Raw genomic sequence first — 57,005 nt, 5'->3', positions numbered from 1 at the left:
TTTAGCCGTACCATCAAGCTTGGTAATGGTAATCCCTGTTAAGCCAACAGCTTCGTCAAACAACTGAACTTGGTTAATTGCATTTTGACCCGTTCCAGCATCAACGATGAGCATAATTTCATGCGGTGCAGTAGCATCTATCTTTTGCATCACACGCTTCACTTTTTTCAGTTCTTCCATCAAGTTGGCTTTATTCTGCAAACGTCCAGCAGTATCCGCGATCAAGACATCAATACCTTTAGCACGTGCACTTTCAAAAGCATCAAAAATAACCGAAGCACTGTCTGCACCATGACCTTGAGCAACCACTGGGATGTCATTACGCTCACCCCAAATTTGCAGTTGTTCAGTCGCTGCCGCACGGAACGTATCGCCTGCAGCCAGCATGACTTTCTTGCCTTCACCTTGTAAACGCTTTGCCAACTTACCAATGGTTGTAGTTTTACCCACACCATTTACACCGACCATGAGAATCACATAAGGCGATTTGTTAGGGTCGATATGTAGTGGTTTAACACGCGGTGCGAGTAAAGCGACTAATTCTTCTTGCAGTGCTTTGTACAACGCATGGGAATAGATCAAATCACCACGAGCTGTTCTTTCAGTCAAATTCGCAATAATGGTTTTAGTTGCATCTACACCGATATCTGCAACCAATAATTGCTCTTCAACTTCTTCTAACAATTCGTCATCGATCTCTTTACCACCAATCAGGATATTCACCATCCCATCAGTGAAACTACGACGAGTTTTAGTCAAACCATCTTTCATACGACCAAAGAAACCCGTTGATTTGGTTTCTTCTTCAACGACCGATGCTTGTTGCTCAACAACTGGCTCTGCTACAGGTGTTTCAACAATTGGCTTTACAACTGGCTCATCAATAATGGGAACATCGACAGCAGGTAAATTCGGCAATGTGACATCATCATCACCAATGTCAGCATCTATCAAGAATTTATTTTGCATATTCGATTGCTGTTGCATGTCGATTCCTTGAGAATAAAGCAGCTTTTTAAAAAGACCGCTAGTCTAGCATAAATTGATTTCTTTTTTCCGACAGAGGCAAATCATTCATTTATAAATAGAAATGAATCGCTTAAAACTCATTCATCTTCTTTTGCCATAGCTGGATATTGTTTAATACGATTCGATTCAAATTGGTAAGCATTTAAAAGCTTTAAATAATCTACACGCCGAATTTTAGCCTGTTCCAAAATATCTCCAGCTAAATGCTGTGTTCTTGGATGGCTCGCCTGTTGTGCGTACTGAACAACTTTTTGATACTGCACTGTATTAATTGGACGCTGTAATGCGTTATACGCAAGTATAAAAATAGACAAAATAATAATACCGACCAAAACATTATAAAATTGGTCCAACTTAAATCCTAATTTGGATTGCATAACCTTATGTTTAAAAATTATAGACAACATAATCTACCTCGAATTAGAGGTAGTGTAAGTCTCTGATTCACTAAGGACAAGCACAACGTTCAATAAGTCACAATTCCACAACTTATTGAACGCACACTACTTTAGCAATAATTAACTGACTAATGTACGAACAAAGGAAAAGTACAAAATAAATGCAATGATGACCAAGGTAATAAAAATGGCAAACATCCCGACACCACTTTCAGCATCTGCAGGATGCAAGTCATCATCATCGGCAATATTTTTCAACTCTCCATCGTAGATCCGATAAAACTGATCTTTTTGTTCAGGGCTTAAATGACTCGCAAAGTCATACACGCGTTTACGTTGTGCTAGGCAATAATCACCCAAGTGAATTTCTTGATGGAAAATGGCTTCATCAAGTAATTGACGATGATGATGAGCTAAAGCAATAATTTGACTTTCTAATGGTGGGACATCCACAGTTACGCCATCAATGACATTGGACATGTTATTCTCCTTTTCTATTATTCTCACTTTGATTTTACTTAAAATTATTTGCCACAAATGTTTAATCGTGTAAGATTTTATTTACGTAATGACACCGAATATATTTGACAATTCAATCAATTTTGTCATAATAATTTAACAAATCTAAGTTAAAGTAGCTTAAATTCAAAGTAGAGTAACTTTGAATAGAATTTGCGGTAATCATAATTAAAATAAGGAGTTATATATGATTCAACAATTTACACACCATGAACTAGAGCATGTATATGCAAATGCGGTAAATACAATTCAATCGCAAAAAAACTTCCAAGATGCAGTGAAAGAGCTTGAAGAAGTAGCTAAAGCAGGTCACGGTAAAGCGGCATTATTTTTAGCAGAGTTGTATTATCAAGGCTTCCGAGTAGAACGTGACTCCTTGAAAGCACAGTATTGGCAGAAGATGGCAACCTTACAAGCATAATGAAACGTCACTTAGGTGGCGTTTTTTAATACCTGCATAAAACGAATCAACATGGTTCTTTCATATTCCTGGCTTGCGGCTCATCAAAGCTTTAGTCGTTTCGATGAGAAACTTACAATATTTGCTTACGATTTAGATCAATTGTTTAAACATAACTGCCATCTATCTTTCTTATAATAAAACATAAGTTTAAGAATATTAGTTTAATAACATGTATCGTTTTAGCCATTTCCAACCGGTCTCACGTGAGTTGATGTTCAAAATTTCAATTCTAAAAACAATGATGTATTGTGGCGTTCTTTGGGGGTTATACCATCAAGGTTGGGCAATCAAATCGGATCAAGATGGTCACGTATTCCCCTTTTGGCTGAACGGCGTACAAGCTCATCGCTATGCTAAAGCACACTGGAAAAACTACACACCTCGTAAGATTACGCCGAAAGATTTCCACGAATCATTGCTTCCAACTTTAACCCGTTTACAAGTTGAACCTGCTTTATTTAATTCTTCGCATCGTAAATTTAAACTTTCAACCCAGCAAATGCAGCATTTCTTCTTTATGCCACATCAATCAGCAGTGACGGTTTAATCTTTTCCTCTACTCCAGTGATGACTTTTTAGACATTCATGAAGAAAAGTTATCATTGGAGTGAAATTAAGACTTTGCATTTAAAAAAAATACCGTTAAGTTAAATGAAAATGACAATACAACACAGGTGGATAAACAATGACAATCGTTGCTCAAGTCATCAAGAATAAAGCAGTACAATCAATTTTTACCATTTCACCGAATGCGACTGTACTTGAAGCAATTAAAATTATGGCAGAAAAAGGTGTTGGTGCTTTAGTTGTCGCTGAAAACGAAACCGTTGTAGGTATTTTTTCTGAACGTGACTATACCCGTAAAATTGCCTTGATGGAGCGTTCATCAAACAATACGCCTGTGTCAGACATTATGACGTCAAAAGTAATTTCTGTAGGGCTAAACCATACTGTCGAGGAATGCCTTAACCTCATGACTGACCGTCATTTACGTCATTTACCTGTACTTGATCAAGAAAAGTTAGTTGGATTTATCTCTATTGGAGACTTAGTTAAAGCTGCGATGGATGATCAACGTATTCTGATTGAGCAGCTTCAACAATATATTTCTGGCTGATTCCACATACAAATAAAAAAGGGCAAATAAATTGCCCTTTTTTATTCAATTTACAACAATTATGCTTTTAGAAAATTCTGAATCACAGGAACAAGACGCTGTAATAACTCATCTGCTTGCGCTTGTGTCATGTTTAATGGCGGTAATAAACGTACCACTGAACCTGCCGTTACATTGATAATCAACTTATATTCATCACGTGCAATTGCGACCAGTTCGGCACAGTCTTTTGGCAATTGAATCCCAATCATCATACCAAAGCCACGCACTTGAACATTATAATCGGCCAATTGCGCTCTGAGTTGATCGACAATATAAGCACCGACTGTAGCAGCGTTCTCAACAGCATTTTCTTTTTCCAAGGTATCAAGCACGGTATATACCACACGCGAACCCAACACTGTTCCACCATAAGTTGAACCATGGCTACCTGCACCAAGCAAACCCACGGCTTTACCTTGTGTCATGACGGCACCAATTGGGAAGCCATTGCCTAAGCCTTTAGCCGTTGTCATTACATCAGGAATAATGCTGGTATGTTGATAAGCAAAGTATTTGCCTGTACGGCCATTCCCTGTTTGAATCTCATCTAGCATCATCAACCAATTATGTTGATTACATAGCGCACGTACATCTTCCAAATAACTAAACCCTTGTGGTGCAGTATTGACACCACCTTCACCTTGAATAGGCTCAATCAGGATGGCAACGATATCTGGATGATTGATTGCTGCTTCTTGAATCGCCTCCACATCACCAAAAGGCACACGAATAAAACCTTCGACCAAAGGCGCAAAACCTTCCTGAACCTTTTTATTGCCAGTTGCAGACAATGTTGCCAAGGTACGGCCGTGGAAAGACTGTTCCGCGACTAAAATTTTTGGGTATGCAATGCCTTGTTGAGCACCAAATTTACGTGCAATTTTGATCGCACCTTCATTTGATTCAGCGCCACTGTTTGAAAAGAAGATCTCTTCCATACCTGAAACTGCAGCTAATTTCTGTGCCGCGGCAGTTTGCCAAGGAATTTCATATAAATTGCTGGTATGCACCAAAGTCGCGGCTTGTTCAGCAATGGCTTCTGCAATAACTGGATGTGCATGTCCTAAACCACACACTGCAATCCCCGTTAACGCATCTAAATATTCCGTACCCTCTGCCGTATATAAATACGCCCCTCGTCCTCGTACAAAGCTGATCGCTTGGCGACCATAGGTTGCCATAAGATGTGATGGTTGATCAGGTTGCACAGGAGCAAGAGTGATATTAGTCATAACAAACTCAATCTATCAGTAGTTGTGGTGAAAAAAGTTATATAAGCAAAAACTTGCGTAGATTGAAAGCCTAAAGTCACATTTATATAAGAAAAATCTTTCGCAATCCTCCGCCACGCTTTTTTTTAGGTATAATGCAAGGAGATTAGTTGAGGATCTATCTATGACGGAACAAGCGCGTGATACAGTAGCGTTAATTCGTGATCAAATTGCGAAACACCCTGTTTTACTTTACATGAAAGGCACTCCACAATTCCCGCAATGTGGTTTTTCTGCTCGTGCAGTAGAAGCACTTAGCCAAATTGGTCGTCCATTTGCCTATGTAAATATTTTGGAAAATCAAGATATTCGTGCAACTTTACCTCAAATTGCGAACTGGCCTACTTTTCCACAATTATGGATTAATGGCGAGCTTATTGGTGGTAGCGACATCATGCTTGAAATGTTCCAAAATGGTGAGTTAAAACCATTAGTTGAACAATACAGCGCAGCTCCTGAAGCATAAGCTGTAAAGCAAAAAGCCAATCAAATGATTGGCTTTTTTATTGGAAGGATTCTAATTTTGACTAAATCCAACATAACGAAATAGCCCTTCTACGCCTAAATCCGCTTTATAAATGTGCATGTCAGCATAGTGAGCTTGAGTAACACTAGCAAAAATATTCATATTTGGATCTTCATGAATTTCATCTACTGACTGTGGTAAAACTTCTTCAAAACGATCAGCAATAAATTCAAAGCCTAAATCCATAGCCATAAATAGCGTATGCTCACAAGGTTGAATGTATTGCTCCTGATCCCAGTCTAGAACAGCATGCTGACAAAAAGGACATACAATGTTTTGGGTCGCATCGACAATATTGATAAGTTGATATGACATAATACTTAAGCGTAAAAAATTTCAGCCAGTTTAAAAGAATATGACGCGCTAATCTATCTTGAAGCGGAGGATTTAGCTGATGGCAACATTAGAGCAAGCGATTGCATTTGCCGCAAAACAACATTCAGGCCAAGTTGACAAAGCCAATGCCCCTTATATTTTACACCCACTCAGAGTGATGCTGAATGTACCCAGCACGGATCATAAAATCATTGCTGTTCTGCACGATGTCTTAGAAGATACCGAAACAAGCATTGAAGATTTACAAGCGCTGGGATTTCAAGCACACATTATCGAAGCCATCATTGCGCTCACCAAACTGGATGGTGAGTCTCGAGTCGAAGCCGCTCAACGAGCTGCCCAAAATCCTTTGGCGCGTGTTGTGAAATTGGCAGATATCACGGACAATATGGACTTATCTCGCATTCCATCGCCAACCACAAAAGATTTTGAGCGAATGGAACAATATCAGCAGGTTCGGGCTATATTATTAGCCCACAATGTTTAATAATCACTTTTATATTCATTTAACTTAATCACAATAAGCTGGAGTTTATAGCGTAATGCTAACGGATTTAGATGATTTTTATTGCTTCGCGCTTGTTGTAGAACATGGTGGCTTTAGTGCTGCAGAACGTGCAACTGACATTCCTAAATCGAAACTCAGCCGTAGGGTTTATAATCTTGAAGAACAACTCGGTGTACGTCTAATCCAACGCAGTTCGCGTCATTTTGCTGTGACTGATATTGGGATGGATGTCTATCGGCATGCACAAGTGATGATGAATGCAGCCCAAGCAGCGCACGATGTAGTCAATCATTTGAGTAGTCAGCCACGTGGTGTCATCAAAGTCAGTGTACCAGTCGATATTGCTCAAAACCAGATGGCGAAAATCCTGCCCGCCTTTTTGAAAAAATACCCTGAAGTTCGAGTACAAATGATGGTCAGCAATCGTCGTGTGGATGTGATCAATGAAGGGATTGATCTGGCTTTACGAGTTCGCTCTAAGTTAGATGATGATCCAAACCTTGTATTGCGCCAATTCGAAGCGATTGAACAACGTCTTTTCGCCAGCCAAGCCTATTTAAATGAATTTGGTCATCTCAATAACCCAGAACAGCTTGCCGAACACCGGATCATTAGTATGGCAGAAGACCATCTTGATCAGCAGTTCTTACTCACAGGTCCAGACCATCAACAGAAAAAGATCAAAGTAAACCCTGTGATTATGGGTTCAAATTTATTGATGCTAGCGGAATTAGCCACTCAAAACTGTGGAATCGCTTTACTTCCAGATAGTATTGCTCAAGATTTTGTCAAATCAGGTCAACTAGTGACTGTACTGCCAGAATGGACTGCACCACATGGTATTTTCCATGCAGTTTACCCATCGAGACGCGGTCTATTGCCCGCTGTTCGTGTTTTTATTGATTATTTGGTCGAACAACTGACTCAGTGTTCAACGAAAAAAAAGCGCGATTAAAATCGCGCTTTTTTAAATACCTTAAACAGTAGGATAATGCCCTGTCCCATTTGGCCATGGCGTTAATAGCTCAAAACCATCATCTGTTACAGCAACCATATGCTCCCATTGCGCAGACAATGATTTATCTTGTGTTATTACAGTCCAACCATCATTCAGCTCTCTTACATGTCTTTTCCCAGCATTAACCATCGGTTCGATGGTAAAGACCATACCTTTTTTTAAGACCATACCCTGACCTTTTTGACCATAGTGCAGGATATTTGGCTGTTCATGGTAAATACGACCAATACCATGCCCACAATATTCACGCACAATGCTATAACCTTCGCGATGTGCAACTGATTGAATGGCATAGCCAATATCACCTAAAGTTGCCCCAGGTTTAACTGTATGAATACCCGCTAACATCGCTTCATAAGTGGTTTCAACCAATTTCTTCGCTTCGGGGCTTGGCTCACCAACAAAGTACATACGACTGGTATCACCAAAATAGCCATCTTTAATCACAGCAACATCGATATTTAAAATATCCCCCTCTTGCAAAATCTTTTTCGCAGAAGGTATGGCGTGACAAACCTCTTCATTAACAGAGATACAGGTCGTCTTGGTAAAACCGTGATAGCCTACGTTGGCTGGGATCACCTGCAAGGTATTCACAATATAATCATTGCAGATATCATCTAAATATTCAGTTGAAATGCCAGGCTTGATATAAGGCCCGATCATTTCTAACACTTGTGCCGCTAAACGACCAGAGATACGTAATTTCTCCAGATCTTGTTCAGTCTTAATGGTCACAGTAGAAGCTCTCATTCGAGATTTCCTTATTCATCAATCAGATTAAAATCACATGCAGAAAAAAAATATTGGGACTGCACAAAGTATTTCAATATTTGTACGCTTTAGCATGCAAATCTTCAATCATTTTAAGACTAAATGACGGTTTTTATTTTACATTTAATTTCGATCAGCATCATAGAAAAAAAACATAATAACTTCTATTTTTCGACTTTTAGAAACCTTTTCAAAGTATTAGCTTTACCATTACTAATTATATGATTTTCATCGTTTCTTTTTAGTCAAAAATCAACCAAATTTCACATAAATTAGTTTCAAAAGAACGCATTTTTGTTCTAAAATTCGCACTTTTATTTTATGCCTCCCTCTTTATGAATCAACTTCGTACAGGAGATATCATTGCTTTAGGTTTTATGACCTTCGCGTTATTTATTGGCGCAGGCAATATTATCTTTCCTCCAATCGTTGCTCAGCAGGCTGGTGAACATGTTTGGCTTGCCGCTTTCGGTTTCTTAATTACCGCAGTTGGTTTGCCTGTCATTACGATTATGGCCCTATCTCGCATGAAAGGCTCAATCGAAATCATCAGTTCCCCACTCGGACGCTTCTTTAGCCTGTTGTTAACGATTGTCTGCTATTTATCTGTAGGTCCACTATTTGCAACGCCACGTACCGCAACTGTTTCTTATGAAATTGGTTTTGCACCCTATTTTGGTACATCTGGCAGCAGTCTGTTCATCTATAGTGTTGTTTATTTTGCTTTTGTGACTGCAGTTTCATTGTATCCAAACAAACTACTCGATACTGTTGGTCATGTACTTGCACCTTTAAAAATTATTGCCTTGGCAATCTTAGGTATCGCAGCATTTGCTATTCCAACGGGTCTCATCTCAGCTCCTGTCAATAACTATATCGCTAGTCCAGTTTCTGAAGGCTTTGTAAGCGGTTATTTGACCATGGATACCTTAGGTGCACTGGTATTTGGTATCGTAATTATTCAAGCGATTCAATCACGTGGTGTGACTGATGCTAAATTAATTACCAAATATGCCATTATCGCAAGTTTGATTGCAGGTGTTGGACTGACGCTTGTGTATATCAGCTTGTTTAAACTTGGCTTAGGTAGCCATGAAGTTGCGCCTAATGCAGCCAATGGTGCAATCATTCTACATGCATATGTACAACACGCATTTGGTGATTACGGATCTTATTTCTTAACGATCTTGATTTTCCTCGCATGTATGGTAACTGCAATTGGCTTGACCTGCGCATGTGCTGAATATTTTACCGAATTGACAGGCCTGTCTTATAAGTTGCTTGTTTTTATCCTAACTGGCTTTTCGTTACTGATCTCCAATTTAGGTTTAACCAAGTTAATTGCGGTATCCGTTCCTGTACTCAGTGCAATTTACCCACCCGCAATTGTTGTGATTATGCTCAGCTTTTTCTGGAAGCGTTGGAACAATCCTTCTATCGTGGTTGGCTCTGTCACTGCTGTTGCATTTCTTTTCGGCATTATTGAAGCGATTAAAGCAGCTGGATTTACTCAGCAATTACCAACATTCATCCAACATTTGCCTTTAAACGAACAAAATCTTGCATGGTTACTTCCATCGCTCATCGTTCTTGTTTTTGCAATTGTGATTGATCGCGTAACAGCATCTAAGAATTAAAATGATTTGTCGTTAAAATGATGTTTTACCCAAACATGATTTTAGCTATACAAAAAATGTTCTTTTATCCAACGTTCATTTTTTGTTTACGGCAAATCTTTCTATTCCTTTGTAGGCTTGATTAATATCCTTAATGCATACAAGTTTATCTGCTATTCGCTTAAAACCAATATTTTCGTACAATGGATAAATTCCAAGTTTTTCAAAATGTAAAAATAACGACCAATATTTAACTAAAAAATAGTATAAATCAATATAAAAAATACTCAAAAGTTATATAAATCAATACATTCAAAAATTTATTTTCAAAATAGTCCCAATCCCTATTGAAATGCTCAGAAAATAGCAGTACAACTTAAAAAACAATTCAGACAAAAACACATGGTTTTGTCGTCACCACAAGGAGGGATGGAGATGTTATCAATACATTTCAACAAGCAAGTCTTCATTAACGCTCTGAAGACCAATGATTCAATCGTATATGCAATCACAACACTAGCCTTAATGGTTACGTTGTTATTTCAAGGCACAATTAAAGGTAACTTAAAACCCGAATATTTTGCATATGCACTAGTTGTATCATTGGCCTTTTGTACGTGGGCACTGGTCGATCGAAAGTTTCGACAGTTAAGTGCAGTACGCCAAAAAAATAATTTAGGAAAAATGGATGAGTAATCATCCATTTTTTTAATTTAAAAACTTTGCAATTGTTCCAAGCACCAAGATACTAGTAGCACCTAACTCAACAATAATTAGACTCAACATCATGAGCGTCATACACCAAGCTGGCAATGTCCACCTACCCACTTGATGCGGTTGTTTAAATTGATTGGTGGTGTCTTTTAATAGACCGTGCAGTATGTAAATTAAAATCGACATTGCAAAAAAGAACAGATTTGCCACTACACAAAATAGTACCCATGCATCTGATAAAATCGTAAACAAACTTAATGCGGCTAGAATTAAACTTGCAGCCGCATAAAGCAAACTACTTCGATGTGCAATATCAACATAATAATGCGCTCTGGCAAGCTCTGATTGTCTAATCTGATAATATTTCCAAACCCCTGTTAACATTCCCACCCAGAGAAAAATCCCACTAAATACAATAGCAAGCTGTGTTGCAGCATTTAAAACAAACATACAATCCCCGAAATTAAAAAATTCCTTTTGTGTGCGTATATTACATAAAATTTGACTTTTAAGTCATTTTTTAAACGAGTTTCTTTTTGGAACTTGTGTAAAGTAGAACTATGGATTTATACGAGTGTCTTTTAAATGAATAGCTTTGAATCTTTTTGGATAAATTGTAAAGATGGTTATCGACTTGCTGCTCAATTTTATCCAGCAACAGATAACAGTAAGCCGTATCCTGTGCTGATTTGTCCAGCAACAGGCATTACCAAAAATTTCTATCATGCTTTCGCAGAATGGCTTAACCAGCAAGGTTATAGTGTTTTAAGTTTTGATTTCAGAGGTATCGGTGAATCTTTACATGGTGCACTTAAAGACTCTACAGCCAGTATAAATGACTGGGGAATTTATGATATTCCTGCTGCAATCGAGACTTTATTAGATCGAACCCAAGCTGAAAAAGTGATTATTGTTGGGCATAGCGCAGGTGGACAGTTACTCGGTATTACCTCTAACTATAATAAAGTTGCAAAGGTATTGGCGATCGCTGGCTCAACAGGTCATGTTAAAGGATTGAAAGGAAAAACTAAAATTCTTGCACCTTTGATGTTTAATGTTATCTTCCCTGTTTCAAGCCTTATTAAAGGTTATGGTGCAACTCAATTCATTGGCATGGGTGAAAACCTACCTAAAAATGTTGCAAAACAATGGGCTGAATTTTGTAGTAAGCCTGGCTATGTCATGAATGCAATTGGGAAAACCATTTTTGAAGACTACCACCAAGAAATCCAATGCCCAATCACTTCTTTTTGGGCAAGCGATGATGAAATCGCGACACAGGCGAATGTTAAAGACCTATTACGTCTCTACCCGAATGCCGAAACTAAGTTGATCGAGTTGAATCCACAACAGCACGGCTATAAGCAAATTGGCCATATGTTGATGTTTAAAAAATCACATCAAAAGCTATGGCCTCTCATGGAAAATGAGCTCCACATTTAAATCTAGTGATCACTTTTTCTAGTTTCAAGCTTTGCACTTTACGCATCTAAACCTGTAATCCTGTTTAGATGCGTCTTTTTTAGTATCGATACCAAAAATCGATCTTTGTAGATATTTAGCTTCTTGTTTTCTCTTATATTTATTCTATCAATCTGTAATTCACAGTTATTTATTCAAATTAGCTTAATCTGCTTTGGTTTTAACCTGTCATTTTTTAAATTTCATCGGAAAAATGTGACAAAGAATGTATTTATTCAACTTTTTTAAAAATTTTTATGTGCTATATTTTAACCAGTTGATCAATACAAATATTTGTATTAGCTATTTTTTTAAGCGTTATTTATTTTGTAAATATATTGATTTCGTATATTTATGACATTTTAGACAGAAAATATTATAAAAATGTCACGTCAAAAATCGTATTTTTTTTCTACAATACGATTATTCTACAAATAAGCAGCAATGCAAGGCTGTAGGACAACTTTGAGGGAAAGACGACTGGATAGTACATCATTAATAGCTGATTTATGTGAATTTTATGATGACTTATTCACTCAGAATAAAGATAATTTCATCGTTATCTTTGGACAGATTTGTTAAAAAATGGAATGCTAAAAAAATCAGGAAATGGATTTTTTTAACAGGCAAATTATAGACATTTCATGGAATCTAGGAACTACTAGGCGTAGTTTCTTGTGCAAGTATAGGAAATAAGTGATGCCAAAAAAATATGCGCGTTTTTTACCTACAGCCGATTCATTTAACCTGGAAGACTTCCCTTTTTACTGGATTTCTCAAGTAAATGCTCAATACGTTCAAAATATTGATAACGTGCTCAAAAAATATGGTTTAGACAATTCTCGCCGCCGCATTTTAATTGCATTGCACGTCAAACCTCATGCAAGTGTGTCTGAACTCTCAGACATGGTCATTTCCAAAATGTCGACCACAACCAAGATTGTTTATCGCCTAAAAGATGAAGGCTATATCGATACCTATTCTTGTAAAGAAGATGGTCGTATCACTCGCGTCTACCTAACCGAAAAAGGTCAAGAAATGATTATTAAAATCAATGACCTAACCTCTGTTATTTTAGAACAATCTTTTGATGGCTTAACACCACTGCAAATTGAAAAAACAATGGAAATTTTACGCCATATGTTTAAAAATCTTGCACGCTAAGCAACTGATTCAAAAAAGGCTTCCAATAGGAAGCCTTTTTTAATCTTATCAAATCAAAGATTAAGCTCAATCAAACATATTCAGTTGTGGTGTCACTTTTTCAATCTTGGCTTTGGGGACATGTGAACATTCAAACTCTTCTACAGGGAAACCTTTCATAAATTCATAAAGTTGATGGGGCTGTTTTAAGCTTAGCCATGCATCTAGACGTTCATGAGGAATGACGACTACTGAACGCTTCACATCACCTGGTTCGTGGAAGTCTCTCATCATCGGATGGTCTATCGCATCCATCGTGAGCATGCTTGCTGAACGAATGATCTGCTCATTCAACTTTCGAATCTCATACAGTGCTGCGACATAAAAGGCTTGTCCATCTTTACGGCGTACACCCCAACGTTGTGGCTTATTATCAATATATTTACTTTCATAGAACTCAGAAACAGGAATAACACCAAATTTACACTTTGAAGCCGCCTCCAAGAAACTAGGTTTCTGAAAAATGGTTTCATGCCGTGCATTGTAAGTATGCTTGGAAATATTGGTATCTTCCGACCACTTTGGTACCAAACCAAACAACACCTCCCTCCACTCCAGCCCCTGCTCCGATTTAAATAACAAAGGTGTTGTGTAACTTGGATACACCTCCTCCACATATCCAAAAGGAATCAAAGGTAACTCAAGTTGCTTAGCTTGCTCGAAAGTTAATGGTTTAAAGTTGGCACACATAGTTCATTCAGTATTTACCCATAACAATAAAGTTAAAAAAAGGAGGTCTCAGCCCTCCTTTTTTATTTCACAAAAATTAGCCAAATATCTTTTTCATTTTTGCACTTAGGCCGTGGATAAAACGGTGCTTAGCATTGGCTTTATCACTGGTCAAGAAGTTAATTTGAATCGACTGGCGCTGCCCTTCATAAGGAACATAGCCATGCCAACCATTATCAGTCACTTTAAATGCAATCAAAGTACCTGGACCTGCATTGATCTCTTCAACGTAGTCATCTATATTCTTTTCATCATTTAGGATACGTAAACGCCCTGTAGGCGCATCCCATGATTCGTTTAAATAGATCAGAATTGTCAGCAATTTGGTTTTCGAGTCTGAATGAATACGACCATCTTTTTGACGTGAATAACCACGTAAAGTGATCATCATCGGATGCTCCATCACATCCACATCAAATTTTTCTGTGAGGATTTGGCGAAACTCTTTAGTATCTAATGATTTTAGAAAGCGATCAAAATTAGGCTTAATTTCAACATCTTCAATGTTATAGCTACCACCCTGTTCAATCTTAGGGAAATCCTGAATAACAGATTTCACTTCACTATCAATAATCGAATTTTCCACAACAAAATAAGGATATGGCGAAGTCGAAACTTGCGCTTGTTTTAAAGCATCTAATTTTAAAATTTGTGACATCGTTATGATTCGTCTAAATATTCAAACTACGAGAATTATAGCAAAAATTTCATCAGGATAATGTTTTATCCTGTTTTAGATGATGGTGAAAATAATAGATGTCTTAATATAACTCTCACAAAACAAAAAGCCTCCTAAGAGGCTTTTTGTTTTCTAGATGATATTAATCACCTGTATACCCTTTTAACTTTAAACGTGCAGCATGTAACAATGGCTCTGTATAACCAGATGGTTGCTCTGCACCCTTGAAGATCAAGTCAGACGCGGCTTGGAATGCGATACCATCAAAGTTTGGTGCCATTGGTGTATACAATGGATCATTGGCATTTTGCTGGTCAACAATCACAGCCATACGTTTAAGTACTTCTTCAACTTGCGCACGTGTAACGATACCGTGACGTAACCAGTTTGCAACGTGTTGAGAAGAGATACGTAAAGTTGCACGATCTTCCATTAAGCCAACGTTGTTAATGTCTGGCACTTTAGAACAACCAACACCCAAGTCTACCCAACGAACCACATAACCCAAGATACCTTGACAGTTATTTTCAAGTTCGTTGTTTAGTTCTTCCGCAGTCCAGTTTGTTTCTGGTGCGAATGGCGGCGTTAACAAGTCATCTAAAGTCAACATATCTTCAGCAGCCAATACATCTTGACGTGCTTTTACGTTGATTTGATGGTAGTGCAAAGCATGAAGCACCGCACCTGTTGGAGATGGAACCCATGCACAAGTTGCACCTGCATTTGGATGAGCTGTCTTAGTCGCCAACATATCTTTCATGCTATCTGGCTTTGGCCACATACCTTTACCAATTTGCGCTTTACCTTGTAGACCACATGCTAAACCAATTGCAACGTTACGGTTTTCGTAAGCAGCAATCCATTTTTGGGTTTTAACGGCTTCTTTACGAACAACTGGCGCAGCTTCCATAGATGTATGGATTTCGTCACCGGTACGGTCCATAAAACCTGTGTTAATAAAGATAGTGCGGTCTTTCGCAGCAGCAATACAGTTTTTCAAGTTTACAGAGGTACGACGTTCTTCATCCATAATACCAATTTTGAGTGATTTTGCTGGTAAGCCAATAGCTTGTTCAGCACGCTCAAATAATTCAACTGCAAACGCAACTTCTTCTGGACCATGCATTTTTGGTTTAACAATATACATTGAGCCTTTACGAGAGTTCTTGTTCTCATTTTGGCCACGAATATCTGCCACTGTCAGCAATGGAGTCACTAGGGCATCCATGATACCTTCAAACACTTCTTCACCTTCAACAAGGATCGCAGGGTTTGTCATTAAGTGACCTACGTTACGAAGTAACATTAATGAACGGCCATGTAAGGTTGTGGTTCCACCAATCAGGTTCTGTACAGTACGGTCTTTGTTTAAAGTACGAGTAACTGTTTTACCATTCTTCTCGATTGACTCTTGTAAGTCACCTTTCATTAGACCTAACCAGTTACGGTAGCCTTCTACTTTCTCTTCAGCATCAACTGCTGCAACAGAGTCTTCCAAGTCTTGGATCGTGGTCACTGCAGCTTCAAGTGTTAAGTCTTTAACACCAGCAGCATCCGTCTTACCCACTGGGCTGTTCGCGTCAATTTCGATAATTACATGCAAACCGTTATTTAATAAAACGATCTCAGTTGGGTTTGCAGCCTCACCATTGAAACCTACAAATTGCGATTCATGCGCTAAAGATGTAGTTGAACCATCTTTTAAAGTCACAACCAAACCGTTATTCACGATTGCATATTTAGTTGCATCTTCATGCGAACCTTGCGCCAACGGGAAAGTTTGGTTTAAAAAGTTCTTTGCAAAAGCAATAACTTTATCGCCACGAACTGGGTTATAACCTTTGCCTTTCTCTGCGCCACCTTCTTCAGAAATAACGTCTGTACCATACAGTGCGTCATATAAAGAACCCCAACGTGCATTTGCAGCATTCAAGCTATAACGTGCGTTACGTACCGGTACAACCAATTGTGGACCAGCTAATAATGCAATTTCTTCATCAACATTTTCAGTCGTAACTTCAAAGTCAGCAACTTCTGGTACGAGGTAACCAATTTCAGTTAAGAATGCCTTGTAAGCATTTAATTCAAATTTGTTGTTGCGATGCCATTCATCAATCTTCGCTTGAAGATCATCACGCTTAGCCAATAATGCTTTGTTCTTTGGGCTAAGGTCTACAACGACTTGCTCGAAGTTTTTCCAGTAAGTTTCACTATCTAAACCAGTACCTGGTAAAGCTTCATTTTCGATGAAATCGTAAAGTTCTTTAGCAATCGCTAGCTTGCCTTTTTGAATACGTGCAGTCATTGTCTTTCCTGATGGTGCTAACTTTTTATAACAAGAATTCTAGTATACTGATTTATACTAGCCTGAATAGTAATATCACATTCCTAAATAGTAAGCATTTTCCCCATTAGAAGTATTGACAAACGTTGTTTTTTATATCTATCAAAATATCAAATGATGGGTGCTTTGTTTTCTAGTTATGCAATCTACTCCCTTTTTCAAACTCATCTAGTTATAGCAAAATTCAACCAAGAATAAAGCCTTATCAATGTAAGTTTATGAAAAAAGGCATTCCGAAGAATGCCTTTTTTGATTTATGAAGTTTGTGTAACTTGAATCTGTCGATGCTCCGAATGCAGGTAATCATCCGATTGCATTTCTAATAAACGTGAACGTGTCCGTTCAATTTCAAAAGCCAGTTTATCGCCCTCGTAAAGCTCAATGATTGAATCTTCTGACGTTAAAATGAGTTTGACCCCACGGTCATAGAACTCATCGACCAAATAAATAAAGCGACGTGTTCCTTCAGACAGGAAATCAGTCAAATGCGGAACGTTACTCACCAATACCGTATTATAGATATTCGCAATTTCGATAAAGTCTGCTGGGCTACGAGGCTTAAAACATAACTCGGAAAACTCGCACCATAAAACGTCTTCGGTATGCCCTAAAGTTTCCACCACGCGATTATTGATCATGATTGGAGAATTAGATTGAGTCTGAGTTTGAGTCAGCGCTTTAAAACGACCGAACAACCACTCTTGAGCATCTGCTGTTAATGGATATTTAAACAATTGCGCTTGTTTTAAGACACGTAAACGATAATCTACACCTGCATCAACATTGAGCACGGTACAGTTCTTTTTCACCAACTCAATTGTCGGCAAGAAACGATCACGGTGAATGCCATTTTTATATAGGCCATCTGGCGCAATATTCGAGGTCGCAATCAAAGTAATGCCGCGTTCGAATAGCTTTTGAAATAGGTCACTTAAGATCATTGCATCTGTGACATTTGATACGAAAAATTCGTCAAAGCAAATCACAACAGCATCTTTATAAATCTGATCCGCAACCAAATCTAAAGGGTTACGTTGTCCAGAAAGTTTATTCAACTCTTTATGTACATGTTGCATAAAGTGATGGAAATGCATACGTGTTTTACGGCGGAATGGAACAGATTCATAGAACTGGTCCATTAACCATGTTTTTCCACGGCCGACACCACCCCACATATAAACACCCTTTGGATAGGTTTGGCGACGGAAACGTCGAAACGCTTTCTTGGATGCTTTATAGCGAGTGAGTAACTCTTTCCATACTCGATCCAACTCTTGCACTGCTTGTGCTTGAGCCTCATCTGGCATGAATTGCCCTGACTCGAGTGCTTGAGCATAACGCTCAGCAGGTGAAGTCGGGATATATGCAGTGCTATGTGAGTCTGGTTTAGAATTTGACATAAGGTGTTATTGCAATTTTAATTGATGAAAATTATATCGAACATTCTGTTCAATGGCATTAGATTTTAGGCTTAATTATCATAGAGTTTAAACATCAAAATGTACCATTTTTAATCATTTAATGATTTCGATTATATTGTCTGGGACTTAAACCAAACCATCTTTTAAACGCATGATTGAAAGCTGCAGGTTCAGAGTAACCCAACATTTCAGCGACCTGTTCAATTGAATAAGAACTATTTTCAATAAACTTAATCGCCTTTTGTTTAATCAATCTTTCACGGATTTCTTTATAGCTGGTCTGCATTTGCTGCAATTGATGCCTTAAAGTCCGTTCAGGAATACTCAACGCACAGGCTGTTTCAGCCATGGTCGGCATGACGCCATTTTGCATTTCCAAATAATCTTGCACATACTCAACAACGGTTAATTTGAGTACTGCACTCTTCTCTAAATGTGCAATATCCTGTAGGCATTTTTCTTCATAAATACGATACGTCAAAATATCAGCAGATGGAATTTTTGTATTTAAAATTTGTGTATTTTCTAAAATAAAGGCTGCTTGTGCACATCCAAATTTAACATCTTGTCCATAGTAGTCCTGATAAGCAGCAAGCAAACTTATATCTTTAGGGCGCTGAAATGGCAATTCAATCTGAATCTTAGGCACATCCAAACCCATCATTTTAAAGATGTCCTGTAGAAACTTATAAGTCCCTGATATTTCGCATTGCGCTCTCAATTGACCTAAATGCATACTTAAATCAATTGGTCGGTACAGTAAATGTATTAAGTCATCTTCTATCTTTAGCTGCAATGAACCAAAAAGATGAGTCAGTTGCTGGAACTGCACCCCATTTAATAATGCTCGATGCAAGGTATCACTGGTCACCAATAACATCAGAAATGGACCATAGCCAGCCAAAGCATAATGCTGCCCAATGAATAGACCTTGTTCAGGTGAAATATCCTGACTAATATGCTGCATGATGTCCCATTCAATTTCGTCAGGGATAATTGAGCTTGGATCTAAAGCATCGGCTTGTATTCCCATATTTGCTAAACGTGCATCCACATCAATACCGACATGACGCATGCCTTGAATCAAATACATCAATCCGAGGATAGATCTCTTCATAGTTCCAAATGCAGTTCTCAAAACTTTAATGTTTTACTATAAAAATACGGACAAATGAATTGCCGAAATGATCAAGTTTTGCGTCGATACAATCATATTTAATCTTTATAAAACCGTTAAAATTGCACAAAATTTAGCTGTATAGGATATAGACTATGCGTGATGTAACCAAAAATGCGATTCAAAAAACTAAAGTTGCAATTATTGGTGCCGGTTTTGGTGGTTTAGCGATGGCTATTCGCCTTTTACAAAGTCAAATCAATGATTTTGTAATTTTGGAAAAAACCGACGATGTTGGTGGTACATGGCGTGAAAACCAATACCCAGGCGCAGCATGTGATGTTCAATCTCATATGTATTCTCTCTCCTTTGCACCTAAAACCGACTGGTCAAAGCGTTATGCTGAAGCAGATGAAATTTTCACCTATATTCAAGATATTACTGAACAATACAAATTAAAAGACTACGCTAGATTCAATCACGAAGTCACCAATGCAGAATTTGATGAAAGTCGTAATCTGTGGATTGTAGAGTTTAAAGATCAACCAACACTAGAAGCACAATTTGTTATTTTTGCCTCTGGCCCATTACATGTACCACAAATTCCACATGTAAACGGCATTGAGAAATTCAAAGGCAAAGTGTTCCATTCTTCGCAATGGGATCACGACTACGATTTGACAGGTAAATCGGTTGCTTCTATTGGTACAGGCGGCAGTGCGATTCAGTATATTCCTGAAATTGCAGCTGAAGTAAAACAATTGTATGTATTACAACGTACTGCCGCTTGGGTTATTCCTCGTGATGAACGTAAATACTCGCAACTTAGTAAATCTTTATTTAAAGCCTCTAATATCTACCGCCAGATTCATCGTACCCGTTTATACTGGACTAATGAATCACGTGTAGTGCCGATCGTACAACCACAAATCATGAAGTATGGGCAGAAACTGGCTGAAGCATTCATTCGTTATCAAGTAAAAGACAAAGAGCTTGCCAAGAAACTTACTCCTGACTTTGTCATGGGCTGCAAACGTATTTTAATCTCAAATAAATACTTCCCAACATTTAACCGTAAAAATGTTGAGTTAGTGACCGATGCTATTCAAGAAATTACAGCCAATAGCATCATCACCAAAGATGGTAAAGAACGTCAGATCGACTGTTTGATTTACGGTACAGGCTTTATTACAGACCCACGTATTTATCTAAAACATTTTAACTGTGTTGGTCGCAATGGCATTGAACTTAAGCAAGCATGGAAAGATGGGGCTGAAAGTTATTATGGCGTGAGTACCAAAAATTTCCCGAATTTATTTCAGTTACTTGGACCAAACACTATTCTTGGACATAACTCAGTTATTTTCATGATTGAGTCTCAGGTCAATTATATTCTACAACTCATCCAAACCGTTGATAAAACCGGTACACAAGCGATTGAGATCAAGCATGAAGTGCAAGACCAGTTCAATCAACGTGTTCAAGATCAACTTAAAGGTACAGTTTGGCAAGCAGGTGGTTGTAGTAGTTGGTATCAAGCGGCCGATGGTAAAAACTTCTCTTTATGGCCAACTTATACTTGGAGGTTCTGGTTAGAAACTCGTAAAGTGAATGTAGCTGACTATAACTTTATCAGTACGGCAACTGAAGAAAAAAGCAGTGTTGCCTAAATAAGATAGCCTTATTTCCAAAAAACACCTTTGATCCTCAAAGGTGTTTTTTATTTCGAGTACACTCATCAGATTTGACTGTTTTATTTGCTTACATTCCACCTGCTTTCTTATTTGAATTTCAAAAATTACTCACTTTTATGCACAGAACAAAATATTCATGTTAATATTTTAACTACCTACCGTTAGGTAGTTAAAATTTATTGTGTTCATTCCTCGTAAAGAGTATACAAAAGATGAAATCTGCTCTCCCTATGACCAAGATCAGTTGGTCTTTGTTACTGCTGCTCTCCTTATTTACCGCCTTAGATGCATTGGCGATTGATATTTATTTACCCGCTTTTCCACTTTTAGCAGAAAGTTTTGCAACCTCACCTGGTCATATACAACTCACGCTCTCGGTCTTTCTGATTGGCCTTGCAATTGGCCAAGGACTTTATGGCCCGCTGTTAGATCGTTTTGGTCGCCGTAAGCCTTTACTGATCGGAATAGCAATTTTCATCTTAGGCTCTTTATTGGCTGCATTTGCACCAACAATTGAATGGCTATTGGCGGCACGTTTCTTACAAGCAATTGGTGCTTCTGCTGGTCTAGTTGTGCCCAGAGCAATCATTTCAGATGTATGCGATGCCAAAACCAGTGCTCAAAATTTCTCTATTCTGATGCAAGTGATGATGATTATTCCAATCATTGCACCTCTGTTTGGCAGTATGATTCTACAGTTTGGCTCTTGGCATTTTATTTTCTACACCTTAGCGATATTGGGTGGAATTTTATGGTTATGGGGAAGCCAAGCCATCCCAGAAACATTAAAACCACAGTATAGACAAACCTTACAATTCTCAGTGATCAAGAACAGTTATCAAGCCCTGTGTCTTAATAAAAGCTTTATCAGTTATACCTTGGCAGGTGGTTTTATCTTAGGGGGATTCTTCGTTTATCTTAGCCAATCTCCCTTTATTTTTATTCAGCATTATCATATTCATAATCAAGCTTTCAGTACGTTATTTGCAGCCAACGCTGTTGGGCTTATTATATTCGGCCAGATCTCCATCCTATTGCTGAAACGTTGGTCAGCTCAACAATTACTAGTGCTGGGCATGTGTATATTTAGTGGTTCCAGTTTTATTTTAATGCTGAGCGTTTATTTTTATGATTTGAATTTATGGCAATACATTGTTCTCTTAGGGCTAAGTATCTGGTCTACTGGCTTTATTTTTGGCAATCTAACTGCATTAACCATGCAGCAAAGCCCACAGAATTTGACAGGTGCAGCCTCATCATTGATGGGTTTATTGCAATATGCCTTTGCTTCGCTGATTGGCTTCATCGTGAGCTTTTTTACAATCAGTATCAGTCTTCTTCCAGCCAGTTTATTCCTTTGCGGAGTAATTGCACTTGGCTTATGTGTTTATGCCGCATTTAAACAATGCGGAGAATTTTCTGCATTAGAAACATAATCATCATTCGCTGATCAGCTACTTAAATTAAGTGCTGATCAGAATATCCAGTGCTTTTAAAATCGCATCAAGTCTCAGTTGAAATTTTTCCCGTCCACCATAAATCAGCTCACTTTGTAATGCATCAACAAAGCTCATACACACTCGAGCCAAAACCAAACTATCCAGTTGATACTTATTTTCCATCAAAACTGAGTGCTGAATAGCCTGAGAAAATACTTGCTCGAGTTCTGCCATAAAGACATGCATCGGTTCAATTACTTGATCATACAAATGTACTGGCGGACTAATTAAAGCATTCATCCAAAACTGAACCCCATAAGATTCATTAAAGCGTTGCTCGATACCAGCTAAATACGTATGTAATTGCTGCTGAATTTCCGTGCCACCTTGCAAGACGATTTTGGCATGTCCCAACTCTTCATCAATCATGATCGGGATCAAGCTCAGATACAGCTCATCTTTATTCTTAAAATGCGCATAAATTGAAGGTTTTTTAATTCCAACATCCGTCGCAATTTCATTTAAGGATGTTGCTGCAAAACCTTGTTTTGCAAAACGCTCCAAAGCAATTTTTTGAATCTTAGCTGCTGTCACAAATCATTTACCTCTATTTCTTACAAAAGTATATTTCAGCCAACCTGATATTCATAGTTATGTACAACAATGAAGTGAATCAATCAGATTCACAACTTCTGATCTGTTTAAATGCACTTTTATTGCAAAGCATTCTATATCAAGTGATATATAAATCTATCCAAGTATCGGATTTCCCTGCATAATAAATCAGCACTATAAACGCTTTGATGATATGACCTCTTTTGTTTTAATCTTCCAGATTTTTGTCTGCATTAGCTTAGGCTATTTTGTTGGGCCACATTTATCACAAACAATTAAACAATTCGTATTTAAAATACTGCCCTATTTTTCTTATATTTTACTGATTAGTGTCGCATTTGAGCTGACTCAAGCCTTAAATCACGTTCAAAATCCTGCTGCTATTCTACCATCAGCGTTACTGATTGCATTCACCACTTCAATTGGTTCATTTTTTATTTGCTTGATCACCTACAAACTGATTGATCGACAAAGTGTCCAAGGAAAAATTTCTTTACACCTGTTTCTCAATGCACTCAAGAATATTGCTAAAGCATTTTTGGCTTTGGGTGTTGGTATTCTATTAGGTGTTATAGTTAATAGCACAGGTTTAGCGATCAGCTTTAATAGTTGGTATTTATTGCTGATCTTTATTTTTTTGATTGGGATTGAACTAGCCTTCACTCAGTTTGATCGTAGTTGGTTGAGTTGGAGAATTCTACTTGTACCAATCGCAGCTTTTGTTGGTTCCTGCTTAGCTGCGGTCTTTAACTATTTTATTCTATCCAACCATTATAGTTTGAATGAAGTGATGGCCTTGGCTCAAGGTTATGGTTGGTATTCAATGTCAGGGATTTTATTTACTGAATTGCATTCAGCAAAAATGGGTGGTATTGCCTTATTAACAGATTTATTTAGAGAAATTTTTGCGATTCTATTGATGTATTGTCTAGGCTGGCGCTTCCCTCGTTCTGCTATTTCAAGTGCTGGGGCAACTTCGATGGATGTCACGCTGGCCATGGTCAAACAATCATGTGGTACGCATTACGTACCACATGCAATGATGAGCGGATTAATCTTGTCACTGCTCGCGCCACTATTAATCAGCTTATTTTTGAACTTAAAATTGTAAAGCGACAGAAGCCAATTAGATCGAAGCTAAAATTGACTTTAACATTTCAGTTGGGTTCTCAGCCTTGGTAATTGGGCGACCGATAACTAAATGCGTTGAACCATCCAACATTGCTTGTTTTGGCGTCACAATACGCTTTTGATCATCAGCATTTGAACCTTCAGGTCGAATCCCTGGCGTGACCAATGCAAACTCTTGTCCTAACATTTCGCGAAGGATCTTAGCTTCTTGCGCTGAACACACGACACCATCTAATCCACTCTCTTGAGTAAGTTTTGCTAAACGCTTTACATGTTCAACTGGCTCTATATCCAAACCTAGATCACGTAAGTCTTCACGGCCCATTGACGTCAGAACCGTCACCGCAATCAATTGAGTTGAGTAGTTACCTGCTTTAAGGCGCTCTACACAGGTTTCCATCATCTTACGACCACCTGATGCATGCACATTCACCATCCACACACCGAGATCCGCAGCAGCACACACCGCTTGAGCAGTCGTGTTAGGAATATCGTGAAATTTTAAATCAAGGAAAACCTCAAAACCTCTGTCTTGAAAATTTTTAACGATGGATGGACCTTCATGAGTAAATAGCTCTTTGCCTACCTTGACACGACAAAGTGACGGATCCAGTTGATCTACAATTGTTAAGGCGTCATATTGGCTTTTTGCGTCTAGGGCAACAATAATACTCACGAATCTAGTTCCATCACATAAAAATCGGCTAATTATAAAGTGATTCACACAATGAACAAAGCAAGAAAACTATCATATTGAAAAAAAGCTTTTCCGATAGGTTGAAATGCACCTATCTTTGCTCTGATATTAAAATAGCTCTAGTATCAACTTCCAATGCTTCAAAGATATGTGCTTGATCCGCTGGGTAACAAATATAATCCCCTTCACTCAGCAACACGGGTTCTGAAATCAACCCTACCTTAGCCTGACCTTTCATAATAATAATATGCTCAACACTACCAATCGGGTGTGGCTGGCTACAGCGTGGCTCACCTGGCTGTGTTGTTAGCATATAAACATCTCGTCTGGCACCCGTTGGACAATTTGCCAATAAAATCGCTTGATAATGGGCAATCTCCGATGAAACCGAAGGTCCTTCACCAAAACGGATCACTTGCGTTTGCGTGATATTGCTTTCCATTAACTTCGCAAATGGGATATCCAAAGCCACACACAAAGCCCATAAGGTTTCTAGACTTGGATTCCCTTGAGCCGCTTCTAATTGCGACAGAGTTGATTTTGCAATACCTGCTCGACGAGCAACTTCAGCCAAGGACAGCCCAGCTTTTTGTCTTTCTCGTTGTAAGCCTTTAGCAACAATTTCGATTGGTAATGCCATATAACACCATAAAAAACGAACGTTCGCTTTGACGAACGATATAAAATTAATCTATTATATCGTACGTTCGTTTGATATAGAAAATAAAGATGCAAGATAAAGAGCGGCACAGTTTAATTAAGGCAATCACCCTTATCTCGATTGCTACAGGCATTGTCGGCATTTCTTTGGGCTCTGTTGCAGCAAGTTTTGATGTGCCGATGTGGGTTCCATTACTTCTCTCACTCACAGTACTCGCAGGCGCGGCAGAATTTACCTTCGTTGGAATGATTGCAACGGGTGCAAACCCTATTTTCGCAGCCTTAACAGGGATATTGATTAACTTACGCCATCTCCCATTTGGCTTATCAGTTGCAACATTTATTGAAAAAAATGCTTACCGCTTTATCGCTTGCCACATTATGAATGATGAAAGTGTCATGTTTGGATTGAGTCAACAAGATGATCAAACCAAAAAATGGGCTTATTGGATGTGCGGATTAGGGATTGCTATTCTTTGGCCAGTTGGCGTGTTTATAGGTTACCTGTTGAGTAAAAACATTCCTGACATCTACGTATTTGGTATAGATGCTGCGTTCCCTGCCATTCTTTTCGCATTAATCCTACCTATGCTAAGAAACAAAACCACACGGAATCGCGTGTTTTTGGGTAGCACATTATCTTTAGCCTCTATTCCGTTACTACCAACAGGCTTACCTGTTTTAGTATCTATGTTCGGTCTATTACTCAAAGGCAAATCTAAATGAAATATAGTGAAAGTTATATCTTTGTAGGAATTGCCGTACTTGCCCTTGGTACTTATCTCATTCGTTATTCGGGATTTTACTTAGCCAATCGCATGACCTTTAAAGAACATCACAAACAACTTCTTGCCGATTCAGCTTGTGTGCTTCTGTTTACCTTAGCCATATTCAATACGCTGTTTACTGAAACTCATTTTAGTGGTATCAGCAAAATCATCGGGGTCTCAGTTGCGATTATTTTTGCTTGGAAAAAATATTCATTGATTGTTGTTATCTTGGTGGCCATGCTCATCACCGCATCCCTAAGATATCTCGGTGTTCCTTAGCATAAAAAAATAGCCCTTTAAATAAAGGGCTATTTAGTCAAGTTATAATATCTTCTCGAGTTTATAACTTCATCAATATTCTTAATTACAGTGGAGTACGAGTCTGACTCTCAGGATTGATATCCAACACTGTTTTTTCATGTCTTACACTTGCAGCAGCTTCTGCGGCAGCCTGTTGTGCAAGTTGTATCTGCTCTTTTCGAAGATAGTCGATATCTTTACGCAGTCGTTTAATTTCCCAACTGGTCTGGAAGACTCGGAAAACTTGAACACCCAGCAATAAACCCACAACGATACCCAATGCGAGCGTCAATAAAAGTAGTAGACCTAAACGCATGGCTGGAACTTGAGTAAATAATAAATCTACTTGTAATTCAGCTGGGTTCTGAAGAACCAGAGCGAGTGAATAACCAAAAATGGCAACGAGTAATGCAATTAATACATAACGCATAAACACCTCAATTCTTATTCAGCAGATTCGTTTACTGCATCACGAAGTGCTTTACCAGGTTTAAAGTGTGGGACTGCTTTCGCTGCGACATCTACAGATCGACCTGTTTTAGGATTTCGGCCTAAACGTGGCTCACGGTGATGTAATGCAAAACTACCAAAACCACGGATTTCAATACGATCGCCACTTGAAAGTGCTTCAATCATTTGATCAATCATAATCTTAACTGCATCTTCAACTAAAGGTTCAGCCAAGTGTGGGTTTTTAAGTGCAATCCGTTCAATTAAATCAGATTTATTAAGTGCTTCAGTAGTCATTGATGACCTCTTTAATTATTGCTACTTTTCAATGTTTTTAATAATAACCTGTTTAAATACAAAACGGTAGCGCAGTACATGATTACTACGCTACCGTTTGCAGTATTTTTGTATAAAAAAGTACGTCTCAGTTACAAGAAACGTACTTTTTAACAAATTACTTCATTTGAGCTTTAATTAAGTCACCAATAGTCTTAGGACCATTGCTTTCTGCAGTTTGAGTTGCAGCAGCTTGACGAGCATTGTTTACAGCTTCTTTCTCTTCAGCTTCGTCTTTCGCTTTGATAGACAAGTTGATAGAGCGAGATTTACGATCAACGTTGATGATCTTCGCTTCAACTTCTTGGCCAACTTCTAAGAATTTAGTTGCATCTTCAACACGGTCACGGTTGATTTCAGAAGCTTTAAGCGTTGCTTCGATGTCATCAGCTAATTTAACTGTAGCACCTTTAGCATCAACAGCAGTCACAGTACCTTTAACCAAAGCACCGCGCTCGTTCGCAGCTAAGAAATCATTGAATGGATCGCTGTTTAATTGCTTGATACCAAGGCTGATACGGTTACCTTCAGCGTCTACAGATAAGATAACTGCTTCAACTGTGTCACCTTTCTTGTAACGACGGATAGCTTCTTCGCCTTGTTCGTTCCAAGAAATGTCAGATAAATGTACTAAACCGTCGATACCACCAGATAAACCGATGAAGATACCGAAGTCAGTGATTGACTTGATCGTACCAGAAACTTTTTCGCCTTTTTCATTTGCTTTAGCAAACTCTTCCCATGGGTTAGCACGAGTTTGTTTGATACCCAATGAAATACGACGACGTTCTTCGTCAACTTCAAGAACCATAACATCAACTTCGTCACCGATCTGAACAACTTTAGATGGGTGGATGTTTTTGTTTGTGTGGTCCATTTCTGAAACGTGTACTAAACCTTCAACGCCTTCAGCGATTTCAGCGAAACAACCGTAGTCAGTTAAGTTAGTAACACGTGCTTTAACGATAGAACCTTTAGGGTAACGGCTCATGATCGCTAACCATGGATCTTCGCCTAATTGCTTAAGACCTAAAGATACGCGGTTACGCTCGCGGTCAAACTTAAGTACTTTAACAGTAACTTCTTGACCAACTTCAACAACTTCTGAAGGGTGCTTGATACGCTTCCAAGCCATATCTGTGATATGTAGAAGACCATCAATACCGCCAAGATCAACGAACGCGCCGTAATCAGTAAGGTTCTTGATAGTACCTGTAACTGTTTGACCTTCTTCAAGTTGAGCAAGCAATGCTTCACGGTCAGCTGAAGATTCAGCTTCCATAACTGCACGACGAGATACAACAACGTTGTTACGTTTAGCATCAAGTTTGATTACTTTGAACTCTAACTCTTTACCTTCAAGGTGAGTTGTGTCACGGATAGGACGAGTGTCAACTAAAGAACCTGGTAAGAATGCACGTACAGGACCGATGTCAACAGTGAAACCGCCTTTAACCTTACCAGAGATAACACCAGTAACGATTTCGCCGTCTTCAAAGATTTTCTCAAGTTTAGTCCAAGTTTCAGCACGCTTCGCTTTTTCACGTGATAAAACTGTTTGACCCATACCGTTGTCAAGCGCTTCAACAACTACGTCAACAGTATCGCCAACTTGAACTTCAAGTTCACGTTGTTCATTTAAAAATTCAGCACGGTCAACTACGCCTTCAGATTTAAGGCCAGTGTCAACAGTAACCCAGTCAGAATCGATACTAACAACAGTACCTTGGATGACTGCACCCTTTTCAACGTTGAGGTTTAATTCACTTTCTTCAAAGAGGGCTGCAAAAGATTCGGTCATGATATACCTGATAAAGTCCGCGGTCTTGGATCAGACAAGGCCGGTTTAGTTAAGTTGTTACATTGTCCAAAAAATCTGATCAAGCAATGCTTCAACTGATAAAAAATTGTGTATCTATTTTATACAGCTATTGATATAGTCAACCATTAGCTGAAACACCTCATCGATGCCTATTGTAGAACTATCAATGATATATGCATCATCAGCTGGCTTGAGCGGAGCAACAGTGCGCTCCATATCTCTCTTATCTCTAGCCTGTATGTTAGATAAAATGTCGCTTATTTTAGCATCAAGCCCCATGCCCTGCAACTGTTTTACGCGTCGCTCTGCCCGAGACTCGGCCGATGCCGTTAAATAAATTTTCGCTTGAGCCTCTGGAAAAATCGAAGTTGCCATATCACGCCCATCAGCAACCAAGCCTGGTGCTTGAATAAATGCTCGTTGGCGCGCGAATAATGCCTTTCTTAATTCAGGCACTGTTGCGACTTTAGAAGCATACTCACCCACTTGTTCCGTTCGAATGGTGTTAGTAACATCTACACCCTCCAGAAAAACAAGCGTCGCTGCTTCAGTTGTTTTAAATTCGATATCTAAATGCGTAGCAAACTCAACACATTGCTCTAAGTTTGTATCGACTTGATCCAGCAAGCCTCGTTGAAACAATGACAGTCCAAGTAAACGATATAACGCGCCAGAGTCTAATAAATTAAACTGGTAATGTGCTGCAATTTTAGCAGCCAGTGTGCCTTTTCCCGAACCACTTGGGCCATCTATCGTAATAATATGAACTGTCATTCCCATCTCTTATGAAGCAACTGATTTGGCTAATTTTGAAAAACCTAGTGTAATCGCTGCTTTGAGTTGTGCAAGAACTAATTTACTAACTAAAGGTGCTTTTGCTGTAAATTCAATCTTATAAGTCACTAAAGTTATAAAAGGTGTAATTTCTTTAAAGTCAATTTGCCCCAAGTGATGCTTCACCAAAGGGTTATTAATCAACTTATACTCAATACGCTTATTTTCTTCCAACAAAGTAATTTCTTCCTGTAATGGCTTAATTGGTCCAAAGCCCATACGACGAATCGAACCTACACCATCAGGACGTTGCGGATCAGCGGAGTCTTTAACACGTACAACCTGTAAAGGTGCAAATGCCTTGTTATACGTGGCATGTTTTGACAAAAGTTCAAAAACGTCGGAAATCGGTGCATTAAATTCTTTTTCTATGGTGATTGCATTACGCATAAGTCGCCTTTTGATATGACCCAAAATCATCGGAGGCTTAGTTTGCCACAACTCATAAGACATTTTTAATCATTTAAGGACGTTTTTGACGAACGGATTTTCTTCTTCTCATTTCTTCTTTGCTTAAAAAAGTCACTTAACTGCAATGAGCATTGTTCTTGTAAGCAGCCTTGTTCAAAGGCGAATTTATGATTGTAATAACCACTTTCTAGCAGTTGTCTAGCACTCACCAATGAACCTGCCTTAGGTTCAGTGGTAGCAAAAACTACACGCTGTATCCGTGCATGAATTAATGCGCCCACACACATGGTACAAGGTTCGAGTGTCACGAAGAGTGTAGTATCTTCAGGTAAACGATAGTTATTCAAGGATTGACAAGCAGCACGTAAGGCTTGTATCTCTGCATGTGCTGTTGGATCTGACAATTTAATTGGTGCATTGTATCCTGCACCAATTACCTGCCCATTGCTGACCAAAATTGCCCCAACAGGTATTTCACCTTGCGCTGCTGCTAATGCAGCCTGCTCATAGGCAAGCTGCATCCAATATTCATCATTAAAGTTTTCAGAATTCATATGACTCAGGCAATAACACCATATTGCTTTAATAATGCGTTCCAGCTTTCGATATTGGTCACAGGAGGACAATCCCCCAAGATACCTTTCAAGCTGAGTTGCTCAGTTGCCTGCCACTCTGGAGATAAATCCTTATCTACCAAACGTGCACGCACACCTTCGACAAAGTCTGGATGACGAATCTTCCAATCAGAAATTTGTGCTTCCAATGCAAACACTTCATCCCATGCATGACCTTGTTTGCCCCATTGCCATAGCAACCATGTGATTGCAGCTGTGCTTGGAGAGCCTTTCTGTAAGTTTTCACTGGCTTGACGCAACCAGTCACTGCTTGCATCACTCAAACCAATAATTGATTGATAATCATATTCAAAGCTCTGTCCTCGACAGACACTATGAATTACATCAATTGAGTTTTGTAACGGACCGGAAGCGACAGGACGATGCAAACTATTTAAGGTATCGTCAATTGCTCTAAATGCACCTGCTGGATAATGATTCCAATCCACACTGAGTACTTTTTGAAGCACATTATCACGTTGCGCTTCACAGATATGCGTCGCCCAACCAATGCTAAATGCTCCTGCGGCCGTCATAATCGAACCCGTCAAGCCGGTAAACAAACCAATTTGTCCACGATCGGCCAAGAAGCGACTCGCCCCCACATCAGGGTATAAACCGATATTAATTTCTGGCATTGCCAAACGTGAATAAGGCGTGACTAGACGGAATGGTGCAGCCATAAACAGACCAAGCCCACCACCCATCACATAACCTTCTCCCCAAACCACAATCGGCTTAGCGTAGTTATGCAAAAGTAGATCAAGCGCATATTCCTGCTGGAAGAATTGATTCGCAGCATCAACCTCCTGATTAATTACAAGTTGGCGTAATTTACGAACATCACCACCCGCACAAAATGCTTTTGGTGTGGTTGAGTCAAACCAAATCGCTTTAACAGTTTCATCGACATGAAAATCTTCAAAAACTTGCAGCAGTGCACTTACGATTGATTCATCTAAGGCGTGCAAAGATTTAGGTCGATTCAAACGAATGATTCGCCAACCATTTTTAGCGTGTTCAATAACTAAATCTGGATGATAGCTATTTAAATCAGGAGAAGTCATTATGCGTCCAATTGCCAGTCTATAGGCTCAATGCCATGTTGTTTCAAATAATGATTTGTTTTAGAAAATACTTTGCAACCAAAAAAACCACCGCGATTTGCAGCAAGTGGCGATGGATGTGCTGCACTTAGAACCAGATGTTTATTACGATCAATACGCTGACCCTTGCGTTGCGCATAGGCACCCCACAAAATAAACACAACATGTTCACGCTGTTCATTCAATACATCAATTACGGTATCTGTGAAGTCTTCCCACCCTTGTTTCTGATGCGAAGTCGGTTGTCCTGCTTCTACCGTGAGTACACTGTTAAGTAACAATACGCCTTGTGCCGCCCATTTACTCAGGTCACCATGACGTGAAACAGGCACAGCCAAGTCCGTATGTAATTCATGAAAAATATTACGCAAAGACGGTGGTAATGCAATCCCTCTTTGTACCGAAAAACTCAGGCCATTGGCTTGGTTTGGGCCATGATACGGATCTTGTCCTAAAATCACCACTTTAACATCACCAAGTGGTGTCGTATTCAGCGCATTAAAAATCTGTTTACTTGGTGGATAAATTGTTTTTTCTGCAAGTTTTTCTTGTTGCAAAAACTCGCGTAAATTATCCATTTTCTGACTCAATAGAAACTCTGAAAGTGAGATTTTCCAAGACTCATCCAACTGAACTTTACTTAACTTGTCCTGCTGCTGTTCAGTAAATTGCATCCACATTCCTTGAAATAAATTCACTCACTGGAGTGAAAAAGCACTCAAATATTGACTTGTAATTCTACATTTGGATTTTGAAACTTCATTCCTTTTTTCAGGTTTTCGTACATCTGGACATCACTCCATTCAGCCTGTACTTGCTCTGAAAATACGATTTGATCCAGACTCAATGAACCCATTTGTTCGTTATCAATATCTTCTTGAAAACTCTGTGCATAACCCGTATCTGTTTCATGCACAATAACAGAGTAAACTTCAACATCACCCTCACCGTTTTGAGTTGTGGTTGAGTTCAATACCTGCTGAGCAAGATAAAAGAAAATACGCGAAAACTGTTCAGCTGACGGCGAAACTGGTAATGCAATCCAACGTGCGCTAAATGTTTTACATGCGTCAATATAAGCAGCATCATCTTTCTGCCAAAAACAGATTGCATGATCAAAACTATCATACAACTCTTTGATAACACCTTTTAACAGACCGAAGTCATAGACCATTTGCCCATGATCTAACTTTGACGCTTTTAATAATAATTCAACTTTATAACTATGCCCATGAATCGAACGCTTACAACGATCCGATGTACAGTTACGTACAATATGAGCATTTTCAAACTTAAATAATTTACGAATTAACATGCACCAAGCTAATCTTTTATCTGCAAACGAATTTTATTATAAAGCAAAAAAACAAGCATTGGGATTGATTTTAAATCTTGTCACCATTTGATAACTCAATAAGGAATATCACTCAAATGGCGAAAGACTCCTAGAATAAACAAACACTTGCTTATCTTTTCGGACTAAAGAGCTCGTAAACTGCCGTTTTCGTTCGCTTAAAACAACTTCAATTTGAGCAGTGAAATAATTAGATTTACTGTCAAGAAAAGTTGCAGCATCCGTTTTGCTTTGTTCTTCTATTCCAGAAAAGGCACTTAATTTCCATAAATCATCGACATTATTGAAATAAGTCAAATTGGCTTGTTTAGTTTTCAACTCCTGCTCCACAGCCTTAACATCAACTTTCGAATCAATACTGGCAAGCAATAATGCGGGTGCTGTATTCATATTTACTTTGGTCTGTTCAGGCAACGCTGTGACATAAGGCTTAATTAAATCGTAATTTTTACCTTCAAACCCTTTTACCAATTTCAACTCCTCAACACTGTGAAACTTAGTATTCGGTGCTAAATATGCAGGATCCAAACCTTGGTAATAATTACTCTCAGCGCCCATTGCCCCTGTTGTTTCATCATTCACATCTTGCCAGTCAATCACTGCCTGACTCAATTCTGCGGGCAACCCAACTCGCTGCAACAATTTTTCAAACCAACGCCGAGCCGAATCATCCACTTGACTACCATCTGCTTTAACCAAATTATTAAGATTAAACTTCCCTGATTCATCCAATAAACGCCCAGAAACAGAACCATCCTCAACTGGGAACGGTGGCATCGGTTTTGCCCAGTTTTCCTGCAAATGATCAATCGTACCGCCATTATCGCTGTCTTGAATAAGCAACTCAGAAAAGAAAGCTTCCGCACTTTTTGCATACAGTAAAGATTGATCTTGGCGCATTAAATACCCAGTATTTTCAGAGGTATTGGTCTGTCTCTTGGCAATGGTCGCTGCCAAAATTGTTGCTAAAGCGACCATGACCAGAATAGTTAATAATGCAATGCCACGCTGAGCAACTCCATAACGTTGAGCTTTTTTAATCACTGGATATCGCCTCTTGCTCATTGTGGTGAAGATTCAGTACGATCTTGTGAATTAGATCCATCCTTATTATTAGGTGGATTTGTGCCCCCACCTGCGCCATTTGAATTTCCTATAGACTGCAAATATACCTGTGTATTTAGCAAACTATAGATCCATTCATAATCCGTACCCGCAACAGTTAACTGTATCTTTATGCCTAGCGGTAATTTTTTTAGCTCAGCAATATTGCTTGGATCATTATTTTCTGGCCATTGCGTCAATTCTTGTGGGTTCAAAACAAGCACTTTAAACTGATCTACATTTTCCAATAGCGTACTTGAGACAGGTTGCACACGATTCGGGATATTAAGATTTGAGTATTTCAATCGATACACTTTTTTCTGTGTAGAGTCATAGCGATATTCAATACGCTCATAAGGAGATAAACCCTGCTTCAATGGGTCGGAAACACCTGCCTTACTAAATACGAAGCTTTGATCATTCAAAACAACAGCTGCTTGTAACTGTCTTCCATCATTTGCTGTCAAAGGTATAATCTGCAAACTATCTCTCAATACTTGTTGATATGCATCTTGCAGGGCAAATAGATGCATTTCATGCTCGGCATTACGATCTTTTACCTTTAACAAATAATCAAAAACTTTCCACCCTAGCATGGAAAGCACAGCAAAGATTGCAATTGCAACCAACAATTCCACCAGGGTAAAGCCTGAATGAGGTGAAGAAGACCTGTGCTTAGAATTATATTTCATTGCGTTCTAGCTTTTGCAGGATAGTTAAAGAACACAAGATTGGTAACACCCGCCTCGACCTTACCTTGTTCATTATTAAATAAGCTGACTTGCAGCTCGATACGTTGGATTTTCGGGCTAATAGTAGATTGGGCTTTTTTATCAATCTGCCAGGTTTCGCCTTGAGAAGTCACTTGTTTTGACTGCGTTCCTTCTAACCATTCCTGATTAATTTCCATCAACGCAACTTCATTCATTCCCACAAATTGCGCTTTGGTTCGTAAGATTGCATTTGAAGTTGACTGAGTATATTGCATGGCAACTTTGGTTAAAGCGATTGCAGCAACCGCAAAAATTGCGAGGGCGACCATCACTTCGAGTAAGGTAAATCCTGAGCGAGGATTAGTGAAACAACGTTTCACCTGAGCGCAAGACGAAGAGCTATGCTCGAAGTAAACACGATTAAATCGGGCATAGCTCGATCGTGTCGCAAGGCGAGAAGCTATGCTTCGAGTTGCAGGATTAGTGAAACAACGGTTCACCCTGAGAAGCCTAGCTTCGCAAGAAGACGAAGAGCACTCATCTGAGTTTTTAATTTTCATTTATTTTACCCAAGTGATCTAGCTCCAACTCATGACCAATTGGTTGTTGCTCATAATAGAACTGAATCCGAACAGGTTTCACTTCACCATTGCCAAACCAAATCAATTGTGGTGCCTTACCACCTAATAGGTCTTCATTTTTAGCTTTGCTATAATTTGCTGTATCCAAGCTTTGAATGCTTAGAGACACACGATCTGGTAATTGACGGGTTTTAAATTCTTTATATACTTGCCAAGTTCGATCTGCTTGTTGAATCTGCTCTCGACTTTGATCGTGATATTCAAACAAGTTATAACTAAATGGTGCAACATCAGTTGCATTTTGAGTATTTAAAGCAAAAACCTTGGCCTGATCAGTTGCTTCTTTATTAATCTTTTTTAGATCAAGAATAAACATTTCCCTGGCTTGCATTGCTCGGCGTTGATCAACGCCACCAATATTCAAGACCACCAATGATGCCATGATGGTCATAATAACAATCACCACCATGATCTCAATAAGCGTAAAACCTGTTTGTAATCTCTGTGGTGATTTCATTCTATTCTCAACTATGGAATAGCATGTTCAAGCAGCTTCGGTAATGCTAAAGCTTGCTCTATATAGGCAACACGTAATGTATCTCGTGAACCCAAATAACGCTGATAGAAACTCGAATTTAAAATAACTGCCGCACCATAAGTCAACGACCAAATCGACGCAAGATAGTCGCGTGTTGTCATCGTACTATTGATACCCAATAAATAGCTTTCTGTCATACGAATAATGATACGCAAACGCTGTCTTCGTACTTTATACAGCTCACTGAATAGTAGTTGAATACCCTGCCCAGTGGTTGAAAGACGTTCCTCAATTTGGTGAAACAACGCTGTGCGCTCAGGATGATGTAAATGATGCAGCATAAAGAAAGCCAAATGCTCTGGAAAAGCCTTTTCGGTATCCTGAATCATTTCAAGCAACATGCGCTCATTACGGATAATAAGCAGCATATATAATTCATCTTTACTTTGAAAATGCTTATATAAGGTACCTTTTGCTAGATCCAGCTCTGCTGCGAGGGCATCTAGCGTCATGCCCGCTTCACCATTTTCTAATAGGAGTTGCTCCGCGATTTGAAAAATTAATACTTCTCGTGCTCTAAACTGAGCTTGACGATCCATTTTCACGTAATAACTCTCTTTCCTAGTACAACTAAACCGTTTATTTCAAATTTAAGAGATTCTCAAAATTTTGCGTTGTAATCATGCCAATCTCTTCAACCGATTTATCATATACATCACTTAGCGCTTTTGCTACAAAAGGAACATATTTCGGTTCATTGGTTTTACCACGATACGGTACAGGCGCTAAATAAGGACTATCCGTTTCGATGAGCAAGCGATCAAGCGGCACCTGTTTGGCCACATCACGCAAGTCCTGCGCATTTTTGAAAGAGACAATACCTGAGAAAGAAATATAATAACCGCAATCTAGCACAGCCTTTGCAGTTTCCCAGTCTTCTGTAAAACAATGCAGAATGCCATGTGTAGATTGCTCTGCACGAATGATATCTACTGTATCGTGCTTTGCAGCTCGCGTATGAACCACTACAGGCTTTTTAACGATTTTCGATGCTTCAATATGACGCGCAAAGCAACGTTTTTGTTCAGCAACAAAATCAGTACTGTGATAATAATCTAAGCCTGTTTCACCCAAAGCCCACACTTTGTCTGACTGAGCAAGGTTGACGAGATAATCCGTTGTAGCACGTGCCATGATGTGCTCATCTTCACAAGGATGTACACCCACCGAATAACCGACATCATCATGTCGGGCTGCAATTTCTGCCAATTTAACATGATCTTCCAGATCAACTGAAATCCCCATGAATTTAGATACACCAGCAAGTCGAGCTTGTTCAAGTGCTTGATCCAAATCCCCTTGATAAGGACTTAGATCTAACATGGTTAAATGGCAATGCGTATCAACAAACACTCTTTCTTCCTATTTTCTTTACAACTACATGGTATAGCTTGGACGATCCAAACCTTTCATACCCGCTAATAACTTTTCAGCTTCATTTTTATAATAGACGCCTTTTTCACCCGCCAACTGGATCGCAAATCCTTGTGGCTTAAAATGTGTTTGTTTATGTGAAATCCAGATCACTTTACCTGTCAACGGAATCTTTTGTGATTGCTCAGGTAGGGTTGCCAACACAAATACTTCTTGACCAATTTTCACCGCTTGTTTAGTCGGCACAAACAGACCGCCACCAACAACAAACGGCATATAGCTTGATTGTAATGTTGTTTTATCAGGAATATTAACCTGTATAATTCCGCCCATCATTTGTGGTTGCATAACATTCCCCTGTTAAAATTTAATAAATTAAAGCACCAATAACCCTACACCATTGATAAATCTAAAAAATATCATTTCTATTGATGATTTTCACAGAATTCTCTTTGGCTACCGTTCAAATAAAGATCTAAATATGATTTATCGCTTGATTATAGAAAACATTCTAACAAACAACAAATAATGTTTTACCAAAAGCCTTATAAAACAGCCAATCGACTTTTTATCCATACAAGTCATATATTCTAAAAATAATTCTTGAAACCTATATGACAATTCAACATCAATGATCCAATAGATGGCGTTCAAGGATGTATAAAGTGCTGTTTAGAAATAAAAGGATAACTCAACTTCTGAATTTACTTGATAGAAACTCTATCCTCAGCTAAATGCTAAATTGATTGTATGAGAGTGATGCTGTTACTCGTTTTTTGATGATTGTAAAAAATTCGATGAAGTTACAGCATTTGTAGAGCCGGTTACAGATGTCAAAAATAACCTATTGTAACCGCAAGAGAGACATTTGAATGAGATATAGCAAGGCAGGCTCACTATATCTCATGACATTGATTATTACTTTGTTGCTTTAACAATTTCAGCTTTATCAAATGAGAACCAGCATTCGCCTTGGGTCGCCCATTTTGATTCTGTTGTGCCTAATACACCAGTAACTACTATTCGATCACCGACTTTTAAATTGCTAATTTTGTCTGTATTTACTTTTAAATCATCTCGGGTTAACCCTTGCCCTTTACACTTTCCATTAGTTGGATCCTTAAAAATAATCGCAATCTGGTTTTGAGAAATAATTTCACCCGTTTTAGTAATACGTGTAATGATTCCAGGAACTTCAAGACGCTGTGAATCCCACTTTCGTTTTGCGGTAATCTCATTTTGCTGCCAATCTTTCCATATTTCAGATAAAGTTGCCTTCTTTGCTGGTCCTAAACCGCGAAAGTCACCACTCAATATATCTCCAGTTTTATTCAGTATCCCATCCGTTGCAGACATAGCCGAATCTAATGTCTGACAACCACTCAATGAAAGAAAGCTTAAAGCGACTAAAAGTGTTTTTATTTGCATATCAAAATTCCCTAAGCAAGGTAGTAAAATCTATGTGAAAAAATAACATATTTATTTGTAGATGTGAATTTTTAACATCCTTACCAAGAAAAATTTTCCCAAAAAAAGCCGCCCTTGTGGGCGGCTTGTTTGTCGATAGTCAAATTTTCTATTTCTCAGTACATTTATAATCAAAATCTAATGTGCTAATCATTCGATCTGTATCCTTTGAAATCACTGAAATATTACTGACCCCAGCCTCAATATAAAACTTACCACTGAACTGATTTGGTACTGAGCCTTGAGCATGATTAAAAGAATAGCTATAAACACATTCATATGCCTGAGAACCAATATTGGAGGCTTTAATCGCAAACGAGGAGCCATTAATATTGGATACAAATTTTGGTTCGGCCATTGCAATGCTTGGAATCACCATAAATGATAAAGCAATCGCGATAAATATTATTTTCATCTCTATAATCCTTATTTTTTAATATTATTGTGAAGTAACTCACATTTTATATACTTTTAATCAGGATTAAATAGACACGAACAATTCATATACAAAATAAATAATTAGATATAAAACAAATGCTTATATTAAAAAAACATACTTATATAAATTATAATTTAAGTATATTTTAATATTTACTTAATTAACATTCATTAATTGAATAAATAATTCATCAAGAACCAATTGAGTTTGTACGTTTTGCTCAATCATTAACTTTTTCTGCTGTAAGTTTGAATAGAATGTAAAAAGCTGCTCTAAACTATAAAATTCAGAAAGCTGCTTAAAATCCAAATCATCATTTTTTAACGATTGATTCAATTTTAAGTTCACGATATCAGCTAAAAGATATTCAAACATCGTGATAAATTCTGAAAAATTTAATTCCTTAGACCACTTATTTGAGTAATTTAGAGGCATATTCTTTTCAGCAACTAACTTCAACCAATCATTCAAGAATACCCCCCTTTTTTGTAGCCAAGCACTTTTTTCAATTTCAATCGCAGTCAAAGGCATATCATTGGCAAGGTTTAGCAATAATGATATTTGCTGAGTCGAAATCTCAGGAATTTGCTGTTGTACAAATGTTTGTGCATCTTGGATCGTCAAACGGTCTAAAGCGAAGTGTTGTAATCGGCTTCGAATTGTTGCTGGAAGTTTTAAATAGTGGTCCGCAAGTAAAATCAATACTACCTTCTCACCAGGCTCTTCCAAAGTCTTTAGCAAGGCATTAGCAGATGCTGTGTTTAATGCTTCTGCGGGTTCAATCACGACAACGCGCCAGCCTTCCCCTGTTTGCTGCACAAACGGAAGTAGATCCCGTATTTTTTCAATTTTAATTTTGGCATTCTGTTTTTTATTATCTTCATCCGTAGTGATATGGACATAGTTTGGATGTGTATCGGACTTCAACCATTGACAGCTGGTACATTCACCACAAGCTTGCTGTGCTTGCTTATTCAAACACAATACCCAAGCAACAAAGCGTTCTGCAAACTCTTTCTTTGCACAACCTTTCTTTCCATAAAATAAAAGCCCATGCCCAAGCTCAGGAAACCGAGTGGTTAATAATTCCCATGTTTGTGCATGCCATGGATAAATCTTTGTTGACTGAGTATCGACCATCATCTTATTCAAACAAACTCACAGACATTGCATTTAATCGATCTAGATCCGCTTGCGTATCAACACCAGGTGGCAAGTTTGCTTCGGCAACAGCTATGGCAATACGATGACCATTTTCTAGTACGCGAAGTTGCTCTAAGCTTTCCAATTTTTCAAGCCGTCCCTGTTCCCAAGTAACATACTCTTGTAACAATTTGACGCGATAGGCATATAAACCTAAATGACGAAAAGCTTGATTATGTAGTTGCTGTTCAGCCTGTTTAGCTCCATCACGATCATAGGGAATGGTTGCACGACTAAAATACAATGCCTCATTACGATTACTCATCACCACTTTAACGATACTATCGCGTTGAAACTCTTCAAGCTGATGAATGGGTTCACATAAGGTAGACATCGCACACTGCGGATGATCAGTCAGGAGCTGACTCACCTGCTGTACAAGTTGTGCCGGAAGTAAAGGCTCATCTCCTTGGACATTCACAATAATATCGTCTGCTGACCAGCCTTTAATTCGAGCGACTTCACTTAGGCGGTCTGTACCCGATGGATGATTTGGGTTTGTTAAAACCACATCAACACCTTCAGCACGACAAACCTCTGCAATACGCTCATCATCCGTAGCAACACAAAGGTCATCGAAACCAGCAACTTTCTTCGCTTGATCGACCACACGTAAAATCATTGGACGACCATGAATGAGGAGTAATGGTTTTGCAGGTAAACGAGAACTCGCAAAACGAGCTGGAATGACAATATGTTTCATGGTCGCTCTCTAAGAAAATTGAATACCAAGGTGCTGCAATTGTTGTTTCAACATCTCATAACAATCAGCTGATAAAACAGCCTCAACGGGTACCACCCAAATTGGAGTAGTGAATTCAGGATGTTGCTTTAATAAGGTTTTAAACTTTACGGCATCTTTTTCCGTAGTAATAATGGCATCATGATTTTCAAATGTTAAATCATCAATTTCATAATCATGATGGTCTGGAAATTCATGCGCCTGATATTGCTGTACACCCAAAGATGCTAATGTTTGATAAAAGCGCTGAGGGAAACCAATTCCAACAACAGCATTGAAATATTGGCTGTGATCAAACCAATTTGTATCTATATTTGCATTTAAAAGATAAGGCTGACCAACCGCTAAATGCATATTTCTTTGTGCTTGCGCAATTTTAGTATGCTCAATAACCGTACTTTCGCTTAACCGTGACTTAGGTTCGCGCAAATAACCTTCTGGCAATAGTTTCTCATTGCCTAAACCACGATTTTGATCTAACACAATCCATTCAATCTGACGCGCCAAAGCCCAATGCTGCAAACCATCATCGCTAATGATCAGATCTAGCTGTTCATTTTCCAATAACAACTCGATAGATGCTTGACGATTAGGTCCCACAGCCATTGGCACATGAGTAGATTGAACAATCAGACAAGGCTCATCACCAGCAGTATCTGGTTCAGAAATTTGAGTTACTAAAAGTGGAAATGGACCTTCACCACCATAACCTCGGCTAATTACACCTACTCGTACATTGTGTTGTTGTAAATACTTGACTAATTGAATCAGCAGTGGCGTTTTACCACTCCCACCTACGGTAATATTCCCAATCACCATAACAGCTACAGGCGCTTTATATACAGGTTTAATCCTATGTTGATAAAGCGCTTTATTCACACAAAAACCAAATCGGTATAACCATGACAATGGGCGCAACACCACCAACCACGAAGCTTGCTCATTCCAAGCATCCTGAAGACGCTGCGCCATCGACATGTTTAGTTTTCCTCGAAATTACGTTGATGCAATTGATAATACATACCATGTTTTGCTAAAAGTTCAGCGTGTGTGCCTTGCTCAATAATCTGCCCTTTATCCATGACTACAATCAGATCTGCATTTTCAACCGTAGACAGGCGGTGTGCAATTACGATCGTCGTGCGGTCTTGCATCGCCTTATCAAATGCTTGTTGAATAAAGTATTCTGATTCATTATCAAGCGCACTGGTTGCTTCATCTAAAATCAGGATTGGAGAGTCTTTTAAGATTGCTCTAGCAATTGCGATACGTTGACGCTGACCACCAGAGAGATTCAAACCTTGAGCACCAAGAATGGTGTCATAACCTTGTGGCAAGTTCATGATAAAGTCATGCGCATAAGCTGCTTTAGCTGCAGCAATGACTTGTTCATCACTTGAATCTTGTAATTGACCATAAGCAATGTTATCTCGCACAGAACGATTAAATAACACAACTTGCTGATTCACTGTCGCAATTTGAGAACGTAAATACGCCAGTTCAATATCCTGAACTGGAATACCATCAAAGTAGATTTGACCTTCGCTCAACTCTTGGAAACGTGGCAGCATATTGACTAATGAAGTCTTGCCCGCACCCGAACGCCCAACCAAAGCAACGGTTTGACCCGCTTTAATGTCTAAAGAAAAATCTTTGATTGCATGCGTACCATCTTCATAGCGTAAGTTTGCATGATCGAATTGGATATTACCCTTTAACGCTGGTCTGAGTTGGCCATTATTCACTTCTTCAGGCGTATCCAACAACTCAAACACTGAATGTGCAGCGGCCAAACCACGTTGTAACTTTTCATTGATATCAGTCAAATTCTTTACAGGCTTAGAAATTAAACCAGCAGCTGTAATGAATGAAATAAACTCACCCGCAGAAGTATCACCGAAAACCTGTGGACGTAATGCAAGCCAAAGAATGATCGCCATTGCCATCGACAATAAAAGCTGAATGATCGGGCTATTAATATTTTGCACCACCACCATTTTCAAACCGCGACGTAAATTCTCTTCAGACGATTTATAAAAACGTTTCTGCTCAAATTCTTCGCCAGTAAAGCTTTTTACCACTGAGTTTGCAGTAATCGTTTCTTGTACAACATGGTTTACATCACCCATGGTATTTTGTACTTGGATAGACAATTTCCGCATTTTCTTCGATGCGATTCGAACCAATATCCCAATAAAAGGCATGAAAACCACAATACACAGGGTCAATCGCCAATTGGTATAGAGTAGATAGCTCAACAAGCCGATAACAATCAAGCCATCTTTGATCAAGGTCTGTAAAGATTCAGATGAAGCAGCTGTTAACTGTTCGACGTTGTACATTAGCTTTGCGCTGATGTGACCTGCACTGTTATCAAGATAATATTGAGCTGGCAATCTTAACAATTTTGCATAGACTTCCTGACGGATGCTAAAAACCAAACTACGTGAAATAACAGCGGAAAAATAACCACCGAGAAATAGACCGACTCCACGAAAGAACATTAGCAAAACGATCAGTGCCGGAAACCAATCTAGATTGGTACGGCTACCTTCTTGAATGGCGTCAATAATGTATTTCAGCAACTTCGCGACAGAAACTTCCGTCGCGGCGTTGATTCCAAAACCAAGCAAGACTAATAAGGCAACGCCCCAATAAGATTTTAAATACGATATTAAACGGACATAAACCTTAAAATCCTGATTCACTCAGTAAAACCTCTTGTTGGAACTTTGGTGCTGATATTAACGTTAACAAAACCGAGTTGGCCTGCCACATCCATTACACGAATTACGTCTTGATGAGCAGCTTTGGCATCAGCAGCAATAATAAACATAAAATCACGACGATCTTGTGCAACTTGCTTAATCGCAGTGCTTAAATCAGCGATATCCTTACTGGATAATGCTTGGCCATTCACAGAATAATGCCCTGTGGAGTCTACCATGATTTCAATTTTGTGATCGTATTGTTTAGGTGGAACACCCTGCGCATCTGGCAATGTCAGGTTGATACGACTTTGCTGACTAAAGGTCGTAGATAATAATAAAAACACCAAAATAAATAACATACAGTCAATCATTGGCGTCAAATTGATATGAATATCTTCAACTTGAGAGCGTTTAAACTTCATGTCTACACCTCTGCTTAACTTGCGCGACGGTGTTCTTGTGCATGAGCTGCTTTTTTATAGAAAAGCGCAGCATGAAACAAGGTCGACTGCTGCTCTAATTCAGCAATATATTCATGTACAACACGCTGGAAATAACGGTATGCAATCATTGCTGGGATGGCGATCAGCATACCGACAGCTGTTGTAATTAAAGCTTTGGAAATACCAGGCATCATCATACTGGCATTACCAGCAGAACCCACATCTATCACCAAAAACGACTCAATAATTCCAAGAACAGTACCAAGTAATCCCAGTAAAGGAGCGATTGCACTCAAAGTGCCTAAGAAATTGATATTTTTTTCGAGATGGCTGATTTCTTGAGACGCAGTTGCTTCCATCTGCGCACGAGCAAACTGCTCGCCTTGGTCTTGATGATCAAAACCTGCTTTTAAAATACGACCAAGCGGACTTTCTACTGCATCATCTTTTTGTAAACGAGCAATCACTGATTCAACATCAGAACCATTAACCAGTAGCGCTTGCGGTAAAACTTGTGACCGTTTCAAACGAATGTATCGTTCAAGTGTAATAGCAACCGTAAAAATTGATGAAAGAATTAGGGGCAGCATTAACCAACCACCCGCTTTCACAAGTTCCCACATATTATTCCCCAATAATATTTAAACTATAAAAGGATGGATCAGGATTCATTGATCGCTCATACAGATTTGCAAAAGCAATTAACAAATCCATCCTTAATATTAGTTAGGTAAACAAATATTGAGGATTCCATCCAACTCATCCAATGAGTGGTAATGAATGACCATTTTCCCTTTACCTTTTTGATTATGGTCAATTTTCACATTTGCTCCGAAACGTTCTGATAGTTTCTGAGTCAATTGTTCAATATCTGGAGAAATCTGAGCCTTTTCCTTTTCAGGCTTTGGTTCACTCCACTCACGAACTAACTGTTCAGTTTGGCGTACAGACAAACCTTTTTCAATCACGATTTGCGCAACTGCAATTTGATCTTTTGCCTTGAGCGTCAGAATCGCACGGGCATGTCCCATGTCAATCTGACCTTGTTGTATTAAGTCTTTAATCGGATCAGCCAAGCTCAACAATCGCAACAGATTACTCACTGTTGTACGTGCCTTACCTACCGTATCTGCAATTTCTTGATGACTTAAACCAAATTCATCATGGAAACGTTGCAATGCAACAGCCTGATCAATCGGGTTCAAATCTTGACGTTGAATATTTTCAATTAATGCCAAAGCAATTGCGACTTGGTCATTTAAATCACGCACAATGGCAGGAATTTCAGTCAATCCTGCCAATTGAGCTGCACGCCAACGACGCTCACCTGCAATAATTTCGTAAGGATGCTGCTCATCATCCACAGGACGGATCACAATCGGCTGCATCACACCATGTTTTTCAATTGATGCTGCAAGCTCTTGTAAATCCTGCTCTTGGATAAAACTACGCGGCTGGTATTCACCACGTTTTAATAAGTTGACATCAATTTGCTTGAGTTGGCCATGATCCAAGGCTTGTGCTTCAAGTTGCAATTTCTCTTTTTGAATTGAACCCAATAGCGCATCTAAACCACGACCTTTAGCCAATCCGCGTTTTTTGATGCTCATACAGCACTTCCTTTTTTCACTTTACTTTTCTTCAACATTTCTGCGGCTAAGTTCAAATATGCAATCGCACCTTTGGAACTCTTTTCAAAATAGATTACAGGCAAACCATGAGCTGGTGCTTCAGCCAAACGAATATTTCGAGGAATCACCGTTTCATATAACTTTTTACCAAAATATTGCTCTAACTCGGCAGACACATCACGGGTCAACGCATTACGAGCATCGTACATGGTACGTAATACCCCAACGATTTCCAAGTTTGGATTAAGGGCTTTTTGTATACGGTCAATCGTTTGTGTCAGATCAGCCAACCCTTCCAAAGCATAGTATTCACATTGCATCGGAATAATCACACCATTCACGGCAGCTAAAGCATTTACAGTGATTAGACTTAGGCTTGGTGCACAATCGACAATAATATAATCAAATGCAGCATCTACTTCTTGTAAAGCATTCTTCAGAATGAACTCACGCCCTTCCTGCTCAGCAATCGCAAGCTCAACACCCGCAAGCTCTCGGTTTGCACCTAAAACCTTATAACCAACTTCTGCTTTTTGAATCGCAGTTTCAATTGGTACTTCACCCAACAACACATCTGTGACTGAATAAAGTAAATCGTTCTTTTGAATACCAGACCCCATGGTGGCATTCCCTTGTGAGTCCATATCGACCAACAAGACACGTTTTTTCAAGATCGCCAAAGAGGCAGCAAGATTGACTGCTGTCGTGGTTTTTCCCACACCACCTTTTTGGTTTGCAATCGCAATAATTTGAGCCATGACTACCCTTAATATTTTTATTGAATACGTTGAAGTAAAAGTAAATGACGCTGTTCATCCAATCTTGGCACACGCAGTTCAATAATCTTACATGAATACTGATCTTTCATCTGCTCAACTTCATCCTCTGGGATTAAGCCTTTCATTGCAGCAATAATACTCTGTTCATGCATATAAGGTTGTGCTGCATCTACAAAATCGGTCAATGAAGCAAATGCTCGACTTGTAATGACATCGAACTGACCAAGTTCTCCAATGCTGTCTTCATTTTCAACACGTGTTTGAACTGCAATTACATTCTTCAGCTTTAGGTCAGCAATAAATTGCTTCAAGAAACGAATCTTTTTCCCATTCGAATCTAATAGTACACAAGAACGATCTGGTTGGCATAATGCAATGATCATGCCCGGCATACCACCACCCGTGCCCACATCTAATAAACGACCTTGGGGCAAATCATTTAAGATACTTAAACTATCTAATAAATGTTTAACCAACATTTCTTTCGGCTCGCGGATCGCCGTTAAATTATATGCTTTATTCCATAGCACTAGCGCATCTTGATATTTCAATAAGAGTGTTAGGGCTTCTTCACTTAGGTTAAGACCTAAAGCTTGGCTACCTTGCTTTAATTCTTGAAAAAAAGGATGCATAACAGTGCGACATCTCGATAAACTTGCTGTGCAGTATACCGATTTCTGATACAAGGCACAGCAGGACTTGTTGAACGATTATGCAGTTAAACATTTACAAGCATGATAAACTGCACAATCCTTTAAATTTTTGTCTTTTCTTATGCAAATCACAGATAGACAAAGCATTTTTTATTATGCAAATGCGCCCTGCTTGATTTGTTGATCAAGCTGCTCCAAACGCTCAGGTGTACCCACATCGACCCAAATCCCTTGCAACTTTTCAGCTGAAACTTGCTGCTGCTGCATGGCTTGCTTCAACAATGGCGCTAAAGGTCGCTTGCCATTTTCCAAACCAGCGAACATCTGTGGTGCCAATACTGCAACACCACTATAAGTTAATGCTTCGCCAAGTTGATCTTGCTCAAAAGTATAAGCCAAATCATTGGACAAGATAAAATCACCTTTCAAATGCTGAGGCGGATTCTCTACCAGTACCAAATGAGCTTGCTTATCTTCCAACTGAACATTCAATAACGAAGAAAAATCCATTGTGGTCCAGACATCACCATTAACTAAGATAAAAGGTTCATCACCCAACAATGGCAAGGCATTAATAATACCACCTGCTGTTTCCAAACCTTCACCTTCGTGTGACCATAAAATAGTTACACCAAATTGAGAGCCATCACCTAAAGTAGCAGCAAGTTTTTCACCCAACCAAGCAGTATTAATCACAATCTCGGTAATGCCTATTTTTTGCAACTTCTCAATATGCCACACAATCAGTGGCTTACTACCAACTTCCAATAAAGGTTTTGGCGTATGTAAGGTTAACGGTCGCATACGATTACCAAGACCTGCAGCAAGGATCATTGCTTTCATTATGCTACAACCTCGTAATCACCATATTTTTCAATAAACTTCGGCATCACAATGTCACGAATGAACTGCATAAAGTCATTCAGCTCATCATAAGCTTGGCTTTCTTCAAGTAAATACCACATCACACGCGGTAAGTCTTTTAAATAGCCTGATTTGCCATCACGTTCAAATAAGCGCACAAAGATACCCAAGATTTTCAGGTGACGTTGGATCGCCATCAGATCTGCATCTCGTTTGAACTGCTCAAAACTGCGGTTTTGTTTCGCTGCTGCTGGCAATAAGTTATAAAACACTTCAAACCATGCGTAGACGCGCTCAGCATTCCACTGCACATAGGCATCACGCGTAATCGAGATAAGATCGTAAGTATCAGCACCGATCACTGCATCTTGGAAGTCAATTACACCAAGCTCTTGTTCATCTTCGATTTTCATTAAATTACGACTATGGAAGTCACGATGTACAATCACTTGCGGTTGATTAGTCGCCTCAATCGCAAGAAAATCAAATGCCTGCTCAATCGTTTCCAACTGCTGCTCTGTCGGCTGAATCTTTAATGATGGCAACATCCATTCTGTCAATAGACGCATTTCCGACATCAACTTCTCATAGGAATACACTGGTAATTGTGCATCACCATTGATCTGCTGCAATTCAATCAACTGCTTAAAACTTTGTGCATAATATTGGTCAACCGTTTGATCATTAAGTAACGTTGACAAAACAACATCACCAAAATCTTCTAACAGCAGTAATCCCAAAGTTAAATCTTTAGCAACGATATGTGGTACGCGCACACCATGTTTATCAAAAAACTCATCGATGCTAACAAATGGAATACAATCTTCTTTTTCAGGGGGTGCATCCATGAGCATATATGTTTTGTTTTGTAACTTAATTCGCGCGTAGCGACGAAAGCTTGCATCTCCTGCCAAAAAGTTGATCTCAAATTGATCAGATTGGAGGGTGGCTTGAAGCCAAGTTTGTATCAATTGTTCACGTTGTGTATTCATTTGCAATAAAATCTAAAACTAGCTGAGATTTTGAAAGCTTAAGTGTAGCCACTTATCAACTTTTTCTCTATGATGCGACAATAATTAATTGTGAATTAGCGTATTGGTTAATGAGACAATGAAACATCAGTTTAAATTTAATCCTTTAGCAACAGCTATTTTGACACTCTTGTGTGGCGGCTCGATCCAATCTGGTTTCGCAGCACCAGCTGATGCTGTCTCTACGCTTGACAACAAACAGCTCAAAGCTGCGATTCGACAGAATCAAGAACAGCAAAATCAAGAAAGTTATCCTGGGGAAAGTTTCTTCCAGCAATATTATGTAGACAAATCTGCACCTGAAGCTCAGTTGCGTGATAATCGTTATTTTAGCTCTTCATTTTGCCAAGGAACTTGGGTCACCCCGATTAATCCTGAAGCAAAAGCGGGTGATGCAAGCACAACCACTTCAGTACTCACTGCAGATTACGGGCATTACAACCCAACAGGTGATTCTGTTCTGCAAGGCAATGTTGTGATTGACCAAGAAGGTCGTACTATCCGTGCAGACCAAGTCACAATCGACTCTACACAAACTTATGCCAATGCAGAAGGTCGCGTGCAACTTGCACAGTCAGGTCTGCTTTCTCAAAGTGATGCAATTAACTATAACTTAAAGACACAAACAGGTGATTTAAACAATAGTTTCTATATCTCAGAACAGCAGCATGCACATGGTCATGCAAACCAGATTAAACGTGCAAATGAAAATTTAGTTATTTTTAAAGATGCAAGCTACACGGCCTGCCCACCTGAACAAAAACCAGCATGGAAAATTCAGGCCAAAGAAATTGAATTAAACCAAGATACAGGTCGTGGCGTAACTCGCAACACAAAACTCTATATCAAAGATGTGCCTGTACTGGCTGTACCTTACTTCAATTTCCCGATTGATGACCGACGTACTACAGGCCTACTCAGTCCCAATTTTGGTTATAGCAATGATGGTGGTGCGCAATTAGTCACCCCTATCTATCTCAACCTTGCACCCAATTACGACCTCACACTTACACCAAGCTATATGAGTAAACGTGGTCCAAAGTTAGATGCAGACTTCCGCTATATGACTGAAAACTTTGGTGCAGGTCGTATCTGGGGTGGCTATATAGCAAGTGACAATCAATATGGCGATGAAGCGCGTGATGATCTTCATTTCATTCACAATTGGCGAATCAACAATCAATGGTCAACCAATTTAGAATATAACTACGCTTCTGATAAAGATTACTTTGCAGACTTTAACAACAATCCAAACACAAGAACGGATTTAAATTTACGTCGTGCTTGGGAACTTAACTATCAAAATGGAATTCCAGGTCTAAGAGCCCAGTTAAAAGTTGAAGACTTCCAAACATTAGACAAAACCATTCCTGATGCTAATAAGCCATATGCACGCCTTCCACAGTTTTTATTAAACTACGTTACTGGCGACCCACAAGGTCTACAATATGAGTTTAATAACGATACAGCTTATTTTAAAAAATCAATCAACGACCAATCTGCTCTCGAATCGAGTGGTACACGTGTCTATAACCAATTTGCAGTGCGCTATAACTACTTAACGCCTTCTTGGTTTTACGCAATTCCAGAAGTTTCCGTTCGCAGTATTAATACTTTTTACGACCAAGATACAAGAGCAAATCTTGGATCCGACAACCAAGAAAAATCCGTCGTTGTTCCTCAGTTCACACTTGCTACTGGTGTAACTTTCGAGAAAGATGGCAAATACTTACAAAGTATTTCCCCTCGTGCTTTCTATGCATACTCGCCATACAGAAATCAAGATGATCATCCAAACTTTGATTCGACTACAGCATCAGTCAACTATGACCAACTGTTCAACCCATATCGTTTTTATGGACATGACCGTTTAGATGACAACAATTTCTTATCACTTGGCGTCACTTATAGCCTACTTGATACGGAAGGTTTAGAACGAATTAAAGCAAGTGTTGGACAAAGTTACTATTTTAGTGATCGTCGAGTAAGTTTAACTGGAAAGCTTGATGACTTTGATACGCAACGTCGTACAGGTCCAATTGTTAGCCTATCAAGCCAACTGAATCAAAACTTTACCATTTCCTCGAATGCTGCTTGGATGTCTGATGGTGACAATGCGCAACGAGATTTCCAAGCCTACTATACAGGCGATAAAGGCAATCTTTATAACCTAGGTTACTTTTACAGAAAGAAAATTACTGACCGTCAAGACTCTTATGATCAAGTTGTTGCATCCTTTATACAACCTGTAAAAGACAATTGGCGTATTATGGGCCATGCCCAATACGATATAGACAACAACGTGATGCGTGAATATTTACTTGGTGTAAATTATGAGTCTTGTTGTTGGGCTGTTTCGGTATATGGTCGCTCTTACTATAACGATCTGGATGACCCAAACGCTCCAGACGTTCGCAAAAAGAATGCGGTTATGGCTGAATTCACCCTAAAAGGCCTTGGTGCTTTAAACAACAAGCTTGCCTCTCTCCTAGAAAACAGAGTTTTAGGTTTCAACAAAATTAATCAATCTTGGACACAACGTTAATGAAGATAAAACCTTTTCAACATATCTTTAAAGCGACTGTTCTCGCTGCCCTAATTTCTTCATCAATGCAAAGCTTTGCACAACCTACGGATGAGGTTGTTGCAATTGTAGATAGTAGTGTCATTCTTAAAAGTGATTTAGAACAAGGGATTGCTGAAACAGAACACCAGTTAAAAGCACAAAATAAAACTGTTCCACCTCAACAGTATTTACAAATGCAAGTACTTGATCAACTCATCATTCGTCAAGCGCAATTAGAACAAGTAAAGCGTTATGGCATTAAACCTGATGAAAAGAGCTTAAATGCTGCAGTATTAAAAGTTGCAAACCAATCAGGTGCAAATACACTTGAGGCATTTCAACAAAAACTGGATGCAATTGCACCAGGCACTTATGAAAATTTGCGTAACCGTGTTGCAGAAGATTTAGCAATTGGTCGTTTGCGTCAACAACAAGTTATGTCGCGTATTAAAATCAGCGACCATGATGTTGAAAACTTTTTAAACTCCCCTGAAGGTCAAGCTGCATTAGGCACTCAAGTTCATGTCATTCACATGCGTATTTCAGCTGAAAATAGCAACGAAGTACAACAAGTCGCTCAGCAGGTAAAACAATCTCTCACAACAAGTGACGATACAAAATCGATTAGCTCTAAGCTATCAACAGCTTCAGTGAAAGTCGACGGTGCAGACATGGGTTTCCGCTCACTCTCAGAGATTCCTACAGAACTTTCAGCACGTATTGCCCCACTTCAAGTTGGACAAACAACTGAGCTGATCAATGTACGAGACGGAATACACGTATTAAAGTTATTAGAACGCAAGCAGAATGATCAAAAAGCACTAGTTCCTCAATACAAGACACGCCATATTCTGATTCAACCTTCAGAAGTAGTAAGCTTAGATCGTGCCAAGCAAATGATTGATAGTCTCTATAATCGTGCTAAAGCTGGTGATGACTTCGCAACCCTTGCAGCAACCTATTCAAATGATACAGGCTCTGCACGTGATGGCGGTAGCTTAGGTTGGGTAAGCCCAGGCGTAATGGTACCTGAATTTGAAAAGGTCATGAAAGAAACCCCTGTTGGGCAAATTAGTAAGCCATTCCAAAGTCAATTCGGTTGGCATATTTTACAAGTCACAGATACACGTGAGCAGGATATGACCAAAGAAGTTCAGGAACGTATGGCACGCCAAATCTTAGGTGAACGTCAGTTTGATACCGAAGTTGATAGCTGGATGCGTGAGCTTCGCGCGAATGCCTATGTCGAAATCAAAGATGCCAACTTAGATTCTAAAGCACAACAGAAATAAAACAGCCTAATAAAAATGCCAGCAATTCGCTGGCATTTTTATTTTCAAAATTTATCATTAAAAAAAATAGTGGCAGTTGCCACTATTCTTCTACATTACAAATTGATTATTTGTAACGATCAACCATTTTCTCTAAAGAAATTGGACGAATCTTATCTGCATTACCTGATGTACCAAATGAATTATAACGATCTACACAGATTTGCTTCATTGCTTCAACAGTTTCACCAAAGAATTTACGCGGGTCAAATTCACTTGGTTTCTCCGACATCATACGACGCATTGCGCCCGTCGAAGCCAAACGTAAATCGGTATCAATATTGATCTTACGCACACCATGTTTGATCGCTTCTACCAGCTGATCTACAGGCACGCCATAAGTTTCTTTAATATCACCACCGTATTGGTTAATGATCGCTAACCACTCTTGTGGAACAGAGCTTGAGCCATGCATCACAAGATGTGTGTTTGGCAATGCAGCGTGGATTTCTTTAATACGGTCAATTGCCAAGATGTCACCCGTAGGTGGACGAGTAAACTTGTATGCACCGTGTGAGGTACCTACCGCAATCGCTAGGGCATCAACATTAGTATCCGCAACAAATTGAGTCGCTTCTTCAACAGAAGTTAAGAGTTGAGAGTGGTCAAGTACACCTTCTGCACCGACACCATCTTCTTCACCAGCCATACCAGTTTCAAGGCTACCTAAGCAACCAATCTCACCTTCAACTGAAACACCACATGCATGCGCCATAGCGACAACACGACGAGTTACGTCAACATTATAGTCATATGAAGTTGGTGTTTTACCATCCGCACCTAACGAACCATCCATCATCACTGAGCTGAAGCCCAACTGAATCGAACGTTGGCAAACATCAGGGCTAGTACCATGATCTTGATGCATTACCACTGGAATATGTGGCCACTCTTCAATCGCAGCTAAAATAAGATGACGTAAGAATGGTGCACCCGCATATTTACGCGCACCAGCCGAAGCTTGCACGATAACAGGTGAATTCGTTGCATCCGCAGCGAGCATGATTGCGCGCATTTGTTCTAAGTTGTTTACGTTAAACGCTGGTACGCCGTAGTTATGTTCTGCAGCGTGATCCAAGAGCTGGCGCATTGAAATTAGAGCCATAATATCCTCCCAGGTAATGCGGCATATTCTACATGCTGATCTATTTCAATTCAGCAACTAATCACAGTAATTATAAAAAAATCTTTAATCTTTTGTGCAATTTGAGTTGTAATTCTTATTAAATAATCAAAAAGGCCAAATCACAAAGTAATTTGACCTTTTCCAAAACACATATCTAGATCGCAATTGAACTAAATAAAACGAATTAGAGCTTAGCAGTAACCCTCTAAACGCGTTAATGGTAATTTTTTACCAATCGCTTTTTCAATTTCAGGTAAATAGAATGCATCATCTTCAGACAAGAAACTGATACTCACACCTTGCGCACCAGCACGCCCAGTACGACCAATACGATGCACATAATCATCAGACTGTTCAGGCAAGGTGAAATTAATCACATGTGAAACACCATCCACATGAATACCGCGCCCTGCCACATCGGTTGCGATCATTATATTATTCTTGCCTTGCTTAAACTGCTCAAGCATTTTCAAACGCTTGTCTTGAGCAATTTCGCCCGATAGCATCCCAACCTTATAGCCATCACGCTTTAAGTGATCATACAAACGACGCACCTGATCTCGACGATTTGCAAAGATCATTACTTTATCAATTGGCTCTTCACGCAGAATATCTTGTAATAACTTATATTTGTCTTGTTTAGCAACCACATAAACACGTTGCTCAACGTCATTATTGGTTTTTTGCTCAGGCTCAATCTCTACCGTTACAGGCTCAAATAGCCACTGACGTGCAAGATTTAAAACATCATAGCTAAATGTTGCAGAGAACATTAAAGTTTGGCGCTGCTCTTTAAATGGTGAAAAGCGAACAATTCTTTTGACCGATGGAATAAAGCCCATATCTAATAATCGATCTGCTTCATCAATCACTAAAAATTCGATTTTATCCAACCAAACTTCTTTTTGCTCCACAAAATCGATCAAACGACCTGGTGTTGCAACAATGATATCAACGAAGTTTCGATCCAACATTTTCTTCTGCTTGTCAAAATCTACACCACCCAATAAGGTTACTAAGTGAAGGTTTGAAAACTTGGTTAATGCTTGTGCATCACTTTCAATCTGTAATGCCAACTCGCGTGTCGGTGCCAAAATTAACGCACGTGGCTCACCACGAAAGCGTTGCTCCTGAACTGGATTATTAAGTAGATCATTGATCACACTAACCAAAAAGGCAGCTGTCTTGCCTGTGCCTGTTTGTGCTCGACCAATAGCATCATGCCCTGCTAATGTATATTTTAAAACCTTTTGCTGAATCGGGGTCATTTGTGTAAAACCCAAAGCATCAATCGCTTTCTTCAACTGCGGATGTAAATTTAAGGTTTCAAAACCAGATGTCATATATGCTCTCGAACCATCAACGACCAAAATAAAGTCGTTATTATAAACCATAAAAAACAAAAACGCCCCAATAACATTGGGGCGTTTTTTTATTGCATTAAGGCAACAAATTAGTCTAAAGGCTGAACGTTTTCAGCTTGGAAACCTTTTTGTCCTTGAACAACACTGAATTCTACGCGTTGGCCGTCACGTAAAGAACGGTGGCCATCACCCATAATTGCGCGGAAATGAACAAATACGTCATCACCACCATTACGCTGAATAAAACCAAAGCCTTTAGTGTCGTTAAACCACTTTACTACGCCTTGTTCACGAGCTGTCATAAGTCAATCCTCAGATATTGAAAGATAAGGACCTTCCGGTGTTGCAAACAGCAGAGCCAACAAGGTTTTAAAATATTTATAATTTTAAAGCTTGTAATCATTCTGTAAAACTATCAACAATTTCCGGTTACATCCATTTGTTATAGAGTTTAAAACAATTGATTTGTATTAAACAACTTTCTAAAACGCATCGAGCTTATCATGGGTTTATAACAATTAATAGAAGTTTTTTTAGTTATTATCGATATTTCTATCTGTTTTTTTCAATAATTTAGCTGATTTTTTAATGAAATTTTTCTCTCAAAAATTACGAGAAAATTTGTTAAGATAGGTTTGAATAAAATGATTTAAATGTATATGACCGATACACTACATCCTCCCATTATTATTGATGCATTAGGACAACCCTGCCCAATGCCATTGCTTATGTTGAAGCGCGCTTTAAAAAAAGTGGATGGCGCACAA

Annotated in this window: 65 protein-coding genes (2 of these 65 running past the window's edge); 18 read left to right on the top strand and 47 right to left on the bottom strand. The window is 39.0% G+C overall.

Going from position 1 to position 57,005, the window contains the following annotated elements; all coding sequences use genetic code 11:
* From ftsY to F3J02_RS00860, 3 genes are all read right to left on the bottom strand, one after another.
* On the bottom strand, positions 1 to 987 hold the 5' portion of the coding sequence (ftsY, locus tag F3J02_RS00870) for a signal recognition particle-docking protein FtsY (RefSeq protein ID WP_167246818.1). The gene continues 135 nt to the left of window position 1, outside the view; 987 of the gene's 1,122 nt are visible here — the first part of the coding sequence; its start codon is at positions 985 to 987; its stop codon lies off the left edge, out of view.
* A 119-nt stretch (positions 988 to 1,106) separates the two neighbouring features.
* Positions 1,107 to 1,436, bottom strand: a complete 330-nt coding sequence (locus F3J02_RS00865) for a hypothetical protein (RefSeq protein ID WP_167246816.1) — start codon at positions 1,434 to 1,436, stop codon at positions 1,107 to 1,109.
* Between the two features lie 111 nt (positions 1,437 to 1,547).
* Positions 1,548 to 1,907, bottom strand: a complete 360-nt coding sequence (locus tag F3J02_RS00860; protein ID WP_004806721.1) for a hypothetical protein — start codon at positions 1,905 to 1,907, stop codon at positions 1,548 to 1,550.
* Positions 1,908 to 2,133: 226 nt separating this feature from the next.
* On the opposite strand from F3J02_RS00860, the gene F3J02_RS00855 reads away from it, so the two are divergent.
* The 3 genes from F3J02_RS00855 (at position 2,134) to F3J02_RS00845 (ending at position 3,526) form a co-directional block, all read left to right on the top strand.
* On the top strand, positions 2,134 to 2,367 hold the full coding sequence (locus tag F3J02_RS00855; RefSeq protein WP_004653777.1) for a hypothetical protein: 234 nt from the start codon (positions 2,134 to 2,136) through the stop codon (positions 2,365 to 2,367).
* Positions 2,368 to 2,578: 211 nt separating this feature from the next.
* On the top strand, positions 2,579 to 2,956 hold the full coding sequence (locus F3J02_RS00850) for a DUF2750 domain-containing protein (protein WP_004806719.1): 378 nt from the start codon (positions 2,579 to 2,581) through the stop codon (positions 2,954 to 2,956).
* A 138-nt stretch (positions 2,957 to 3,094) separates the two neighbouring features.
* Positions 3,095 to 3,526 (top strand): CBS domain-containing protein, encoded by a 432-nt coding sequence (locus F3J02_RS00845; protein WP_004806717.1) that lies wholly within the window; start codon positions 3,095 to 3,097, stop codon positions 3,524 to 3,526.
* Positions 3,527 to 3,585: 59 nt separating this feature from the next.
* Here F3J02_RS00845 and F3J02_RS00840 read toward each other — a convergent pair whose 3' ends face one another.
* Positions 3,586 to 4,800, bottom strand: a complete 1,215-nt coding sequence (locus F3J02_RS00840) for an aspartate aminotransferase family protein (RefSeq protein WP_167246814.1) — start codon at positions 4,798 to 4,800, stop codon at positions 3,586 to 3,588.
* Positions 4,801 to 4,963: 163 nt separating this feature from the next.
* Here F3J02_RS00840 and grxD point away from each other — a divergent pair, with 163 nt between their 5' ends.
* Entirely contained in the window at positions 4,964 to 5,305 is a 342-nt protein-coding gene (grxD, locus tag F3J02_RS00835) for a Grx4 family monothiol glutaredoxin (RefSeq protein ID WP_005054182.1), read from the top strand.
* A gap of 51 nt (positions 5,306 to 5,356) precedes the next feature.
* Here the strand turns inward: grxD and F3J02_RS00830 are convergent, their stop codons facing one another.
* The gene (locus F3J02_RS00830; protein WP_167246812.1) at positions 5,357 to 5,680 is read right to left on the bottom strand and encodes a hypothetical protein; all 324 of its coding nucleotides are present in this window, start codon (positions 5,678 to 5,680) and stop codon (positions 5,357 to 5,359) included.
* A gap of 79 nt (positions 5,681 to 5,759) precedes the next feature.
* Here F3J02_RS00830 and F3J02_RS00825 point away from each other — a divergent pair, with 79 nt between their 5' ends.
* Both F3J02_RS00825 and F3J02_RS00820 read left to right on the top strand, forming a co-directional pair.
* On the top strand, positions 5,760 to 6,188 hold the full coding sequence (locus tag F3J02_RS00825) for a guanosine-3',5'-bis(diphosphate) 3'-pyrophosphohydrolase (protein ID WP_167246810.1): 429 nt from the start codon (positions 5,760 to 5,762) through the stop codon (positions 6,186 to 6,188).
* A 55-nt stretch (positions 6,189 to 6,243) separates the two neighbouring features.
* Positions 6,244 to 7,164, top strand: a complete 921-nt coding sequence (locus F3J02_RS00820) for a LysR family transcriptional regulator (protein WP_167246808.1) — start codon at positions 6,244 to 6,246, stop codon at positions 7,162 to 7,164.
* Positions 7,165 to 7,185: 21 nt separating this feature from the next.
* Here F3J02_RS00820 and map read toward each other — a convergent pair whose 3' ends face one another.
* Positions 7,186 to 7,980, bottom strand: coding sequence for a type I methionyl aminopeptidase (map, locus tag F3J02_RS00815; protein ID WP_167246806.1), 795 nt, complete (start codon positions 7,978 to 7,980; stop codon positions 7,186 to 7,188).
* 356 nt (positions 7,981 to 8,336) lie between these two features.
* On the opposite strand from map, the gene brnQ reads away from it, so the two are divergent.
* Together brnQ and F3J02_RS00805 are read left to right on the top strand one after the other, a co-directional pair.
* The gene (brnQ, locus tag F3J02_RS00810) at positions 8,337 to 9,638 is read left to right on the top strand and encodes a branched-chain amino acid transport system II carrier protein (RefSeq protein ID WP_167246804.1); all 1,302 of its coding nucleotides are present in this window, start codon (positions 8,337 to 8,339) and stop codon (positions 9,636 to 9,638) included.
* Between the two features lie 414 nt (positions 9,639 to 10,052).
* A complete protein-coding gene (locus F3J02_RS00805) occupies positions 10,053 to 10,313 on the top strand; it encodes a hypothetical protein (RefSeq protein WP_167246802.1) in 261 nt (86 codons plus the stop codon).
* Positions 10,314 to 10,325: 12 nt separating this feature from the next.
* Here F3J02_RS00805 and F3J02_RS00800 read toward each other — a convergent pair whose 3' ends face one another.
* A complete protein-coding gene (locus tag F3J02_RS00800) occupies positions 10,326 to 10,781 on the bottom strand; it encodes a hypothetical protein (protein ID WP_167246800.1) in 456 nt (151 codons plus the stop codon).
* Between the two features lie 135 nt (positions 10,782 to 10,916).
* Between F3J02_RS00800 and F3J02_RS00795 the strand changes: the two genes are divergently transcribed.
* Together F3J02_RS00795 and F3J02_RS00790 are read left to right on the top strand one after the other, a co-directional pair.
* A complete protein-coding gene (locus F3J02_RS00795; protein WP_167246798.1) occupies positions 10,917 to 11,774 on the top strand; it encodes an alpha/beta fold hydrolase in 858 nt (285 codons plus the stop codon).
* A gap of 717 nt (positions 11,775 to 12,491) precedes the next feature.
* Positions 12,492 to 12,956: a MarR family winged helix-turn-helix transcriptional regulator gene (locus tag F3J02_RS00790; protein ID WP_167246796.1), complete on the top strand. Its 465-nt coding sequence runs from the start codon at positions 12,492 to 12,494 to the stop codon at positions 12,954 to 12,956.
* Between the two features lie 66 nt (positions 12,957 to 13,022).
* Here the strand turns inward: F3J02_RS00790 and F3J02_RS00785 are convergent, their stop codons facing one another.
* The 5 genes from F3J02_RS00785 to F3J02_RS00765 all read right to left on the bottom strand — a co-directional run bounded on the left by F3J02_RS00785 (position 13,023) and on the right by F3J02_RS00765 (position 19,285).
* On the bottom strand, positions 13,023 to 13,685 hold the full coding sequence (locus F3J02_RS00785; protein ID WP_167246794.1) for an SOS response-associated peptidase: 663 nt from the start codon (positions 13,683 to 13,685) through the stop codon (positions 13,023 to 13,025).
* 76 nt (positions 13,686 to 13,761) lie between these two features.
* Positions 13,762 to 14,382, bottom strand: a complete 621-nt coding sequence (locus F3J02_RS00780; protein WP_167246792.1) for a 2OG-Fe(II) oxygenase — start codon at positions 14,380 to 14,382, stop codon at positions 13,762 to 13,764.
* A gap of 163 nt (positions 14,383 to 14,545) precedes the next feature.
* Positions 14,546 to 16,708: a malate synthase G gene (locus tag F3J02_RS00775; RefSeq protein ID WP_167246790.1), complete on the bottom strand. Its 2,163-nt coding sequence runs from the start codon at positions 16,706 to 16,708 to the stop codon at positions 14,546 to 14,548.
* Positions 16,709 to 17,001: 293 nt separating this feature from the next.
* A complete protein-coding gene (gene zapE, locus F3J02_RS00770; protein ID WP_167246788.1) occupies positions 17,002 to 18,147 on the bottom strand; it encodes a cell division protein ZapE in 1,146 nt (381 codons plus the stop codon).
* 118 nt (positions 18,148 to 18,265) lie between these two features.
* Positions 18,266 to 19,285, bottom strand: a complete 1,020-nt coding sequence (locus tag F3J02_RS00765) for an AraC family transcriptional regulator (RefSeq protein WP_167246786.1) — start codon at positions 19,283 to 19,285, stop codon at positions 18,266 to 18,268.
* A gap of 155 nt (positions 19,286 to 19,440) precedes the next feature.
* Between F3J02_RS00765 and F3J02_RS00760 the strand changes: the two genes are divergently transcribed.
* Positions 19,441 to 20,955, top strand: coding sequence for a flavin-containing monooxygenase (locus F3J02_RS00760; protein WP_167246784.1), 1,515 nt, complete (start codon positions 19,441 to 19,443; stop codon positions 20,953 to 20,955).
* Between the two features lie 236 nt (positions 20,956 to 21,191).
* Positions 21,192 to 22,415, top strand: a complete 1,224-nt coding sequence (locus tag F3J02_RS00755; protein ID WP_167246782.1) for a multidrug effflux MFS transporter — start codon at positions 21,192 to 21,194, stop codon at positions 22,413 to 22,415.
* 27 nt (positions 22,416 to 22,442) lie between these two features.
* Here the strand turns inward: F3J02_RS00755 and F3J02_RS00750 are convergent, their stop codons facing one another.
* Positions 22,443 to 23,012, bottom strand: coding sequence for a TetR/AcrR family transcriptional regulator (locus tag F3J02_RS00750; protein ID WP_167246780.1), 570 nt, complete (start codon positions 23,010 to 23,012; stop codon positions 22,443 to 22,445).
* A 214-nt stretch (positions 23,013 to 23,226) separates the two neighbouring features.
* On the opposite strand from F3J02_RS00750, the gene F3J02_RS00745 reads away from it, so the two are divergent.
* Entirely contained in the window at positions 23,227 to 24,144 is a 918-nt protein-coding gene (locus F3J02_RS00745) for a lysine exporter LysO family protein (RefSeq protein ID WP_167246778.1), read from the top strand.
* Positions 24,145 to 24,159: 15 nt separating this feature from the next.
* Here F3J02_RS00745 and pyrF read toward each other — a convergent pair whose 3' ends face one another.
* Complete coding sequence (gene pyrF, locus F3J02_RS00740) at positions 24,160 to 24,840, bottom strand: orotidine-5'-phosphate decarboxylase (RefSeq protein WP_167246776.1); 681 nt, start codon at positions 24,838 to 24,840, stop codon at positions 24,160 to 24,162.
* A 112-nt stretch (positions 24,841 to 24,952) separates the two neighbouring features.
* Complete coding sequence (locus tag F3J02_RS00735) at positions 24,953 to 25,501, bottom strand: helix-turn-helix domain-containing protein (protein ID WP_167246774.1); 549 nt, start codon at positions 25,499 to 25,501, stop codon at positions 24,953 to 24,955.
* A gap of 89 nt (positions 25,502 to 25,590) precedes the next feature.
* Between F3J02_RS00735 and F3J02_RS00730 the strand changes: the two genes are divergently transcribed.
* Both F3J02_RS00730 and F3J02_RS00725 read left to right on the top strand, forming a co-directional pair.
* Positions 25,591 to 26,247, top strand: a complete 657-nt coding sequence (locus tag F3J02_RS00730) for an AzlC family ABC transporter permease (protein WP_167246772.1) — start codon at positions 25,591 to 25,593, stop codon at positions 26,245 to 26,247.
* A complete protein-coding gene (locus tag F3J02_RS00725; protein ID WP_167246771.1) occupies positions 26,244 to 26,570 on the top strand; it encodes an AzlD domain-containing protein in 327 nt (108 codons plus the stop codon). Before F3J02_RS00730 ends, F3J02_RS00725 begins: the two co-directional genes overlap by 4 nt.
* An 85-nt stretch (positions 26,571 to 26,655) precedes the next feature.
* On the opposite strand, the gene F3J02_RS00720 is transcribed toward F3J02_RS00725, so the two are convergent.
* From F3J02_RS00720 to F3J02_RS00580, 29 genes are all read right to left on the bottom strand, one after another.
* Complete coding sequence (locus F3J02_RS00720) at positions 26,656 to 27,021, bottom strand: lipopolysaccharide assembly protein LapA domain-containing protein (protein WP_016163885.1); 366 nt, start codon at positions 27,019 to 27,021, stop codon at positions 26,656 to 26,658.
* 14 nt (positions 27,022 to 27,035) lie between these two features.
* Positions 27,036 to 27,338, bottom strand: a complete 303-nt coding sequence (locus tag F3J02_RS00715; protein ID WP_004806663.1) for an integration host factor subunit beta — start codon at positions 27,336 to 27,338, stop codon at positions 27,036 to 27,038.
* Between the two features lie 157 nt (positions 27,339 to 27,495).
* A complete protein-coding gene (gene rpsA, locus F3J02_RS00710; protein WP_004806660.1) occupies positions 27,496 to 29,178 on the bottom strand; it encodes a 30S ribosomal protein S1 in 1,683 nt (560 codons plus the stop codon).
* A 114-nt stretch (positions 29,179 to 29,292) separates the two neighbouring features.
* On the bottom strand, positions 29,293 to 29,973 hold the full coding sequence (gene cmk, locus F3J02_RS00705) for a (d)CMP kinase (RefSeq protein ID WP_167246769.1): 681 nt from the start codon (positions 29,971 to 29,973) through the stop codon (positions 29,293 to 29,295).
* A 9-nt stretch (positions 29,974 to 29,982) separates the two neighbouring features.
* The gene (locus F3J02_RS00700) at positions 29,983 to 30,423 is read right to left on the bottom strand and encodes an SRPBCC family protein (RefSeq protein WP_167246767.1); all 441 of its coding nucleotides are present in this window, start codon (positions 30,421 to 30,423) and stop codon (positions 29,983 to 29,985) included.
* Between the two features lie 65 nt (positions 30,424 to 30,488).
* Complete coding sequence (tadA, locus tag F3J02_RS00695; RefSeq protein WP_167246765.1) at positions 30,489 to 30,998, bottom strand: tRNA adenosine(34) deaminase TadA; 510 nt, start codon at positions 30,996 to 30,998, stop codon at positions 30,489 to 30,491.
* Between the two features lie 5 nt (positions 30,999 to 31,003).
* A complete protein-coding gene (locus tag F3J02_RS00690) occupies positions 31,004 to 32,128 on the bottom strand; it encodes an enoyl-CoA hydratase/isomerase family protein (RefSeq protein WP_323127228.1) in 1,125 nt (374 codons plus the stop codon).
* Entirely contained in the window at positions 32,125 to 32,838 is a 714-nt protein-coding gene (gene ung, locus F3J02_RS00685; protein WP_167246761.1) for a uracil-DNA glycosylase, read from the bottom strand. Before ung ends, F3J02_RS00690 begins: the two co-directional genes overlap by 4 nt.
* A gap of 44 nt (positions 32,839 to 32,882) precedes the next feature.
* Complete coding sequence (locus tag F3J02_RS00680; RefSeq protein ID WP_167246759.1) at positions 32,883 to 33,479, bottom strand: 6-pyruvoyl trahydropterin synthase family protein; 597 nt, start codon at positions 33,477 to 33,479, stop codon at positions 32,883 to 32,885.
* Between the two features lie 108 nt (positions 33,480 to 33,587).
* Positions 33,588 to 34,562 (bottom strand): type II secretion system minor pseudopilin GspK, encoded by a 975-nt coding sequence (gspK, locus tag F3J02_RS00675; RefSeq protein ID WP_167246757.1) that lies wholly within the window; start codon positions 34,560 to 34,562, stop codon positions 33,588 to 33,590.
* Positions 34,563 to 34,579: 17 nt separating this feature from the next.
* Complete coding sequence (gspJ, locus tag F3J02_RS00670; RefSeq protein ID WP_167246755.1) at positions 34,580 to 35,314, bottom strand: type II secretion system minor pseudopilin GspJ; 735 nt, start codon at positions 35,312 to 35,314, stop codon at positions 34,580 to 34,582.
* Positions 35,311 to 35,715, bottom strand: coding sequence for a type II secretion system minor pseudopilin GspI (gspI, locus tag F3J02_RS18520; protein ID WP_323127226.1), 405 nt, complete (start codon positions 35,713 to 35,715; stop codon positions 35,311 to 35,313). The genes gspJ and gspI overlap by 4 nt, the downstream gene beginning before the upstream one ends.
* Positions 35,716 to 35,884: 169 nt before the next feature.
* Positions 35,885 to 36,433, bottom strand: a complete 549-nt coding sequence (locus F3J02_RS00660) for a pilus assembly FimT family protein (protein WP_167246751.1) — start codon at positions 36,431 to 36,433, stop codon at positions 35,885 to 35,887.
* A gap of 11 nt (positions 36,434 to 36,444) precedes the next feature.
* A complete protein-coding gene (locus F3J02_RS00655; RefSeq protein ID WP_167247831.1) occupies positions 36,445 to 37,053 on the bottom strand; it encodes a TetR/AcrR family transcriptional regulator in 609 nt (202 codons plus the stop codon).
* A 40-nt stretch (positions 37,054 to 37,093) separates the two neighbouring features.
* Positions 37,094 to 37,867 carry a TatD family hydrolase gene (locus F3J02_RS00650; protein WP_167246749.1) on the bottom strand — a complete coding sequence of 258 codons (774 nt, stop codon included), beginning with the start codon at positions 37,865 to 37,867 and terminating at the stop codon, positions 37,094 to 37,096.
* A 24-nt stretch (positions 37,868 to 37,891) separates the two neighbouring features.
* Positions 37,892 to 38,236 carry a PilZ domain-containing protein gene (locus F3J02_RS00645; protein WP_167246747.1) on the bottom strand — a complete coding sequence of 115 codons (345 nt, stop codon included), beginning with the start codon at positions 38,234 to 38,236 and terminating at the stop codon, positions 37,892 to 37,894.
* A 570-nt stretch (positions 38,237 to 38,806) separates the two neighbouring features.
* Positions 38,807 to 39,316 (bottom strand): hypothetical protein, encoded by a 510-nt coding sequence (locus tag F3J02_RS00640; RefSeq protein WP_005212666.1) that lies wholly within the window; start codon positions 39,314 to 39,316, stop codon positions 38,807 to 38,809.
* Positions 39,317 to 39,464: 148 nt separating this feature from the next.
* The gene (locus tag F3J02_RS00635; RefSeq protein WP_167246745.1) at positions 39,465 to 39,770 is read right to left on the bottom strand and encodes a hypothetical protein; all 306 of its coding nucleotides are present in this window, start codon (positions 39,768 to 39,770) and stop codon (positions 39,465 to 39,467) included.
* Between the two features lie 180 nt (positions 39,771 to 39,950).
* Positions 39,951 to 40,934 carry a DNA polymerase III subunit delta' gene (locus F3J02_RS00630; RefSeq protein WP_171526007.1) on the bottom strand — a complete coding sequence of 328 codons (984 nt, stop codon included), beginning with the start codon at positions 40,932 to 40,934 and terminating at the stop codon, positions 39,951 to 39,953.
* A gap of 4 nt (positions 40,935 to 40,938) precedes the next feature.
* On the bottom strand, positions 40,939 to 41,700 hold the full coding sequence (gene kdsB / locus F3J02_RS00625; protein WP_167246743.1) for a 3-deoxy-manno-octulosonate cytidylyltransferase: 762 nt from the start codon (positions 41,698 to 41,700) through the stop codon (positions 40,939 to 40,941).
* A gap of 9 nt (positions 41,701 to 41,709) precedes the next feature.
* Positions 41,710 to 42,717: a tetraacyldisaccharide 4'-kinase gene (gene lpxK, locus F3J02_RS00620; RefSeq protein WP_167246741.1), complete on the bottom strand. Its 1,008-nt coding sequence runs from the start codon at positions 42,715 to 42,717 to the stop codon at positions 41,710 to 41,712.
* 2 nt (positions 42,718 to 42,719) lie between these two features.
* A complete protein-coding gene (gene msbA / locus F3J02_RS00615) occupies positions 42,720 to 44,447 on the bottom strand; it encodes a lipid A export permease/ATP-binding protein MsbA (protein ID WP_167246739.1) in 1,728 nt (575 codons plus the stop codon).
* The gene (locus tag F3J02_RS00610; RefSeq protein WP_167246737.1) at positions 44,444 to 44,872 is read right to left on the bottom strand and encodes an ExbD/TolR family protein; all 429 of its coding nucleotides are present in this window, start codon (positions 44,870 to 44,872) and stop codon (positions 44,444 to 44,446) included. The genes msbA and F3J02_RS00610 overlap by 4 nt, the downstream gene beginning before the upstream one ends.
* Before the next feature lie 14 nt (positions 44,873 to 44,886).
* Positions 44,887 to 45,516 (bottom strand): MotA/TolQ/ExbB proton channel family protein, encoded by a 630-nt coding sequence (locus tag F3J02_RS00605; protein WP_167246735.1) that lies wholly within the window; start codon positions 45,514 to 45,516, stop codon positions 44,887 to 44,889.
* Positions 45,517 to 45,615: 99 nt separating this feature from the next.
* Complete coding sequence (locus tag F3J02_RS00600) at positions 45,616 to 46,503, bottom strand: ParB/RepB/Spo0J family partition protein (protein WP_167246733.1); 888 nt, start codon at positions 46,501 to 46,503, stop codon at positions 45,616 to 45,618.
* A complete protein-coding gene (locus F3J02_RS00595) occupies positions 46,500 to 47,282 on the bottom strand; it encodes a ParA family protein (protein WP_005294681.1) in 783 nt (260 codons plus the stop codon). The genes F3J02_RS00600 and F3J02_RS00595 overlap by 4 nt, the downstream gene beginning before the upstream one ends.
* Before the next feature lie 17 nt (positions 47,283 to 47,299).
* Entirely contained in the window at positions 47,300 to 47,935 is a 636-nt protein-coding gene (gene rsmG / locus F3J02_RS00590) for a 16S rRNA (guanine(527)-N(7))-methyltransferase RsmG (protein ID WP_167246731.1), read from the bottom strand.
* Positions 47,936 to 48,109: 174 nt separating this feature from the next.
* Positions 48,110 to 48,799, bottom strand: coding sequence for an N-acetylmuramate alpha-1-phosphate uridylyltransferase MurU (murU, locus tag F3J02_RS00585; protein WP_167246729.1), 690 nt, complete (start codon positions 48,797 to 48,799; stop codon positions 48,110 to 48,112).
* The gene (locus tag F3J02_RS00580; RefSeq protein ID WP_167246727.1) at positions 48,799 to 49,812 is read right to left on the bottom strand and encodes an aminoglycoside phosphotransferase family protein; all 1,014 of its coding nucleotides are present in this window, start codon (positions 49,810 to 49,812) and stop codon (positions 48,799 to 48,801) included. The genes murU and F3J02_RS00580 overlap by 1 nt, the downstream gene beginning before the upstream one ends.
* Positions 49,813 to 49,930: 118 nt before the next feature.
* On the opposite strand from F3J02_RS00580, the gene F3J02_RS00575 reads away from it, so the two are divergent.
* Both F3J02_RS00575 and F3J02_RS00570 read left to right on the top strand, forming a co-directional pair.
* On the top strand, positions 49,931 to 52,396 hold the full coding sequence (locus tag F3J02_RS00575) for an LPS-assembly protein LptD (RefSeq protein WP_167246726.1): 2,466 nt from the start codon (positions 49,931 to 49,933) through the stop codon (positions 52,394 to 52,396).
* Positions 52,396 to 53,709 (top strand): peptidylprolyl isomerase, encoded by a 1,314-nt coding sequence (locus tag F3J02_RS00570; protein WP_167246724.1) that lies wholly within the window; start codon positions 52,396 to 52,398, stop codon positions 53,707 to 53,709. Before F3J02_RS00575 ends, F3J02_RS00570 begins: the two co-directional genes overlap by 1 nt.
* A 106-nt stretch (positions 53,710 to 53,815) precedes the next feature.
* Here the strand turns inward: F3J02_RS00570 and fba are convergent, their stop codons facing one another.
* From fba to F3J02_RS00555, 3 genes are all read right to left on the bottom strand, one after another.
* Positions 53,816 to 54,853 carry a class II fructose-bisphosphate aldolase gene (fba, locus tag F3J02_RS00565; RefSeq protein WP_167246722.1) on the bottom strand — a complete coding sequence of 346 codons (1,038 nt, stop codon included), beginning with the start codon at positions 54,851 to 54,853 and terminating at the stop codon, positions 53,816 to 53,818.
* 212 nt (positions 54,854 to 55,065) lie between these two features.
* Positions 55,066 to 56,217, bottom strand: a complete 1,152-nt coding sequence (gene rhlB, locus F3J02_RS00560; protein ID WP_167247829.1) for an ATP-dependent RNA helicase RhlB — start codon at positions 56,215 to 56,217, stop codon at positions 55,066 to 55,068.
* A 110-nt stretch (positions 56,218 to 56,327) separates the two neighbouring features.
* A complete protein-coding gene (locus tag F3J02_RS00555; RefSeq protein ID WP_004653893.1) occupies positions 56,328 to 56,540 on the bottom strand; it encodes a cold-shock protein in 213 nt (70 codons plus the stop codon).
* A 357-nt stretch (positions 56,541 to 56,897) separates the two neighbouring features.
* On the opposite strand from F3J02_RS00555, the gene F3J02_RS00550 reads away from it, so the two are divergent.
* On the top strand, positions 56,898 to 57,005 hold the start of the coding sequence (locus F3J02_RS00550; RefSeq protein WP_167246720.1) for a sulfurtransferase TusA family protein. It continues 132 nt past the right edge of the window; only the first 108 of its 240 coding nucleotides appear in the window; it begins with the start codon at positions 56,898 to 56,900; the stop codon falls past the right edge of the window.

The sequence above is a fragment of the Acinetobacter sp. Tr-809 genome (genome assembly GCF_011753255.1).
GTDB lineage: Bacteria > Pseudomonadota > Gammaproteobacteria > Pseudomonadales > Moraxellaceae > Acinetobacter.
Note: the sequence above shows the minus strand (reverse complement) of the source record. Positions and strands in the feature narration are given on the sequence as shown.

Excerpts from the sequence above, each read along its gene's own strand:
- map (WP_167246806.1), bottom strand. The coding sequence starts at position 7,980 with ATGAGAGCTTCTACTGTGACCATTAAGACTGAACAAGATCTGGAGAAA.
- F3J02_RS00745 (WP_167246778.1), top strand. The coding sequence starts at position 23,227 with ATGACCTCTTTTGTTTTAATCTTCCAGATTTTTGTCTGCATTAGCTTA.
- F3J02_RS00630 (WP_171526007.1), bottom strand. The coding sequence starts at position 40,934 with ATGGTCGATACTCAGTCAACAAAGATTTATCCATGGCATGCACAAACA.
- F3J02_RS00680 (WP_167246759.1), bottom strand. The coding sequence starts at position 33,479 with ATGTTAATTCGTAAATTATTTAAGTTTGAAAATGCTCATATTGTACGT.
- F3J02_RS00845 (WP_004806717.1), top strand. The coding sequence starts at position 3,095 with ATGACAATCGTTGCTCAAGTCATCAAGAATAAAGCAGTACAATCAATT.
- F3J02_RS00775 (WP_167246790.1), bottom strand. The coding sequence starts at position 16,708 with ATGACTGCACGTATTCAAAAAGGCAAGCTAGCGATTGCTAAAGAACTT.
- F3J02_RS00825 (WP_167246810.1), top strand. The coding sequence starts at position 5,760 with ATGGCAACATTAGAGCAAGCGATTGCATTTGCCGCAAAACAACATTCA.
- F3J02_RS00605 (WP_167246735.1), bottom strand. The coding sequence starts at position 45,516 with ATGTGGGAACTTGTGAAAGCGGGTGGTTGGTTAATGCTGCCCCTAATT.
- F3J02_RS00700 (WP_167246767.1), bottom strand. The coding sequence starts at position 30,423 with ATGCGTAATGCAATCACCATAGAAAAAGAATTTAATGCACCGATTTCC.
- F3J02_RS00755 (WP_167246782.1), top strand. The coding sequence starts at position 21,192 with ATGAAATCTGCTCTCCCTATGACCAAGATCAGTTGGTCTTTGTTACTG.
- rsmG (WP_167246731.1), bottom strand. The coding sequence starts at position 47,935 with ATGCATCCTTTTTTTCAAGAATTAAAGCAAGGTAGCCAAGCTTTAGGT.
- F3J02_RS00830 (WP_167246812.1), bottom strand. The coding sequence starts at position 5,680 with ATGTCATATCAACTTATCAATATTGTCGATGCGACCCAAAACATTGTA.
- F3J02_RS00600 (WP_167246733.1), bottom strand. The coding sequence starts at position 46,503 with ATGAGCATCAAAAAACGCGGATTGGCTAAAGGTCGTGGTTTAGATGCG.
- rhlB (WP_167247829.1), bottom strand. The coding sequence starts at position 56,217 with ATGACATCTGGTTTTGAAACCTTAAATTTACATCCGCAGTTGAAGAAA.
- F3J02_RS00575 (WP_167246726.1), top strand. The coding sequence starts at position 49,931 with ATGAAACATCAGTTTAAATTTAATCCTTTAGCAACAGCTATTTTGACA.
- F3J02_RS00655 (WP_167247831.1), bottom strand. The coding sequence starts at position 37,053 with ATGGATCGTCAAGCTCAGTTTAGAGCACGAGAAGTATTAATTTTTCAA.
- F3J02_RS00860 (WP_004806721.1), bottom strand. The coding sequence starts at position 1,907 with ATGTCCAATGTCATTGATGGCGTAACTGTGGATGTCCCACCATTAGAA.
- gspJ (WP_167246755.1), bottom strand. The coding sequence starts at position 35,314 with ATGAAATATAATTCTAAGCACAGGTCTTCTTCACCTCATTCAGGCTTT.
- lpxK (WP_167246741.1), bottom strand. The coding sequence starts at position 42,717 with ATGTCGATGGCGCAGCGTCTTCAGGATGCTTGGAATGAGCAAGCTTCG.
- F3J02_RS00800 (WP_167246800.1), bottom strand. The coding sequence starts at position 10,781 with ATGTTTGTTTTAAATGCTGCAACACAGCTTGCTATTGTATTTAGTGGG.
- F3J02_RS00820 (WP_167246808.1), top strand. The coding sequence starts at position 6,244 with ATGCTAACGGATTTAGATGATTTTTATTGCTTCGCGCTTGTTGTAGAA.
- F3J02_RS00640 (WP_005212666.1), bottom strand. The coding sequence starts at position 39,316 with ATGCAAATAAAAACACTTTTAGTCGCTTTAAGCTTTCTTTCATTGAGT.
- F3J02_RS00610 (WP_167246737.1), bottom strand. The coding sequence starts at position 44,872 with ATGAAGTTTAAACGCTCTCAAGTTGAAGATATTCATATCAATTTGACG.
- F3J02_RS00735 (WP_167246774.1), bottom strand. The coding sequence starts at position 25,501 with ATGGCATTACCAATCGAAATTGTTGCTAAAGGCTTACAACGAGAAAGA.
- F3J02_RS00790 (WP_167246796.1), top strand. The coding sequence starts at position 12,492 with ATGCCAAAAAAATATGCGCGTTTTTTACCTACAGCCGATTCATTTAAC.
- murU (WP_167246729.1), bottom strand. The coding sequence starts at position 48,799 with ATGAAAGCAATGATCCTTGCTGCAGGTCTTGGTAATCGTATGCGACCG.
- fba (WP_167246722.1), bottom strand. The coding sequence starts at position 54,853 with ATGGCTCTAATTTCAATGCGCCAGCTCTTGGATCACGCTGCAGAACAT.
- F3J02_RS00595 (WP_005294681.1), bottom strand. The coding sequence starts at position 47,282 with ATGGCTCAAATTATTGCGATTGCAAACCAAAAAGGTGGTGTGGGAAAA.
- F3J02_RS00715 (WP_004806663.1), bottom strand. The coding sequence starts at position 27,338 with ATGACTACTGAAGCACTTAATAAATCTGATTTAATTGAACGGATTGCA.
- brnQ (WP_167246804.1), top strand. The coding sequence starts at position 8,337 with ATGAATCAACTTCGTACAGGAGATATCATTGCTTTAGGTTTTATGACC.
- ung (WP_167246761.1), bottom strand. The coding sequence starts at position 32,838 with ATGCAATTTACTGAACAGCAGCAGGACAAGTTAAGTAAAGTTCAGTTG.
- zapE (WP_167246788.1), bottom strand. The coding sequence starts at position 18,147 with ATGTCAAATTCTAAACCAGACTCACATAGCACTGCATATATCCCGACT.
- F3J02_RS00865 (WP_167246816.1), bottom strand. The coding sequence starts at position 1,436 with ATGTTGTCTATAATTTTTAAACATAAGGTTATGCAATCCAAATTAGGA.
- grxD (WP_005054182.1), top strand. The coding sequence starts at position 4,964 with ATGACGGAACAAGCGCGTGATACAGTAGCGTTAATTCGTGATCAAATT.
- F3J02_RS00785 (WP_167246794.1), bottom strand. The coding sequence starts at position 13,685 with ATGTGTGCCAACTTTAAACCATTAACTTTCGAGCAAGCTAAGCAACTT.
- tadA (WP_167246765.1), bottom strand. The coding sequence starts at position 30,998 with ATGAATTCTGAAAACTTTAATGATGAATATTGGATGCAGCTTGCCTAT.
- F3J02_RS00720 (WP_016163885.1), bottom strand. The coding sequence starts at position 27,021 with ATGCGTTATGTATTAATTGCATTACTCGTTGCCATTTTTGGTTATTCA.
- F3J02_RS00760 (WP_167246784.1), top strand. The coding sequence starts at position 19,441 with ATGCGTGATGTAACCAAAAATGCGATTCAAAAAACTAAAGTTGCAATT.
- F3J02_RS00570 (WP_167246724.1), top strand. The coding sequence starts at position 52,396 with ATGAAGATAAAACCTTTTCAACATATCTTTAAAGCGACTGTTCTCGCT.
- kdsB (WP_167246743.1), bottom strand. The coding sequence starts at position 41,700 with ATGAAACATATTGTCATTCCAGCTCGTTTTGCGAGTTCTCGTTTACCT.
- F3J02_RS00765 (WP_167246786.1), bottom strand. The coding sequence starts at position 19,285 with ATGAAGAGATCTATCCTCGGATTGATGTATTTGATTCAAGGCATGCGT.
- F3J02_RS00725 (WP_167246771.1), top strand. The coding sequence starts at position 26,244 with ATGAAATATAGTGAAAGTTATATCTTTGTAGGAATTGCCGTACTTGCC.
- F3J02_RS00840 (WP_167246814.1), bottom strand. The coding sequence starts at position 4,800 with ATGACTAATATCACTCTTGCTCCTGTGCAACCTGATCAACCATCACAT.
- F3J02_RS00780 (WP_167246792.1), bottom strand. The coding sequence starts at position 14,382 with ATGTCACAAATTTTAAAATTAGATGCTTTAAAACAAGCGCAAGTTTCG.
- F3J02_RS00850 (WP_004806719.1), top strand. The coding sequence starts at position 2,579 with ATGTATCGTTTTAGCCATTTCCAACCGGTCTCACGTGAGTTGATGTTC.
- F3J02_RS00660 (WP_167246751.1), bottom strand. The coding sequence starts at position 36,433 with ATGAAATCACCACAGAGATTACAAACAGGTTTTACGCTTATTGAGATC.
- F3J02_RS00855 (WP_004653777.1), top strand. The coding sequence starts at position 2,134 with ATGATTCAACAATTTACACACCATGAACTAGAGCATGTATATGCAAAT.
- F3J02_RS00555 (WP_004653893.1), bottom strand. The coding sequence starts at position 56,540 with ATGACAGCTCGTGAACAAGGCGTAGTAAAGTGGTTTAACGACACTAAA.
- rpsA (WP_004806660.1), bottom strand. The coding sequence starts at position 29,178 with ATGACCGAATCTTTTGCAGCCCTCTTTGAAGAAAGTGAATTAAACCTC.
- F3J02_RS00730 (WP_167246772.1), top strand. The coding sequence starts at position 25,591 with ATGCAAGATAAAGAGCGGCACAGTTTAATTAAGGCAATCACCCTTATC.
- F3J02_RS00805 (WP_167246802.1), top strand. The coding sequence starts at position 10,053 with ATGTTATCAATACATTTCAACAAGCAAGTCTTCATTAACGCTCTGAAG.
- F3J02_RS00635 (WP_167246745.1), bottom strand. The coding sequence starts at position 39,770 with ATGAAAATAATATTTATCGCGATTGCTTTATCATTTATGGTGATTCCA.
- F3J02_RS00645 (WP_167246747.1), bottom strand. The coding sequence starts at position 38,236 with ATGCAACCACAAATGATGGGCGGAATTATACAGGTTAATATTCCTGAT.
- F3J02_RS00795 (WP_167246798.1), top strand. The coding sequence starts at position 10,917 with ATGAATAGCTTTGAATCTTTTTGGATAAATTGTAAAGATGGTTATCGA.
- cmk (WP_167246769.1), bottom strand. The coding sequence starts at position 29,973 with ATGACAGTTCATATTATTACGATAGATGGCCCAAGTGGTTCGGGAAAA.
- F3J02_RS00580 (WP_167246727.1), bottom strand. The coding sequence starts at position 49,812 with ATGAATACACAACGTGAACAATTGATACAAACTTGGCTTCAAGCCACC.